50 protein-coding genes (1 of these 50 cut by a window edge) are annotated in these 54,665 nt (G+C 36.4%); 27 read left to right on the top strand and 23 right to left on the bottom strand.

Features of this window, described 5'->3' with window-relative positions:
• Positions 1-627 precede the first annotated feature (627 nt).
• A complete protein-coding gene (locus F5ESL0260_RS09245) occupies positions 628-2,469 on the bottom strand; it encodes an FAD-dependent oxidoreductase (protein WP_122026705.1) in 1,842 nt (613 codons plus the stop codon).
• Between the two features lie 396 nt (positions 2,470-2,865).
• On the opposite strand from F5ESL0260_RS09245, the gene F5ESL0260_RS09240 reads away from it, so the two are divergent.
• The 7 genes from F5ESL0260_RS09240 to spxB all read left to right on the top strand — a co-directional run bounded on the left by F5ESL0260_RS09240 (position 2,866) and on the right by spxB (position 10,239).
• Positions 2,866-3,153: a hypothetical protein gene (locus tag F5ESL0260_RS09240; RefSeq protein WP_122026704.1), complete on the top strand. Its 288-nt coding sequence runs from the start codon at positions 2,866-2,868 to the stop codon at positions 3,151-3,153.
• Positions 3,154-3,321: 168 nt separating this feature from the next.
• Entirely contained in the window at positions 3,322-3,462 is a 141-nt protein-coding gene (rpmH, locus tag F5ESL0260_RS09235) for a 50S ribosomal protein L34 (protein ID WP_003549412.1), read from the top strand.
• A gap of 52 nt (positions 3,463-3,514) precedes the next feature.
• Positions 3,515-3,883, top strand: coding sequence for a ribonuclease P protein component (rnpA, locus tag F5ESL0260_RS09230; protein ID WP_046325754.1), 369 nt, complete (start codon positions 3,515-3,517; stop codon positions 3,881-3,883).
• Position 3,884: 1 nt separating this feature from the next.
• Entirely contained in the window at positions 3,885-4,748 is an 864-nt protein-coding gene (locus tag F5ESL0260_RS09225; RefSeq protein WP_122026703.1) for a membrane protein insertase YidC, read from the top strand.
• A 104-nt stretch (positions 4,749-4,852) separates the two neighbouring features.
• Positions 4,853-6,238 (top strand): tRNA uridine-5-carboxymethylaminomethyl(34) synthesis GTPase MnmE, encoded by a 1,386-nt coding sequence (mnmE, locus tag F5ESL0260_RS09220; RefSeq protein WP_122026702.1) that lies wholly within the window; start codon positions 4,853-4,855, stop codon positions 6,236-6,238.
• A 12-nt stretch (positions 6,239-6,250) separates the two neighbouring features.
• Positions 6,251-8,149 carry a tRNA uridine-5-carboxymethylaminomethyl(34) synthesis enzyme MnmG gene (gene mnmG, locus F5ESL0260_RS09215; protein ID WP_122026701.1) on the top strand — a complete coding sequence of 633 codons (1,899 nt, stop codon included), beginning with the start codon at positions 6,251-6,253 and terminating at the stop codon, positions 8,147-8,149.
• Positions 8,150-8,424: 275 nt separating this feature from the next.
• A complete protein-coding gene (gene spxB / locus F5ESL0260_RS09210; RefSeq protein ID WP_122026700.1) occupies positions 8,425-10,239 on the top strand; it encodes a pyruvate oxidase in 1,815 nt (604 codons plus the stop codon).
• Between the two features lie 46 nt (positions 10,240-10,285).
• Here spxB and F5ESL0260_RS09205 read toward each other — a convergent pair whose 3' ends face one another.
• The gene (locus F5ESL0260_RS09205) at positions 10,286-10,966 is read right to left on the bottom strand and encodes a GntR family transcriptional regulator (protein ID WP_122026699.1); all 681 of its coding nucleotides are present in this window, start codon (positions 10,964-10,966) and stop codon (positions 10,286-10,288) included.
• Between the two features lie 116 nt (positions 10,967-11,082).
• Here F5ESL0260_RS09205 and F5ESL0260_RS09200 point away from each other — a divergent pair, with 116 nt between their 5' ends.
• The 6 genes from F5ESL0260_RS09200 (at position 11,083) to F5ESL0260_RS09175 (ending at position 19,569) form a co-directional block, all read left to right on the top strand.
• Positions 11,083-12,393, top strand: a complete 1,311-nt coding sequence (locus F5ESL0260_RS09200) for a PTS sugar transporter subunit IIC (RefSeq protein ID WP_110446849.1) — start codon at positions 11,083-11,085, stop codon at positions 12,391-12,393.
• A 49-nt stretch (positions 12,394-12,442) separates the two neighbouring features.
• Positions 12,443-13,888 carry a glycoside hydrolase family 1 protein gene (locus F5ESL0260_RS09195; protein ID WP_122026698.1) on the top strand — a complete coding sequence of 482 codons (1,446 nt, stop codon included), beginning with the start codon at positions 12,443-12,445 and terminating at the stop codon, positions 13,886-13,888.
• Positions 13,885-14,952, top strand: coding sequence for a mannonate dehydratase (locus tag F5ESL0260_RS09190; RefSeq protein ID WP_122026697.1), 1,068 nt, complete (start codon positions 13,885-13,887; stop codon positions 14,950-14,952). The genes F5ESL0260_RS09195 and F5ESL0260_RS09190 overlap by 4 nt, the downstream gene beginning before the upstream one ends.
• 3 nt (positions 14,953-14,955) lie before the next feature.
• Entirely contained in the window at positions 14,956-16,410 is a 1,455-nt protein-coding gene (locus F5ESL0260_RS09185; protein WP_122026696.1) for a gluconokinase, read from the top strand.
• 125 nt (positions 16,411-16,535) lie between these two features.
• Complete coding sequence (gene gndA / locus F5ESL0260_RS09180) at positions 16,536-17,921, top strand: NADP-dependent phosphogluconate dehydrogenase (protein ID WP_122026695.1); 1,386 nt, start codon at positions 16,536-16,538, stop codon at positions 17,919-17,921.
• A gap of 91 nt (positions 17,922-18,012) precedes the next feature.
• Entirely contained in the window at positions 18,013-19,569 is a 1,557-nt protein-coding gene (locus F5ESL0260_RS09175; protein ID WP_122026694.1) for a ClC family H(+)/Cl(-) exchange transporter, read from the top strand.
• A 275-nt stretch (positions 19,570-19,844) separates the two neighbouring features.
• On the opposite strand, the gene F5ESL0260_RS09170 is transcribed toward F5ESL0260_RS09175, so the two are convergent.
• The 6 genes from F5ESL0260_RS09170 to F5ESL0260_RS09145 form a co-directional block, all read right to left on the bottom strand.
• A complete protein-coding gene (locus F5ESL0260_RS09170; protein ID WP_122026693.1) occupies positions 19,845-20,537 on the bottom strand; it encodes a GntR family transcriptional regulator in 693 nt (230 codons plus the stop codon).
• A 13-nt stretch (positions 20,538-20,550) separates the two neighbouring features.
• Positions 20,551-21,873: a PTS sugar transporter subunit IIC gene (locus F5ESL0260_RS09165; protein WP_046325745.1), complete on the bottom strand. Its 1,323-nt coding sequence runs from the start codon at positions 21,871-21,873 to the stop codon at positions 20,551-20,553.
• Positions 21,874-22,400: 527 nt separating this feature from the next.
• On the bottom strand, positions 22,401-22,694 hold the full coding sequence (locus F5ESL0260_RS09160) for a hypothetical protein (RefSeq protein ID WP_122026692.1): 294 nt from the start codon (positions 22,692-22,694) through the stop codon (positions 22,401-22,403).
• 147 nt (positions 22,695-22,841) lie between these two features.
• Positions 22,842-24,152 (bottom strand): NCS2 family permease, encoded by a 1,311-nt coding sequence (locus F5ESL0260_RS09155; protein ID WP_046325743.1) that lies wholly within the window; start codon positions 24,150-24,152, stop codon positions 22,842-22,844.
• Between the two features lie 140 nt (positions 24,153-24,292).
• Positions 24,293-25,738: a DASS family sodium-coupled anion symporter gene (locus F5ESL0260_RS09150; RefSeq protein ID WP_122026691.1), complete on the bottom strand. Its 1,446-nt coding sequence runs from the start codon at positions 25,736-25,738 to the stop codon at positions 24,293-24,295.
• A gap of 100 nt (positions 25,739-25,838) precedes the next feature.
• Positions 25,839-27,146, bottom strand: a complete 1,308-nt coding sequence (locus F5ESL0260_RS09145) for an NCS2 family permease (RefSeq protein ID WP_046325741.1) — start codon at positions 27,144-27,146, stop codon at positions 25,839-25,841.
• 225 nt (positions 27,147-27,371) lie between these two features.
• On the opposite strand from F5ESL0260_RS09145, the gene F5ESL0260_RS09140 reads away from it, so the two are divergent.
• A complete protein-coding gene (locus F5ESL0260_RS09140) occupies positions 27,372-28,163 on the top strand; it encodes a Cof-type HAD-IIB family hydrolase (protein ID WP_122026690.1) in 792 nt (263 codons plus the stop codon).
• 6 nt (positions 28,164-28,169) lie between these two features.
• On the opposite strand, the gene F5ESL0260_RS09135 is transcribed toward F5ESL0260_RS09140, so the two are convergent.
• The 5 genes from F5ESL0260_RS09135 to F5ESL0260_RS09115 form a co-directional block, all read right to left on the bottom strand.
• Entirely contained in the window at positions 28,170-29,021 is an 852-nt protein-coding gene (locus F5ESL0260_RS09135; protein WP_122026689.1) for an amino acid ABC transporter substrate-binding protein, read from the bottom strand.
• A complete protein-coding gene (locus F5ESL0260_RS09130) occupies positions 29,022-29,675 on the bottom strand; it encodes an amino acid ABC transporter ATP-binding protein (protein ID WP_122026688.1) in 654 nt (217 codons plus the stop codon).
• Between the two features lie 15 nt (positions 29,676-29,690).
• Positions 29,691-30,332: an amino acid ABC transporter permease gene (locus F5ESL0260_RS09125; protein WP_122026687.1), complete on the bottom strand. Its 642-nt coding sequence runs from the start codon at positions 30,330-30,332 to the stop codon at positions 29,691-29,693.
• Positions 30,333-30,641: 309 nt separating this feature from the next.
• Positions 30,642-31,325, bottom strand: a complete 684-nt coding sequence (locus F5ESL0260_RS09120; protein ID WP_122026686.1) for a deoxynucleoside kinase — start codon at positions 31,323-31,325, stop codon at positions 30,642-30,644.
• Positions 31,326-31,337: 12 nt separating this feature from the next.
• Complete coding sequence (locus F5ESL0260_RS09115; protein WP_045928851.1) at positions 31,338-31,988, bottom strand: deoxynucleoside kinase; 651 nt, start codon at positions 31,986-31,988, stop codon at positions 31,338-31,340.
• A 692-nt stretch (positions 31,989-32,680) separates the two neighbouring features.
• Between F5ESL0260_RS09115 and F5ESL0260_RS09110 the strand changes: the two genes are divergently transcribed.
• The 3 genes from F5ESL0260_RS09110 to F5ESL0260_RS09660 all read left to right on the top strand — a co-directional run bounded on the left by F5ESL0260_RS09110 (position 32,681) and on the right by F5ESL0260_RS09660 (position 35,286).
• On the top strand, positions 32,681-34,312 hold the full coding sequence (locus F5ESL0260_RS09110; protein WP_122026685.1) for an ABC transporter ATP-binding protein: 1,632 nt from the start codon (positions 32,681-32,683) through the stop codon (positions 34,310-34,312).
• A 102-nt stretch (positions 34,313-34,414) separates the two neighbouring features.
• Positions 34,415-34,831 (top strand): hypothetical protein, encoded by a 417-nt coding sequence (locus tag F5ESL0260_RS09105; protein WP_147444120.1) that lies wholly within the window; start codon positions 34,415-34,417, stop codon positions 34,829-34,831.
• Positions 34,832-35,199: 368 nt separating this feature from the next.
• A complete protein-coding gene (locus F5ESL0260_RS09660; protein WP_366125487.1) occupies positions 35,200-35,286 on the top strand; it encodes a putative holin-like toxin in 87 nt (28 codons plus the stop codon).
• Between the two features lie 298 nt (positions 35,287-35,584).
• Here F5ESL0260_RS09660 and F5ESL0260_RS09100 read toward each other — a convergent pair whose 3' ends face one another.
• The 6 genes from F5ESL0260_RS09100 to F5ESL0260_RS09075 form a co-directional block, all read right to left on the bottom strand.
• Positions 35,585-36,115, bottom strand: coding sequence for an Asp23/Gls24 family envelope stress response protein (locus tag F5ESL0260_RS09100; protein WP_370448600.1), 531 nt, complete (start codon positions 36,113-36,115; stop codon positions 35,585-35,587).
• Between the two features lie 14 nt (positions 36,116-36,129).
• Positions 36,130-36,312, bottom strand: coding sequence for a DUF2273 domain-containing protein (locus F5ESL0260_RS09095; RefSeq protein ID WP_034978562.1), 183 nt, complete (start codon positions 36,310-36,312; stop codon positions 36,130-36,132).
• Between the two features lie 11 nt (positions 36,313-36,323).
• Entirely contained in the window at positions 36,324-36,878 is a 555-nt protein-coding gene (gene amaP / locus F5ESL0260_RS09090; RefSeq protein ID WP_147444118.1) for an alkaline shock response membrane anchor protein AmaP, read from the bottom strand.
• A 157-nt stretch (positions 36,879-37,035) separates the two neighbouring features.
• The gene (locus F5ESL0260_RS09085; RefSeq protein ID WP_122026682.1) at positions 37,036-37,761 is read right to left on the bottom strand and encodes a glucosamine-6-phosphate deaminase; all 726 of its coding nucleotides are present in this window, start codon (positions 37,759-37,761) and stop codon (positions 37,036-37,038) included.
• Positions 37,762-37,925: 164 nt separating this feature from the next.
• Entirely contained in the window at positions 37,926-40,271 is a 2,346-nt protein-coding gene (locus F5ESL0260_RS09080; protein WP_122026681.1) for an ABC transporter ATP-binding protein/permease, read from the bottom strand.
• 85 nt (positions 40,272-40,356) lie between these two features.
• Positions 40,357-41,448: a YdcF family protein gene (locus F5ESL0260_RS09075; protein ID WP_370448599.1), complete on the bottom strand. Its 1,092-nt coding sequence runs from the start codon at positions 41,446-41,448 to the stop codon at positions 40,357-40,359.
• A 225-nt stretch (positions 41,449-41,673) separates the two neighbouring features.
• Here F5ESL0260_RS09075 and F5ESL0260_RS09070 point away from each other — a divergent pair, with 225 nt between their 5' ends.
• Positions 41,674-42,351, top strand: a complete 678-nt coding sequence (locus F5ESL0260_RS09070) for a CPBP family intramembrane glutamic endopeptidase (RefSeq protein ID WP_122026679.1) — start codon at positions 41,674-41,676, stop codon at positions 42,349-42,351.
• A 72-nt stretch (positions 42,352-42,423) separates the two neighbouring features.
• Here F5ESL0260_RS09070 and F5ESL0260_RS09065 read toward each other — a convergent pair whose 3' ends face one another.
• From F5ESL0260_RS09065 to cbpB, 3 genes are all read right to left on the bottom strand, one after another.
• Complete coding sequence (locus F5ESL0260_RS09065) at positions 42,424-44,304, bottom strand: heavy metal translocating P-type ATPase (RefSeq protein ID WP_122026678.1); 1,881 nt, start codon at positions 44,302-44,304, stop codon at positions 42,424-42,426.
• 118 nt (positions 44,305-44,422) lie between these two features.
• Positions 44,423-44,995, bottom strand: a complete 573-nt coding sequence (locus F5ESL0260_RS09060; RefSeq protein WP_122026677.1) for a hypothetical protein — start codon at positions 44,993-44,995, stop codon at positions 44,423-44,425.
• A gap of 283 nt (positions 44,996-45,278) precedes the next feature.
• A complete protein-coding gene (gene cbpB / locus F5ESL0260_RS09055; protein ID WP_046325724.1) occupies positions 45,279-45,764 on the bottom strand; it encodes a cyclic-di-AMP-binding protein CbpB in 486 nt (161 codons plus the stop codon).
• A 568-nt stretch (positions 45,765-46,332) separates the two neighbouring features.
• Between cbpB and F5ESL0260_RS09050 the strand changes: the two genes are divergently transcribed.
• The 8 genes from F5ESL0260_RS09050 to F5ESL0260_RS09015 all read left to right on the top strand — a co-directional run bounded on the left by F5ESL0260_RS09050 (position 46,333) and on the right by F5ESL0260_RS09015 (position 53,188).
• Positions 46,333-46,653 (top strand): hypothetical protein, encoded by a 321-nt coding sequence (locus tag F5ESL0260_RS09050; RefSeq protein WP_046325723.1) that lies wholly within the window; start codon positions 46,333-46,335, stop codon positions 46,651-46,653.
• Between the two features lie 122 nt (positions 46,654-46,775).
• Entirely contained in the window at positions 46,776-46,928 is a 153-nt protein-coding gene (locus F5ESL0260_RS09045) for a teichoic acid D-Ala incorporation-associated protein DltX (RefSeq protein ID WP_046325722.1), read from the top strand.
• A 13-nt stretch (positions 46,929-46,941) separates the two neighbouring features.
• The gene (gene dltA, locus F5ESL0260_RS09040) at positions 46,942-48,456 is read left to right on the top strand and encodes a D-alanine--poly(phosphoribitol) ligase subunit DltA (protein WP_122026676.1); all 1,515 of its coding nucleotides are present in this window, start codon (positions 46,942-46,944) and stop codon (positions 48,454-48,456) included.
• Positions 48,456-49,700, top strand: coding sequence for a D-alanyl-lipoteichoic acid biosynthesis protein DltB (gene dltB, locus F5ESL0260_RS09035; RefSeq protein WP_122026675.1), 1,245 nt, complete (start codon positions 48,456-48,458; stop codon positions 49,698-49,700). Before dltA ends, dltB begins: the two co-directional genes overlap by 1 nt.
• A gap of 30 nt (positions 49,701-49,730) precedes the next feature.
• Complete coding sequence (dltC, locus tag F5ESL0260_RS09030) at positions 49,731-49,970, top strand: D-alanine--poly(phosphoribitol) ligase subunit DltC (RefSeq protein ID WP_046325719.1); 240 nt, start codon at positions 49,731-49,733, stop codon at positions 49,968-49,970.
• Complete coding sequence (dltD, locus tag F5ESL0260_RS09025) at positions 49,963-51,270, top strand: D-alanyl-lipoteichoic acid biosynthesis protein DltD (protein ID WP_122026674.1); 1,308 nt, start codon at positions 49,963-49,965, stop codon at positions 51,268-51,270. Before dltC ends, dltD begins: the two co-directional genes overlap by 8 nt.
• Positions 51,270-52,244: a serine hydrolase gene (locus F5ESL0260_RS09020; RefSeq protein ID WP_122026673.1), complete on the top strand. Its 975-nt coding sequence runs from the start codon at positions 51,270-51,272 to the stop codon at positions 52,242-52,244. Before dltD ends, F5ESL0260_RS09020 begins: the two co-directional genes overlap by 1 nt.
• A 236-nt stretch (positions 52,245-52,480) precedes the next feature.
• Positions 52,481-53,188, top strand: a complete 708-nt coding sequence (locus tag F5ESL0260_RS09015) for a DUF975 family protein (protein ID WP_110446821.1) — start codon at positions 52,481-52,483, stop codon at positions 53,186-53,188.
• A 66-nt stretch (positions 53,189-53,254) separates the two neighbouring features.
• Here F5ESL0260_RS09015 and F5ESL0260_RS09010 read toward each other — a convergent pair whose 3' ends face one another.
• Positions 53,255-53,488, bottom strand: coding sequence for a hypothetical protein (locus tag F5ESL0260_RS09010; protein ID WP_046325715.1), 234 nt, complete (start codon positions 53,486-53,488; stop codon positions 53,255-53,257).
• 147 nt (positions 53,489-53,635) lie between these two features.
• On the opposite strand from F5ESL0260_RS09010, the gene F5ESL0260_RS09005 reads away from it, so the two are divergent.
• Positions 53,636-54,665 carry the 5' portion of a PTS sugar transporter subunit IIC gene (locus tag F5ESL0260_RS09005; protein WP_122026723.1) on the top strand. The gene runs 266 nt beyond the window's last position, so the window shows 1,030 of its 1,296 coding nt (coding positions 1-1,030); the start codon lies at positions 53,636-53,638; its stop codon lies beyond the right edge, outside the window.

Below are 54,665 nucleotides of genomic sequence, written 5' to 3'. Positions count from 1 at the left end.
AATATTTCCCTCCGCTTACGTTACGCAAAACTTATTTTACCATCTAATAAAAATGTTTTCCACAGGTGCACAAAAAGAATTCAGAATTAACAAGCTGTGGATAGATTTTAGAAAGAAATTCACTTTAGCTTAAAAGAATTGGGTAATATTTATCTTATTTACATTATAGCTTGTGGAAATCTTTTACTGAAATAGCAGTATATTGCAAGTTATATTAATCATACTATCCACATGTTGTGTATAATTTTATAAACAGGTTGTAGATTGTGGATAAGTGTGTGTAAAATGATGTGAATTTGCACTTGTGTATAATTTTAGGATATTATTTTTAAACAAATATGACGAAATTTAATCTGGAACTAGTAGTAGAAAAATTCACTTTTGTCTTAACATAAAATAAAAAGTAAGCAGCGCTAATGCAAGATCACACTTATTACTTTAAAACTCCGTACTACTGATAATTAATAACTTATAATTATTTGGCTTCAAGCTGGCAAAATTCTTTAAACAAAATTATTACTTTGAAAAAACGACAGAAGCTGTTTTTAACTTGAGCACAGAAAAAGCGCCTTACTAAAATAAAATTTAGTAAGAACGCTTTTCTTGTTTGTCTAAAAAATTATTTTTTTAATATTCTGATGAACCGGTTGTTACATCAGTTTCTGCAGGCGTAACATTAACTTCTTCTACTAAACCGGAGAGGACTCTGCCGACTCTGCGGCCTGAATGCATTCCTTCGGCTAAGGCAGTACCTGATGATGGGTAATAATTTGCATTCCAGCCACCGGAGTTGCAGCCGATAGCATACAAGTGAGCAATTTTTTGGTCATCATGATCAATTACTTCATAATTAGTAGTTACTTTCAAGCCGCCAATTGCTCCAAAATTGCTGTCCTTGTGAGCATAAGCATAGAATGGCGCATGTAATTCTTGCAGGCCTTCTTTACGGCCAAACTCTTTATCTGTACCATTTGCGGCGTTTTCATTCCAGGTCTCTAGTTGCCGCTTTAAGTTTTCAGCTGGTACATTGATTTTAGCAGCTAATTCTGCAATTGAATCTGCTTTAAACATTTGACCGGAATTAATATCTTTCTCCGTGTCTGCAGCAGATTTCCAAGGTGAAAATGGGGCAGAGAAGGTTGATGAGTCGAAAATTTGCCAAGTTGGTTTATCCCAAATTAGTTCTTGTTGGTAAGTGGCACGGGTTAGATAACCGTAAGTAGTATCTTCATTGACGTAACGTTTACCGTTGCCATTTACGTAGAACATTGGCGGTGTCGGCAAATTATCTGCTGCACCTACATTGCTCTTGAAATCAACATCCATAGAGCCGCCTAAGCCTTCAGTTGCAGCGTTAAGTGCTAATCCCATCAAAATACCGTCACCGGTATCGTATTTAGAATTAGTCAAGGCATGATTTTTAATATCACGATATTGTTGCGGCGCAAATTCTTTAGCTAGTTTTTCGTTATAGTCAATACCTGCAGTAGCAAGGACTACACCTTTATTAGCGCGATAATAACTAGTTTTGCCTTTGCAATTAGTTACTACGCCAACAACTGATTTGTCAGTATAGCTAGTGGTTACTAAATTAATTACAGGAGTATCAAAGAAAATCTTTATTCCCAAACGATCAGCTTCTTTTCTGACAGCGTCAATCATTACGCAGCCACTGCCTAAACCGCCACCGTGTTCATAAACGTGAATTCTTTGCGCAAAGTAATCCTTGTTTTCATAAGGAATAACTCTGTGGCCATAAACAGATGTCCATTTTATTCCTAAGCTTGCCAGCCATTCGATGTTATTAGCAGAATCTTCGGCTAATTCTTTTATCATCTGAGGATTTACTCTGCCTTCACCTGCTTGAATTAACTCTTGAGCATGTAGTTCAGGATTGTCATTTTGATAGCTTGTAAATTCTTTTTGATATTTATCGCCAGAACCCTGAATGACACCAGCGGAATAATTACTGGTTCCGCCGACCATACCTGTTTTTTCAAAAATAACTACGCTGTTACCATGCTTTTTTGCTTCAATAGCAGCAGATAATCCAGAGATACCTGAACCAACAACAATCACGTCATAAGTATCGTCAAATTGCACTTGAGATGCGATATACTTGTTATTGTTTACTTTGGCATAAACCGGATAGTTAGGTTTTTTACTTGGTTTTACTTTAGGATTAACGGCATCGTCTGCAGTTAATTTTCCTTGGGCAACTTCTAAGGCCTTGTTTACGCCATTAACAACTGCTGAGGTACTTACTGAAGCGGATGTAACAACATCCACATCAGTATTGCCGGCTTTTTCAATTCTGTTAATCATTGTTGGTATTGCGTAGGAACCAACCGTATATGGCTGAACACCGTCAACTGCAACTTTGATTATTTTACCGTCCTTTAATGTAACATTACTGGTTAATAAGCTGTGAAAGCCTTGAGCAGCACCTTTAAAAACACCACTTACCATAAAAATCTCCTTTATTTATATCAAAATTGTATTAAGCACTACGGAAAGCGCTTGCCTACAAAGATAATTTTATCATCAATAAGTAATAGGATGATTAAAAAAGAGTAAAGAATGTGAAGTACTGTGTAAACCAACTTGTTTAATAGGGTGTCATTGCAGCGGCGTAAAGGCACTCTTAAAAATAAGCTCAGAATCGATACAATAACCTAATACTTATTATTTAAAGTAATTTGTGAAAGTCCATACAAAACCTATAATCAAACTTGATTGTAAAGAAAGCACCATTATAATTGAAGGAGTAAAGGTATGAGTAAGCTTTTTATTTGATACTACTCCAAGTGCTGAATGGCCTGGTTAATAACAAATAAAAATAACTATTTATTGTGAGGTACCAATATGGATTATCAAGATTATGTTGAGTTGGGGCTAAAAGACGACGGCAACTTAAAGGTGATACTAAAAGGCAGTGTTGAAACTAGTACACTTGCAGCAGAGAAGGTGGGCGTTGTTAGTGTAGTCTATATTACGCAGAGTGTTGAACGTGCCAGACAAAAGCTGGAAGAACTGACGGCCAAGCAGGCGGAAGGCGATTATTATATGGTTTATTCTTGCCCGCTTGATACCGATTTGCCAGCACTTGGACATTACCCGTCAATTGAAATTGCTAAGGCTGATTTGTTATAGAAAACTGCAAGAATTTTTTACGGCCAGTTTAAGCCAAGTCACAAATTATTCCTAAATTGGTAATTAATCCTGATGTTTTTTCTCTTTTTACTTGGTTTTTTACTTTAATCATGGTATCCTAGATATTAAATTGTGCAGTCTGCATACAAAAATTGGAGGTGTAGTTTAATGACAACTAAAAGAACTTACCAACCTAAAAAGCGTCACCGTTCAAGAGTTCACGGCTTTATGAAACGGATGAGTACATCAAATGGCCGTAAGGTTTTGGCTAGACGCCGCGCAAAGGGTAGAAAAGTCTTATCTGCTTAAACCACTGAAATCCCAGTGGTTTTTTTAATTTTTAAGAGTGGAATGAAACGTTTTGAGAAAGTCTTATCGTGTTAAAACAGAAAATGATTTTCAGACAGTTTTTAAGTCAGGCAATTCAGTAGCAAATCGTGCTTTTGTGATTTATCAAATGGACAAACCGGAAAACAAGCATTTTCGTGTTGGCATTTCTGTTGGTAAAAAGGTCGGACACACCGCTGTAGTGCGTAATCGCCTCAAACGTTATATTCGCGCTGTTCTTACTGAAAATAAACCTTTAATTAAACCACATATTGATTTTTTAGTCATTGCTAGACCATATGCGCGCGATTTTAAATGGGATGATGTTCATAAGAATCTCTTGCATGCACTCTTTTTAGCCAATATAATTGAAGAGATACCGAATAAAGTTGAGGAAGATTAGAGTGAAAGACATTTTAACTAAAAAGAATGTCAAGCGTCTACTTGTACTGCTGACAGTAGTTGCATTAGCGGTTGTCTTAACAGGATGTGCATCAAACGGCAAGCCAGAACCTGTTTCCCATACAAGCGGCAGCTGGTGGAATCGCTGGGTCATTTATTACATGTCCACGTTTTTGTTGTGGCTGTCTAAGCTGGTAGGCAACAACTACGGTTGGGCAATTATTATCTTTACTATTATAGTACGGCTTATTTTGTATCCGCTTAGTGCTATTCAGATTAAGAGCACTACCAAGATGCAGAAAATTCAGCCGGAAATAGATGCTTTACGTAAAAAGTATCCCGGTAGTGATACAGAATCGCGAACTTTGCTTTCGCAAGAAACAAATAAGCTCTATAAAGAGGCAGGAATTAACCCTTATGCTGGTTGTTTGCCTTTAATTATTCAGTTACCGGTTATGTATGCTTTGTATGGTGCGATTTGGCAAACACCACAACTGCAAACTGGCCACTTTATGTGGATGGATTTAGGTAAGCCGGATCCATACTTTATTATGCCAATTTTGTCTATGGTCTTGACTTTTATATCAACTTATATCAGTCAATTATCTACGCCAAAAGAATCACAAACCTTGTCAACTAAGATTATGACTTATGGTATGGCAATTATGGTTGGTGTAATGGGTATATATTTCCAGTCAGCTATTGTAGTTTACTGGGTAATTTCCAACCTGTTCCAGGTGGTTCAAACTTTCATTCTGCAAAACCCTATTAAATATCGGCGTGAACAGGAAGAAAGAGAGCGCCAAGAGCGCGAACGTAAGCGTCAATTGCGCAAAACTTATAAACGGTTAAAACGCAGAAAATAATATTAATCTAAATTAATGATTTAGATAAAGTAGTCAAAGTGCTTTATCCATCATGATTATTCATGGTGGAATAATGCGCTTTTTTTATTGAAAAGGAGAAAATCATGGCACAAACTTTAACGGAGTTTGATACGATTGCAGCGATTTCAACGCCAATTGGTGAAGGTGGCATTTCTATTGTCCGCATGTCTGGTGAAGAAGCAGTTAAAATTGCCAATCAGGTTTTCAAGGGTGCGAATTTAACTAAAGTGCCGACGCATACTATTCATTATGGACATATAGTTGATCCTGCAAGTGAGCAGGTGATTGACGAAGTTATGGTATCTGTAATGCTGGCTCCTAAGACTTTTACCAGGGAAGATATTGTTGAAATTAATTGTCATGGCGGCATTGTTGTCACCAACCATATTTTGCAATTATTATTAAAAACCGGTGCGCGCATGGCAGATCCCGGTGAATTTACTAAAAGGGCATTTGTTAATGGTCGCATTGACTTGACTCAGGCTGAAAGCGTGATGGATATTGTGCGCGCTAAAACCGATAAGGCCCGGCAAGTGGCAGAAAAGCAGCTGGAAGGCGGTCTGCTTGAGAAAATCAGGGTCATGAGACAGGAAATTTTGGATACGCTAGCCAATGTTGAAGTCAACATTGATTATCCAGAATATGATGCTGATACTGTCACGGCCAAGCAAATGGTGAGTGTTTCTCAGTCTGTTATTGCTAAAATAGATAAATTGCTCAAAACGGCAAGTGAAGGAACGGCGTTACGTAACGGCTTAGCTACTGCGATTATTGGCCAGCCCAATGTCGGGAAATCATCTTTACTTAATTATCTGACTAAAAGTGATACGGCGATCGTGACCGATGTTGCCGGTACAACCCGTGATACTTTGGAAGAATATGTTTCTGTTAAAGGCGTACCTTTAGAATTAATTGACACTGCAGGTATCAGGCACACTGATAATAAGGTGGAAAAAATTGGGGTTGAGCGTTCCAAAAAAGCACTGGCAAAGGCAGATTTAGTTTTGCTCTTGTTTGATGCAAGTAAGGAGTTAACTCCAGAAGACTATGCCTTAATTGATGCTACTAGTGGGAAAAAGCGCATTGTTATTTTAAATAAGACCGACTTGGGCCAAAAAATTTCTGCCGCTGAAATAACAAATTTAACCAAGAGTCCGGTTATTGCCATTTCAATTTTGCAAAAACAAAATCTTGATCAATTAGAAAAAACAATCAAAGAACTGTTTTTCAAGGGGATTGAGAACTCAAATGACCAGGTCATGGTAACTAATCAAAGGCAGGTTGGCTTACTGGAAAAGGCCAAAAAGCAGCTGCAAGACGTTGTTCAGGCATTAAAAGATGAAGTTCCTATAGACATTGCCCAAATTGATTTCAACGGCGCCTGGGACACTCTAGGCCAAATTACGGGTGAAAGCAGTCCTGATGAGTTAGTTAATGAATTGTTTAGTCAATTTTGTTTAGGGAAATAGGTGTGAAAATTAATGATTAAAAGTTATGACTCAAATGATTATGATGTCATTGTTGTTGGTGCTGGTCACGCGGGCAGTGAAGCAGCCCTGGCGAGTGCCAGAATGGGCCAAAAGACGTTACTTTTGACGATTAGCCTTGATATGGTTGCTTTTATGCCCTGCAATCCGTCAGTAGGAGGCCCGGCTAAAGGAACAGTGGTGCGCGAGATTGATGCCTTGGGCGGTCAAATGGGTAAAAATATTGACGCTACCTATATTCAAATGCGGATGCTAAATACAGGTAAAGGGCCAGCTGTACGGGCATTGCGCGCACAAGCCGATAAGTGGCAGTATCACGAACAGATGAAAAAAGTGATTGAGGATACGCCTAATTTGACTTTGAGACAGGCGACAGTTGATGAATTAATTGTTGAAGATGGAGTTTGCAGAGGGCTAATTACCAATACAGGAGCCAGGTACCATGCTAAAAGCGTTGTACTCACAACAGGAACATCAGCTCGCGGGCGTATTTTTATTGGCGAATTGAATTACTCATCCGGTCCCAACAACACTGTACCGGCAATTAAGCTTTCAGAAAATTTGGAAAAACTGGGCTTCAAACTGCGCCGTTTTAAAACGGGCACACCGCCACGCGTTAATAGTAATACCATTGACTATTCTAAAACTGAGGAAGAACCTGGCGATAAAATTCCGCGTCATTTTTCTTATGAAACTAAAGATGAAGATTACCTCAAGAATCAGGTTTCATGCTGGATGACATATACAAATAAGACCACGCATAAAATAATTAACCAAAATCTAAACCGTTCACCTATGTTTTCAGGAGAAATCAAGGGTGTAGGACCGCGCTATTGTCCGTCAATTGAAACTAAAGTAGTTCGTTTTGCGGATAAGCCTCGTCATCAAATTTTCTTGGAGCCGGAGGGTAAAAATACCAAAGAAGTTTATGTTGGCGATTTTTCAACCTCAATGCCTGAAGAAATTCAGTTAAAAATGCTGCACTCGGTAGCTGGACTTGAAAATGCGGAATTGATGCGGCCCGGATATGCTATTGAGTATGATGTGATTGATCCCTGGCAGCTAAAGCATACTTTAGAAACCAAAAATATTAAAAACTTGTTTACTGCGGGGCAGATGAACGGAACTTCCGGCTATGAAGAAGCAGCAGGACAGGGACTGATTGCTGGCATTAATGCAGCTTTGCGGGCTGCTGGTCAGCCGGGATTTACCCTAGGCCGCGATGAAGCCTATATCGGCGTTTTAATTGACGACTTAGTTACTAAAGGAACAGAAGAACCATATCGTTTATTGACCTCACGAGCAGAATACCGTTTGATTTTACGTCATGATAATGCTGATTTACGTTTGACGGATTATGGCTTTAAACTTGGTTTGATTTCTGAAGAACGTTATTCTAAGTTCTTAGCAAAGAAAGAACAAATTGCTCAAGCTGCCCAAGCTGTTAAAAAGATCACGGTTCATCCTACAAAAGAGGTCCAGGAGTATCTTGCAAGTATTGGTGAAGAAAAGTTAAAAGCCGGCGTGAAGGCTGATGTTTTCTTAAGAAGGCCTAAGGTTAAGGTGACTGATATTGAGCGTTTGACAGGGATGCATATTTCAAATGAGCGCTACGTCAGAGAGCAGATTGAAATTAACGTTAAGTATGCCGGTTATATCAAAAAGGAACAGCAACAAATTGATAAACTGCACCGGCAAGAGGCAAAGAAAATTCCTGTGGACATTGATTACAGTGCAATAGATGGCTTAGCAACAGAAGCACGAGAGAAATTTGCCAAAATCAGACCTGAGACAATAGCACAGGCTGAACGTATTTCAGGAGTCAATCCAGCAGATATGGCCATTTTAAGCGTTTACGTGCAAAATGGTCGTTATCAGAAAATTCAACATTAAATTTAGTAAAAATTTAAACTTTATAAAAAATATTTTCTGAGGATTAAATACACCAAAAAATGCACAAATTTGGTCGCTATGATCAGCTAATCACAAATGGAATTATTGCTGTTATCTGAATGTCATTAGTATAGCGCTTAACTTTGTGAAGATAATATTTTTACAAAGCGCTTACATGTTGTGCTAATAACTAATTTTGCTTACTTGAAATTGTGAAATTATATGTTTTAATACAATATGTAAGTAAACATGTATTTAAGGAGATGCACTTTAAAATGGCAAAAATTAATGGCGCAAATGCCATGCTCCAAGTTTTGTTGGACTGGCATATTGATCATATTTATGGTTTTCCGGGTGGCTCATTTGACTCAACAATGAACGCTATCCACGACTTTAAGGGTAAGTTGAAGTATATTGAAGTTCGGCACGAAGAGGCTGGTGCTTTGGCTGCTTCAGCTGAATATAAATTTACTGGCAAGATCGGTGTATGCTTCGGTTCTGCTGGCCCTGGTGCTGTTCACTTGATGAACGGCTTGTACGATGCAAAATACGACAAAGTTCCTATGGTAGCTATTGTAGCTAACGTTCCAACTGGTCGTCAGGATATGGACTTCTTCCAAGCTTTTGACGAGAAGCCTTGGTTTGATCCGGTTGCTGTTTGGAACCACCAAATTAAGCGTGCAGAGCAAATCCCTTCAATGATGGATGAAGCAATTCGTCAAGCTTATGCTAAGAAGGGTCCAGCTGTCTTAATTCTTCCTAAGGATTTTGGCTGGGACAAGATTGATGACAATTACCGTGTAAATTACAATGCAATGCAAGCTGTTCCAAACTATGCAGCTCCTAAGAAAGATGAAGTTGAAGCAGCTGTTAAGCTTCTTGAAGAAGCAAAGAATCCAGTTGTTTACTTTGGTCTAGGTATGAAGGGTCATGGCGATGTCTTAGAAAAATTCGCTGAAAAATTCAAGACCCCATTGATGTCCTCAGTTATGGCTAAGGGAGTTGTTGAAGATAAATGCCCAGCTTATATGGGTTCAATTGGCCGTGTTGCACCTAAGCCAAGTGATGACATCCAAACCCATGCTGATGCAGTTATCTGGGTTGGTAATGACTCACCATTCTCATTATTCTTCTTTGATCCTAAGGCTAAAGTTGTCCAAATTGATGTTGACTCAGAAAAATTAGGCAAGCGTCACGCCGTTGATGTTCCAATTTTGGCTGATGGTGCTAAGACTTTACAAGCTATGATTGACGCAGGTCAAGCTCGTGAAGAATCACCAATTTACAAGGCTGCTATTGCAGACCGTGAAAACTGGGAAGAATGGGAACACAGCTTTGATGATTCAGACGAAATGCCAATTCGCCGTGAACCAATCTTTGACATTATCAATAAATATGCTGATGATGACGCACAATTTGCTATTGATGTTGGTAACATTAACATTGACTTCCAACGTTTAGTAAACTTGCATGATGACCAAACTTGGGCAACTTCAGGCTTGTACGCAACTATGGGCTTTGGTTCACCAGCTGCACTTGCAGCAGCAACTGCTCACCCAGAGCGTGAAGTTTGGAACTTAAGTGGTGACGGTGGCTTTGCCATGATGAACCAAGAGTTGTTGACTCAAGCTCGTTACAATATGCACATTATGAACGTTGTCTTCACTAATGATACTTTAGGTTACATTGAAGCTGAACAAGTTGATGAATCACACCAACCATTATCAGGTGTTATTCTGCCAAACAACGACTGGGCTAAAGTTGCTGAAGGTATGAATGTAAAAGGTGTAACTGTACGTACTAAGAAAGAATTCGAAGACGCAGTTAAAGAATTCAAGGAAATGGATGGACCAATGTTAGTTGACATTAAGTTCACTCATGATATGCCTTACTCAACTGAATTGAATACTCTTGATGACCCAGAATTTGTTAAGAAGTATCAAGCTGAAGGCTTGAAACCATTTAGTTACTTTGCTGACAAGTATGGCTTAGTAGAAGATGCTGCTTCAGGTGCTTCAGAAGCTGAAGAAGAACCTGAGCCAGAGCCAGAACCAGAACCTGACACAACTTCAGGTGCTTCAGCTCACTAATTAAGTGTAAAACCTTAAAAAAGAACGTCCAATAGGGGCGTTCTTTTTATTTGATCAAATTTGTAAAATAATCAGGATAAGCACTAATAAGCTCATTTTCTTCTTTAAACATCATACTAAGATGGTTTTCAATTTCATGAGTACCTAAAGGAATATCTTTATTAATAACTGTATTAAAAATTGATTCATGTTGCTCAATTATAGTAGACCATTGTAGATCCTCAACTGATAAACGTAAATATCTGAATCTTTCTAGTTGAACATTTAGAGTTTGCATCCAATTCCAAATGTCTTCTTTATCAACGGCAGTATAAAAAGATTTATGAAATTCATTATCAAAATGAAAAAAATTTCTTTTGTCTTGCTGATTTTCTTTTACTTTAGCGAAATCCAATATTTTAGCTAGTTTATTTTTAAGATCGTCATCGTCTTTATTAATTGCCATAGCGACTATTTTCTTTTCAATAAGTTTTCTAACAAACATTGCATCTTCAGCTTGTTTCAGATCTATTTTAGAGATATAAGTTCCACTCTGAGGTATAACTTTAACTAAATTTTGATCTTTAAACTTGATAATTGCTTCACGAATGGGAGTCCTACCAATACCTAAAGTATCAATAATCTTATTTAAAGTTATTTTTTCTCCCGGCTTTAATTCCAATGTGACAATCATTTCTTTTAATTTATCATATGCGATTGTTTGCATGTTTCTAATATCTGGCAACATATTTTTCTCCTTAAAGCATATATATTAGTATACAACTTCTGTTGACTTTTACGAAAGCTGCATACTATAATGAAAGCGTAATCAAATATACTAATATATCAGTTGGAGGGAGTAAAATGAAAAAAGGACAAAAATTTGTCTCAGCAATGAATAAATTTGCTGCTGTCATAAATGGCAACAAATATATATCATCCATAAAAGATGCATTCTATTCATTGATTCCGATTATTATTACTGGCGCGTTTGCAACTTTATTTTCCAGTATGGTCTTTGATGATAAACAAGGCTTGGCTCAAATAAATGGACTGCACTGGCTGGTTAATTTGCAACCCATTGCGAATGGTATTAATTATGCCACATTAAGTTTCTTTACCATTTATGCTGTATTCATTATCGGTATTGAAATGGGTAAGAAAAACAATTTAAAGGGCTATTTCCCGGGGATCATTGCTTTAATGAGCTATGTTTCAGTTAATCCTAGTGTTTATAATTTTATTACGGCTAAGAAACAGACGATTCAGGTAACAGATGTTTTTGCAAAACAATATACTGATACAAAGGGATTGTTTTTAGGAATGTTAATTGCAATCCTTTCTGTACAACTTTATGCTTGGTTGAGTAAGCAAAAAGCACTGCAATTGAAAATGCCGGATAGTGTACCATCTAATGTTTCCAGAAGCTTTTCTGCTTTATTCCCAACAATGATTACAGTAGCTATAATTTCTGCTGTTGGAGTAATAATTACCCTAATCACACATATGTCTTTGTTTGATATTATTTACAGTTTGGTACAAAAGCCATTGCAAAATGTAGTTCAGGGACTACCCGGTATCCTATTGCTAATGTTAGTGGCACAATTATTCTGGATAATAGGTATTCACGGTAATCAAATGATTAAACCGATTCGTGAACCGCTATTAATTGCCGCAATTGCAGCTAATACAGAAGCACATGCAGCTGGTAAACCATTGCCTAATATTATTACTATGCCATTTTGGGATATGTACATGAGCATGGGTGGCTCAGGTGTCACAATTGGTTTATTGATAGCCATATTTTTAGTCACAAAGAAAAGGGCTGATATTAAAGCTATTGCGAAATTGTCATTAGCACCTGGTATTTTTAATATTAATGAACCAGTTATCTTTGGCTTGCCGATTGTACTAAATCCTATCCTTGCTATTCCATTTATTGTTACTCCATTAGTAACTGGTACAATTGGCTATTTCGCAACGGCAACGGGCTTTGCTGCTAGAGCATATGTTTATACTCCATGGCCAACACCACCATTAATTAGCGGGTTTTTGGCAACTGGTGGTAATTGGGGCGCAGTGATTACCCAAGCTGTATGTATTGTTGTTGCAGTTTTAATTTACTTACCATTTGTTAAAATTTCTGAAACCCAAAAACCTTCAGTAGAAAATTAATTTGTTGAAAGGTTGAATAATTATTCAGCCTTTTTTGCATTAAAGGAGTATAAAAATGAAAATACCTGAAAATTTTAATTTAGGTGCAGCCTCATCTGCTTGGCAAACAGAAGGATGGAGTGGAAAAAAAGATGGCCAGGACTCATACCTTGATGATTGGTTTAAAAACGAATACTTCGTTTGGTATGATGGCAAAGGACCGGATGTAGCAACTGATTTTATGAATCGTTATCAAGAAGACATAGATTTAATGAAAAAAATCGGCTTAAATTCATACAGAACTTCGGTTAATTGGTCAAGGTTCTTTACAGATTATGACAATCTTACTGTTGATGAAGAATATGCTAAACATATTGACGATGTAATAAATGCTTTGATAAAAGCTAACGTGAGGCCGATGATAGCTATTGAGCACTATGATGTACCCCAATATTTACAGAACAAGTACGGTGGCTGGAATTCACGAAAAGTCGTAGATCTATATGTAAAATATGCCAAAATTTTGTTTGAACGATATGGTGATCGAGTAAAAGACTGGTTTACTTTCAACGAGCCGATAGTACCCCAAACCAGGATTTATTTAGATGCTGTGAGATACCCACATATAGTTGATCCTCAGCAATGGATGCAGTGGAATTATCATAAGGTGCTTGCTACGGCGAAAACAGTAGCAATTTATCATCAAATGAACCAAGGTGGCAAGATCGGTGTTATTCATAATTGGGAATTTGCATACCCAAGATCAAAAACATATGATCCAGATGTTTTAGCAGCACACAGGTTTGATTTGCTTAATAACAGAATTTTTGTAGATCCATTAGTTAAGGGTAGTTATTCTCAAGAATTAATAACACTTTTAAAAGAAAATAATATTATGTTTAGATATCATTCAGAGGATCAGCAACTCATTAAAAATAATACTATTGACTATATTGGTTTAAATCTGTATAAACCAGCCAGGGTCAAGCAGCGCGAATACGAGTGGAATAATAATTCACCATTTAGTATTAAAAAATATTACAGTGATTTCGATCTACCGGGTAGAAAATATAACGCTTCTCGGGGATGGGAAATCTATCCTCCGATGATGTACGATCTTGCAATGGTCATGAAAACTGATTACCACAATTTTCCTTGGTTTATTAGTGAAAATGGAATGGGAATAGAAAATGAGCAAAAATATAAGAACTCTGATGGAATAATTCAAGATGACTATAGAATTAATTACATCCGGGAAAATCTTTATTGGCTAATAAAAGCGGTTAATGATGGCGCAAACTGTCAAGGATATATGTTGTGGGCATTTACAGATAATGTATCTCCTATGAATGCGTTTAAAAACAGGTATGGTTTAGTAGAAATTGACCTAGAAAATAATCTAAAAAGAAGAATGAAAAAGTCGGGATATTGGTATGCAGATCTTATCTCAAAGAGGACGTTACCTGATGATAGCGCATATTCGTATAAATCAACCTTTGAGGAGAATAAACAATGAAATTAAGCTTTAGATGGTTTGGTACAAACGCTGATTCAGTAAGCCTAAAGCAAATACGACAAATTCCAGGAGTTCACCAAGTGGTTGCCACGCTTTATGATATTCCTGTTGGAGAAACTTGGCCTCTATCAAAAATTTTAAATTTAAAAAAAGAAATAACTGCTGCGGGATTAAAAATGGACGTGATCGAGTCAGTTAATGTACATGAAGACATAAAACTGGGATTACCTTCAAGAGCAAAATATATCAAGAATTATCAAGAAACAATTCGTAATCTGGCAAAAGCTGGTGTTAAAGTCATTTGCTACAACTTTATGCCAATATTTGACTGGACAAGGACTTCTTTAAATTATAAACTGCCAGATGGATCGACTGCTTTAGCTTTTCAAAGAGAATTAGTTCAAGAAAATCCACAGGAACTGATTAAAAAAGTGGAGTCCAATAATAACGGCTTTGTGATGCCAGGATGGGAACCAGAAAGGCTGGCAAAAATAAAAGAATTGTTTTCTGCATATGCTGGCAAAACAAGTGCTGACTTGGCAGATAATCTGAAATATTTTTTGCAGCAAATTATTCCAGTGTGTGAAGAAGTAGGAATAAAAATGGCAATTCATCCAGATGATCCAGCCCAGGATATTTTTGGTTTACCTAGAATTTGTAAAAGCGAAAATGATTTGGAACGAATTGTTTCAATGGTCGATAGTCCGGCGAATGCTTTAACTATTTGTTGTGGCAGCTTGGCCTCTAATCCTCAAAATAACGTACCACATATTTTAGAAAAATTTGTTAGAAAAAATAGAGTAGCCTTTGTTCATGCTCGCAATATTAAATTTACTTCTAAGTACGATTTTCATGAAACATCTCATTTATCAGAAGATGGTGACTTAGATATGTATGAGTTGATGAAAATATTAGTTGATAATAATTTTACTGGCTATATCAGGCCGGATCATGGTCGAGCAATCTGGGATGAAAAAGCTATGCCAGGTTACGGCTTATTTGACCGAGCATTAGCTGAAGAATATTTATACGGATTAATAGAAGGGATCAAGAAGAGTAAGTAACAAATGTCCATTGTAATAGGTGTAGATATTGGGACAACAAGTACAAAAACCATTGCTTTTGATGAACTGGGTCATATAATTTATCAAACTAGCTACGATTATCCGTTAATTACTGAAGAAACAGGTCAGGCGGAGGAAAGACCTCAAGATATTTTAAGAGCGGTTAAGCTGGGCTTAACAGAGGTACAAAGTAAAATTGCTATTGTTGAACTTAAAGGGATAGGCTTTTCCTCTGCTATGCATACTTTAATCTTAATTGATAAAAATAATCATCCTCTGACTAATGTTTATACATGGGCAGATAATAGAGCAACGGATACATTTAAAAAAGATATTATCAAAGACGACTTGTTTGATCTGACAAAAAATACCGGTGCACCATTACATCCTATGCTCCCTTTAGGTAAATTGTTATGGCTTAAAGAAAAGAATAAAAAGTTATGGGATAAGACTGCTTTTATTGTTGATATTAAAAGCTATATTTTGTATCAGTTTTCGCAGCACTACTATGTTGACTTTGCAACTGCGAATTCCTCGGGGCTTTTTAATACCTATACTAAAAATTGGGATGATAATATCCTGCAATATTTAAATATAAAAAAGGAACAGCTCCCTCAGTTAGTAGACACAACTTTTCAAGTGCCAAATTTTGAAAGTAGCATTAAAGTACCCCTTATAATTGGCGGCTCTGATGGGACTCTGGCAAATTTAAGCAATCCGCAAATTGATGAACGATTTTATACGGTTAGCTGTGGGACTTCTGCGGCCGTCAGAACAAATATTGACACTTTAAGACTATGTCAAAATCGTAAATTATTTACATATTATCAGTATCAAAATAATTGGGTGGTTGGTGCACCTACTAATAATGCTGGTGATGTGTGGCAGTGGTTAAAAGACAAGATTTTCAATTTAGCTACTTTTGAGGAACTAAATGATTTAGCCAAGAAAAGCCCTGTAGGCGCTAAAGGGCTATTCTTTGTGCCTTATATTTTTGGTGAACGTGCACCAATTTGGAATCCTGATGCTTCTGGTGGCTTTATGGGATTAACTGCAATTCATACAAATAAAGATTTAGCCAGAGCAGTATTGGAAGGGGAGCTTTATAATATAAATTTGATCATAAAGGAACTCAATCAATTTAATGGACAAAGGCCTGAAGCTTTAATATTAGTCGGAGGGATGGCTAAAAACCAATTTTTTGACCAGTTATTGGCAGACATAACGGGATACAAAGTTTATGTGCCTGAATCAGTTGAAGCTTCTGCTTTAGGGGCTGCCATCTTGGCGATGATAAGCTTAAAAATAATTGCTTCACCACTAATGATTCAAAAAGAATTGAAAATAGCAAAAGTTTTCAACGTTAATTCCCCAAACCATGCTATTTATGTGACTATGGAAAAGAAGTGGAACAAAGTAAGGCAATTAATGACAGAAGAATGGCTAGCGGTTGAATAACCATTAATTTACAGTTTTTGGTAAAAGATGATATTAGGTCTGGTAAATGAAGCAAATTGTGCGTAAACACGCTAAAACAGGTATACTAGTAATTAAGAAAAAATTTAAGTGATGGAGGACTATAAATGCAACAGTTCGGTGTTATAGGCTTATCAGTAATGGGTAAGAACCTTGCTTTGAATGTGAGAAATAACGGCTTTTCCGTTTCCGGTTTTTCAATTGATAAGCCGGAAGTAGATGCTTTTGCTAAATATGAAGATGATAAATTAAAGCCAACATACTCTTGGGAAGAATTTGTTGATTCTTTAGAGAAGCCACGAAAGATTTTAATTCAAATTGCAGCTGGTAAACCGGTTGATGAAACTTTACAAAAATTACTGCCACTACTAGATAAAGGCGACATTCTGCTTGATGGTGGTAATTCGAACTTTCATGACACTAATCGGCGCTATCATGAAATGGAACAACACGGTATTCACTTTATTGGTATGGGTGTTTCTGGTGGAGAAGAGGGTGCTTTAAAAGGTCCCGCATTGATGCCAGGCGGTGATGAAGATGCTTATAAAAAGGTTGCACCTATATTAGAAGCAATTGCAGCTAAGAATTCCGCAGGCCATCCATGTGTCAGCTTTATTGGACCTGAAGGCAGTGGTCATTACGTTAAGATGGTCCACAATGGTATCGAATACGGCATTATGCAGGAATTTTCCGAAGTTTACGATATTTTGCGTAAGGTTGCGGGCAAAACAAATGATGAAATGTCAGCCATTTTTGCGCACTGGAATGAAGGATTGGTTCAAGCCTATTTAAGTGAAATTACTGCTGAAGTGCTAAAGCAAAAGGATAATTTAACCCCTGACCATGTAATTGATCATATCTTAAACGTTGCTTCTTATAAAGGTACTGGTAACTGGATGCTGGAAGATGGTGTTCATCTGGGTGCTCCAATCAGCGTTATTGCCGAAGCTGTAATTAGCCGTTTTATGTCTAAAGCTACTACGCGCGAGGGTAAAGAAATAACATGGAATGGTGATGTACCAGCAGATTTAATTGATAATCTTGGTCAGGCTTTGCAATTATGTCAAGCTGTAGCTTATGCTCAAGGTTTCCAACAACTGAAAATGGCCGCTGATGCCTATAACTGGGACTTGCGCTATCCGGCGATTGCTCAATCATGGGAAGCAGGTTGTATTATTCGCTCAGCAATGTTAAAAGACATTGAAAAGGCATTTTCTGAAGGTAAGAAACTTGATAACATGTTCCAAGATCCATATTTCAAGGACTTAATGAATAAGAATATCGCTGCTTTGCGTGTAGTGATTGAACTCGCCACTAGAGCAGGTATTCCTACTCCGACATTGAGCGCATCACTGAATTACTTGGAATCAATTTTTAATCCAAGTTTACCAGCAAACTTAATTCAAGGACAACGTGATTACTTTGGCGCTCATACTTACTTTAGAAATGACCGTAAAGGCGTTTATCACACTGAATGGTATGAGGAAAAATAAGTTGTTACACGTGTAACACTAAAAACCAGTTAAAGTTAAAACTTAACTGGTTTTTTAGTAGTGCTAATTATATTGAAAAAGTAGAGGTATTATGAGGGATAAAAAAGTACAAATAAAGCTGTTGCTGGAAGCAATGCTAGTAGGCCTTGCAAGCGGGATTGTAGTGGGCTTTTTTCGCTTTGGTATTCAAAAAATGACAGAATTATGGCTTAGACTGTTTCACGTGGCACATCAAAATGCATTATGGTTTATCCCAATCATTTTGGGACTCATTTTAGTAGGCTTAATTGCTGGTTATTTTGTTAAGCAATATCCTCATGTTGGCGGCTCTGGTATACCGGAAGTAAAACTACAACTGGAAGGAAATCTAACTCTAAAGTGGTGGCCTACATTATGGCGCAAAGTTATTGGTGGTATTTTAGTTATCAGTACGGGCCTGTTTTTAGGACCTGAGGGGCCTTCTTTGCAGATCGGTTCAACTATCGGTCAAGGTGTTGGCGAGGGCACTAAAGAGTCAAAAACGAATGCTCGGGTACTGTTAGCTACTGGAGCGGCCAGCGGTTTAGCCGCAGCCTTTGGAGCCCCATTAAGTGGTGCATTATTTGTGCTTGAAGAAGTCTTTCATAACTTTTCACCACGGGTGTGGTTAAATGCACTTGCAGGTGCTCTAGTTTCAGATTTTGTAGTTTCAAATATTTTTGGTCAAAAGCCAGCACTATCTCTGGTTTATCGTCACACATTCCCCGTTAGGCTGTATGGCTATCTGCTCATCTTGGGCTTAATTTTGGGTTTACTCGGTCATTTTTATAAAACTGGCTTATTTAAAGTGAAAAAGTTATATGCGAAAATTACTTTTTTACCAAGTTGGTTATACGGACTAATACCTCTCACTTTATTAATACCAATCGCTTATTTTTACCCTTTAATTACTGGCCCGGGTAACCGCTTAATATTAGCGTTACCGCAGATTATTAAACAAAGCAGTTGGAAAATAGTTGGGTTACTCTTATTTTTCTTTGTTGTTAGAATTGTGTTTTCCATTATCTCTTACGATTCTGGACTACCAAGTGGTATTTTCTTACCAATATTAACAATGGGTGCAGTAATTGGTGCCAGCTACGGTCTTATTTTGGTGCAATTACATTTATTGCCGGCAAAATTTGTAATCAATCTGGTTATTTTCGCAATGGCTGGCTATTTCGCCGCCGTAATTAGGGCTCCTTTTACCGCCATCATCCTTATTACGGAAATGGTTGGGTCTTTGCTTCATTTAATGCCGCTAGCCGTGGTAGCTTTTGTTGCACTGCTGGTTGATGAACTGCTCAATGGTGATCCCATTTACGGTACGCTTGCTCGCGCAATGTCTGTAAAAAATAAAAAACATTCAGCTGTAGTTTCCGGTAAAACTGACCAGCTAACTGTGCCAATTTATGAAGACAGCCAGCTTGCAGGAAAAGAAATCATGCAGGTCAAGTGGCCTAAGCATACTTTAGTTAAAGCAATATATCGTGATGGCAAGTATGTAATTCCTAACGGTCAATCGGTAATTAAAGCCGGTGATTCTCTGGTTCTAACTCTTGATGCAGGCCGTCGTGGTCAGGTATTTAGTCAAATCAAGCAAATGCAAAGAGTCCGATATGATGGCTAGTATATTGTTTTAACTGCATTCTATAATATTTATAATTTAAAAAAGCTAATAAATCAGAGCCTATTCTGACCTATTAGCTTTTTATATTATGTTTTTGTTTAACTTGTTTTTTTAAAATTTAGGCGCAATTTCGAATGCCCAAATTAGGTAAATGAAGAAACACTGGTAAAATCATCCCGTTTTTGGGAATGGTATCTAGTAATGAATTAAAATCCTGTATTGTTCCATATTTTGATTGAATTGCCTTGTCATAGCAGTTGTCAACATCTGGAAATTTATAAATAGAATTTTGAATTTTGATAATTGAAAATATTTTGTGAGTAGTCAAATATAGTGCCACTAGTAGAATAAAAGATTTCGTCAACAATTAGGCCAAAACTATTAGCTTCTAGGTCGAGTTCAGAAGCTTCTTGATCTGTTAGTTTGCGAATGTAAAAGTATTTATCAGAAAAACCAACATGAATTTTATATGCTTGAGCTAAGAAGTTAAAAATTGATCCCTCAATAATAGACTGATTCAAAAAAGGTACGAGTTGGGAATTGTAATAAGAAGTTTCAATACACAAGGTTTTTTTGTGTGATATTTTCTTCCTGTGTACCTTATATACTTTAGTATTAATTGTACATTTTAATTTTTGAGCTAAGTCTAAGTTTGGTGTGATTAGCTTTAAAGAAGCGTTAGCATTTTCTACTTGCTCGTTCATGAGCTCATTAGTCCAGCCATGAGTAGTCTTACTGAAATTAATATAATCATCTTTTGGTAGCTTTCTTACATAAATTCCGCTACCTTGAACTTGATAAATTAATCCTTCGCTTTCTAATTCTGACAATGCTTTTAACAGTGTTGTTTTACTTGCTTTAAATTGGGTACCTAACTCGTTTAAACTTGGTAGCTTGTCGCCTTGTTCTAAATTGTTATTTTTTATTATCTCAACAAGACATTTCGCAACTTGTTCATACTTTAGCATAATTTTCCTTGACTTATTTTTCTACTTTCGCTTTTTCTTGGGCAATTAAAATTTTATCATAATTTTTGGCAAACGGATAATATATAAAGAAGCTCATTACTAACATTAAAAGTTGCCATAGTGCAGTTTTCCATCCGCCAACTATTAATCCAGAAAGTACTGCGGGGGTTGTCCAAGGTACATAAACGCCATTAAATGGTGGGATAATGCCTAGAGCAATTGCAGCATAAGTTGCACTGCCTGAAAGAAATGGTGTTAAGACAAAAGGCACTAGCATTAATGGATTTAAGACGATAGGAAGGCCAAAAAGAATTGGTTCGTTAATATTAAAAATTGCAGGTACTATTTCCAACTTACCTAAAATTTTCATTTGAACTGATTTAGCATTTAAGCACATAAACACAACTAATCCAATCGTCATTCCGGCTCCAGTAACGGTTAGACATTGATCCATAAAAGATTGCGTTACAATGTGTGCACCATTAGCTAAAGTAAGCTTTCCTGCCTTATACAATGCTGAATTATCAGCATTATTAGACATTAAAAGTGGAGTCATAATGCCCCCAACAATAGTTGAGCCATGTACACCAAAGAACCATAAGAAAACCGGTAAAATAGAAATAATTAACATTCCGCCAATGCCATCAGTTGCATGTTGTAGTGGAATTTGGATTACTTTATAAATCCACTCTGCCAATGTGGTATGAAAACCAAGACTAAAGATTCCGCAAACAATTGCAGCAATAGTAATAATTGCGGCAGCTGGTACTAAAGCAGTGAAAGAAGCAGCAACATTAGCTGGAACCTGTTCTGGCATTTTAATAACTAACTGATGTTTCATAAACCATGAATAAAGCCATCCAACAAATAAGCCAACTATTAGGGCTATTACCATTCCCTTGCCACCTAACCAATTTTTATCTATTAGGTTAGTGGCTTGCCAAGAAGTTGAGGTCTTACTAGGATTCGCAATATTAGTGACGGTTTTTATTGTATCAGGCTGCAATATAATATCGACAGTAACAGCTAAGAGTCCCGCTGGTGCAGCTTCAAAGCCAGCATCCTTAACCCAGCAGTAAGCAATTCCGAAAACAGCAAAAAGTGCCATAATTCCAAATGAGGCATTACTTGCTTGCATTAAAACAGGACCAATACCAATTTTGTTTAAATAATCTTGAACAGATTGTATAGGGAACTGTCCTAAAATTAAAAAAATAGCACCAACAATTATAAATGGAGTAGGATAGATCATTCCATCTTTAATCGCTTTAATTGGGCGAGTATTAACAAATTTCATTATTGTAGGCAAGACTTTGTCATTCATGAAACTTTTCATTATAATTACACCTTTCTTAAATTATGTAAGCACTTTATGATATTGTGCATGTACAGTTTAACATTTCACCTACAATTTTGAAAGGGCTTTTATAACTAACGGAATAAAAAAGTAATTTTGATAAAGAATAATGTGAGTTTTAGTTTTAGAAAAATCGATAATATTTTATTTTGGTAAATTGTAAAATGAAGTTGAACACTTGCGCTGATTAGAAAATAAAAAAAGTCCATTGGACTTCTCTGATAGAATGTAATTACCCAATCAATTCTAGAAAGAAGTTACCAATGAACTCGCTTAATTCTACTATATCTAGTCACCAAAAGGGCCAACATCTTGCCTTAACTGATCGAGTGACGCTCCAGGTTTTACGCAGCCAAGGTCAGTTCCTTGCGCCAAATCGCTCGTACCCTCAACTGTTTCACCCACAAGCGTGAAATATGAGCTTGAACGCGGCCAGATTTCTTGGTATCACGGCAAAGGTACGCTACGATGCGCAAGCTGCGCAAAGACGCTACCAGATAAGGCGCTTAAACTGCGGCCGTAAGCACGCTGAATAGTACCAAAACCAAGGCTGCTAAAAGCCAGATACCGGAATTTACTGCTGCTTTTGCTATGCCTTTATTTTCGACATTAATATGATTGATCAAATATTCAAAGGCAAAAATTAGGAGACTGAATGTGACTAGCCACAAAATGGCGCAGAGCCTGCCAGTAATGGAATAAGGGAAAAAGCCAGAATTAAAGCTTGTTAGTAAAGCAATAAAAAAGAAAGTAATAGTACCAGTGTAATGATTGATTGATTTTTCTTTAGTATTATGCAAAATAATTCCCTCCCATTAGTGGTAATTTAAAATTTTATTTCTGAATTTTAGTATTAAATAACTAAAAAGTAAAGTGAGATTTATGAATGATTACAAACAAAAAATCACTTCAAACTGAAGTGATCTTTTGTAATTAAACTAATATCTTTACATATTTGTAATCAAGAAAAAGATAACAAATATTACTAATAGGATATACATCATTGGTGAAACTTTTTTAGCTTGCTTAGAAGCAATCATGGTAATCGGGTAGGCTATCATGCCGAGTGCCAAGCCGTCAGAAATGCTGTAAGTCAATGGCATACCAACTACTGTTAAAAATGCTGGGAAAGCAATCTCAAATTTGTCCCAATTGATTTTTTTCAGATTTCCGGCCATGAGTACGCCAACGATAATTAGTGCTGGTGCAGTAACAGTGGTGGGAATAACCGCCAGAAGTGGACTGAAAATCATTGATATTAGGAAGAAAATTCCTACGAAAATTGCCGTTAAACCAGTACGTCCGCCCATGGCAATTCCTGCACTTGATTCTACAGAAGTTCCCAGTGGCGCAGTACCTAAGACGGCCCCCTCGACCATTGCTAAAGAGTCGGAAACGAAAGCTTTTCCAATTCGTGGAATCTTACCATTTTGATCTACCATGCCTGCTTGTTCAGTCATTCCAATCAATGTACCTGCTGTATCAAAGAACGTAACAAGTAGGAACGTTAAAACTACCATGAATAGTTGTGGGGTATTAATATCTTTTAAGTGAAATACAGCTTGACCAAATGTCGGAGCAATACTTGGAGCACTCGCAATAATACCTTTTGGCACAGCAACTTGGCCAATAATAACTCCAAAGACAGCTGTAATAACCATACCAATAAAAATTGATCCGGGTACATTCATTGCCATTAAGATTACGGTGAGGGTCAAGCCAAAAAGAGTAATCCAGACAGCTGGTGAATTAAACTTGCCTAAAGTAACTAAATTGGAATCACTATTGACAATTAACTTACCATTTTGCAGGCCGATAAAGGCGATAAATAAGCCGATACCAGCAGAAATAGCATATTTCAGATCTTGTGGAATAGCATCAACTACTATTTCACGCAGCTTCAAAACTGTTATTAAAATAAATAAAATAGATGCAACTAAAACAGCAGCTAAGGCAGTTTGCCAGTTAATATGCATTCCTCCGCAGACATTGTAAGCGAAAAAGGCTGCGCTACCTAATGTTGGGGCTAGAGCAACGGGGTAATTAGCTACTAGACCCATAATGAAGCAGCCAATTGCAATCGAAATTGCAGTAACTGTAAATGCTGCCCCTTTATCAATACCGGCTGCGTGCAAAATGTTTGGGTTAACAAAAAGGATGTAGGAGAGACTGACAAACGTGGTTAATGCAGCTATTAATTCACGTTTAACAGTGGTATGAGCATCGTTTAAATGAAAGACTTTATCTAGTGTCGTCATTTTTCCTCCTAAAAATATTAAAATTATAAAGAACTAATATATCTAGTATATAACTTATTGGGAGTAAATGGACCATGTAATGCAAAATTATTTCCCAGGAAATAAAAAAGCAAATCTAAAAATAGATTTGCTTTGCATAATTACCACATACCGATTAGTTTCATCCAAACTAATCCGATAATGCCATAAATTAAGATATAAAAAATACCAAATATAAAACTCAATTTCCACCACTCATCTTGTTTTACATAACCAGAAGAAGCTAAAACAGATGCAGCAGGACTGGAATAATGGGTAGTAGAGCCCATGATTGCAGAAAATAGAGCTAAAAATTGTGCTGCCAGTAATTTAGGTGCACCGGCAGAAATTGCTACAGTTAATAATGGCAGATACATTGCTGAATTATGAGCTGTAGCACTGGCAAATAAGTAGTGGGTATAGAACAAGACCAATGCTAGAACTACCAAAACTATTAACCAGTTGAGGCCTTTCATTGCACTAGAAATGCTACTTGATATCCAGCCAATCAAGCCAAACTGAGTAAGCTTTTCAGCCATAAATACTAAAATTGACAGCCAAATCAAAATATTCCAGGCGCCAGTTTCACTCAACAAGTCTTTAGGTGTTAATACACCAGTAAGTAACAAAAGGGAAACAGAAATGAAAGCAATTAGTGTAGCATCAATTCCTAAAGTGCTGGAAAGCATCCAGAGCACTAAGGTGATTGCAAAAATGGCTGCCATTAACTTTTCAGATAAAGTAAGCTTTCCCATTTTTGCTAATTCCCCGTCGGCCCATTCTTTGGCGTTAGGAGTTTCTTTAATTTCCGGTGGATAAAGTTTGTAAACAAAATATGGCACCACAATTAGACAAATTGCTGCAGGTACGATACTAGCTGTCAACCACGGCATCCAGCTAAGAGTTACGCCGGCCTTACCGGCTAGTGCAACGGCGATTAAGTTAGGCGCACATGCGGTCATAAATAATGACGAAGTTATAATATTAACTTGAAATTCCGTAAAAGTTAGGTAAGCTCCCATCTTTTTACGTGAAGGATCATTAGGTTTTGATCCAAAAGTATTGGCTAAAGATTGAATTAATGGATATACCACACCACCTGCTCTTGCACCATTTGAAGGAGTTGCAGGGGATACTATTAAATCGATAGCTCCTATTGCGTAACCTAAACCTAAGGACTTATGACCAAACCACTTAACAAAATACAAAGCAATTCTTTGCCCCAAGCCGGTTTTTACAATACCTCGCGAAATCATAAAAGCCATAACGATAAGCCAGGCAGATGAGTTAGCAAATGCATTAATGGCTCCTTTTTCGATTACTTTTCCGTTAACAATTTTGTCCGCAAGTGGTGCAAGTCCAAGACAAATGGTTAAAGTAAAGCCAATTAAAGTGACGCCACTAATTGCTATTGGCAATGTGATACAGCCAATAATTGTTCCAATAAATATTGCCAGCATATGCCAAGCTTGGACTGATACTCCGGCTGGACGAATTGGCGTCGTCAACCAGAATATAAGGCCAAACAATAGTGGCAGTATAAATTTTTTGTAATCTATTGTTTTCATAAAAACCTCTTTCAAAATAAAAAGCAAATATATGAGTACGATTGACATCAATATATTTGCTTAGTTTATCATATTATATTTTTTTAACAATTAGTAAGTCTTAGAAATTTAGTACCCATAGAAAGACAATAAAGACGAAGAAAAGAATCCACATCATTGGTGTAATTTCTTTAACTCTCTTGGCAGCAACCATGCATATAGGGTAGGTTATTAACCCTAAAGCCAAACCATCGGATATTGAATAGGTTAAAGGCATACCAATTAAAATTAGAAAAGCAGGAACTGCAATTTCCATCTTGTCCCATTGAATATGTGCTGTGTTTTGTGCCATCAGAACACCAACAATAATTAATGCTGGCGCTGTAACATGGGTGGTAAACAAGCCTAGCAGGGGACTGAATATCATTGATATTAAGAAGAAAATAGCCACAAAGACAGCAGTTAAACCAGTCCGGCCGCCAACAGCAATACCGGCACTTGATTCAACAAAAGCACCAACTGGTGAAGTTCCTAAAACGGAGCCAACCATCATAGCAGTTGAATCTGATGCCAGAGCTTTACCTACACGTGGCATTTTGTTGTCTTTCATAAAGCCAGCTTGTTGGGCTAAGCCAATTAAAGTACCGGCAGTGTCAAAGAAAGTTACTAAAAGGAAGGTAAGTACAACTACCCACATTTGCAGAGTATTAATATCTTTAACATGGAAAATCGCTTGGCCGAATGATGGGGCAATACTTGGTGCTACTGAAACTATTTTAGTTGGTAAAGGGATTTGTCCTGTAACTACACCAAAAATAGCTGCCAGGATCATACCAATAAAAATAGCTCCCGGTACATTTAAAATCATTAAAACAACAGTAACAATAAGGCCGAAAATGGTAATCCAGACAGCCGGATCATGAAGTGAACCCAAGCCGACCAGTGTTGATTTGTTTGCTACAATTAAACCACCATCTTGCATTCCCAAAAATGCGATGAACAGGCCGATTCCGGAAGAAATTGCGAATTTTAAGTCAGCAGGGATAGCATTGATAATTTTCTCCCTTAACTTAAACATAGTAATTAAAATGAAGATAATAGAAGCTACAAAGACAGCGGCTAAGGCTGTTTCCCATGAAACATGCATACCTACACAAACGGTATAAGCAAAAAACGCATTAATGCCAAGGGCAGGAGCTTCTCCAATAGGATAGTTAGCAACGATACCCATAATAGCAGTACCTAAAGCACTGGCTAAAGCAGTGGCTGTAAAAACTGCCCCTTTATCCATGCCACTGGCTCCCAAGACACTTGGGTTAACAAATAAAATGTATGACATGCTGATAAAAGTTGTTAACCCAGCAAGAAATTCAATTTTAACATTGGTTTTGTATTTATCGAGTTGAAAATAACTCTTTATAAAATTCATCTAACCTCTCCCAAATATATTGTTCGTGTTTTAAATCAAACTAACGACTATTCTAGTTTACCATTCATTTAAAATAATGCAAACACGAATAATACTAGGAAAAAGTAGGCAAAGTAAGCACAATTTATGAATAGCTAAATTTAAGAACAAATTGACCTGTTAATACTTTAATCGGTAAAATGAAGGTAAATCAGTATTAATTTATGAAACTCGATAGGAGAAAAAATGGGAAATTTAATTTTTTCAGATATAGACGGTACTTTAATTAACTCAAAGCAAGAAGTTACACCTAAAACTAAAATGGCTATTCGGAGACAAATTATTAAGGGTAATGTTTTTGTGCCAGTTTCTGCCCGCATGCCCAAGGCAATTATGTCAGTTGTCGGTGAAATTACTAAAACATGTCCAATGGTTGCATATAATGGTGCTTTGGTTTTGGATGAAATGGGTCACACGCTTGATTCACGTTCCATGCCTTCTGCAAAAGCTGCGGAAATATGCAACTATATTGAATATAAAAATAATGGTGTGGTTTGGAATGTATACAGCGGTAACAACTGGTATTATTTCCCAGGTAATAATGATGAATTAGTTAAGAACGAGGAAAAAATAGTTAAATTCAAGGCACAGCCAAGTTCAATTGCTGAAATCAACCAACTTGAAAATGTTCATAAAATTTTGCTGATGGGCACGCCCGATTTATTAGATGCTACGCAAAAAGACTTACAACAACTTTATCCCGAATTTTACATCGTAAAATCAGCTGCAAATTTATTGGAAGTTGTTGTTAAGGGCGTTTCTAAGGGTCAGGGTGTAAAAGTAATAGCTCAGGCCTTGGGCGCAGACTTAAAAGAATGCTGGGCATTTGGCGACAATTATAATGACGAAAAAATGCTGCAATCAGTAGGTCATCCAGTAGTAATGGGGAATGCACCGGAGAATCTAAAAAGAAAATTTGCAACTACTTTAGACAACAATCATGATGGCATAGCAGCGGTCCTTGACAAAATAAATTAGTGAATTTTATTTTGCTTCAAGCAAGGGAGATCGTGCTTTATTACCAAACCATTTGTGATTAATTCTTGTGAGAGTACCATTTTGTGCTAATTTTTCTAGTGCTTGATTGATTTTGCGCTTCATGGTTACGTCACTTTTTCTCAAACCGACACCAAATTCTTCTTTAGGGAAAGGACTATCTATTTCGGTAAAATTTTCCGGATGCTTTTGCTTGGAAATGTAATAGTCTGCATAAGAACTGTCGATTAATAGTCCTTCAATCCGACCTGCAGTTAAATCTATAAAAGCATTGGTAAAGGAATCATAGAGAATTGGATCATGATTTTTAATATGGTTTTTAAAAACTTTAGGGTATTTCATTACATCGTTATAGCCAGAAGAACCGGTTTGTACTCCTAAAGTTTTATCTTTCATTGCCGCAATAGTATTAATTTTATTCTTTTTGAGACTTACTAGCACTTGTGAAGTATACAGATAAGTTTTACTAAAATTAACTTTGGCCTTACGCTCTGGATTCTTGCTAAAACCATTCCATATCAGATCAATTGTGCCGTTTTTTAATTCAGTAGTATTCATAGACCAGTCAATAGTTTGAAAGCTGACATTGATGCCATATTGCTTAAATACTGCATTAGCGAGATCAACGTCATAACCAATTAGCTGACCATTTTTTTGTCTGAAATCCATAGGCACAAAAGTATCATCTACACCAACTGTAACATACCCACGCTGCTTGATATGGGACCAATTGTCAACTTCGTTAGCTTTTCTATTAATTGACACACCACTGCAGCCAGAAACAAAGAAGATAGAACAGACGAGCGTTATTGCAAGAATTAAGAGGCGCTTAGTTTTCACTTATATTACCTTCTTATCATCTAATGCTTTAACTCTAAATACTTGATCAGCAACTTGACTGGCGAATTCCATGTCATGAGTCACAATAATTTGTGTCATTTTGTTATTATTTTTAAGTTTTAAAATTATTTCTCCGACTTTTGTTCTTAAATCCGGGTCCAAAGCAGATGTAGGCTCATCATAACATAAAATATGAGGCTCCATTGCCAATGCTCGCACAATAGCTACCCTTTGCTGTTGGCCGCCAGAGAGCTGATAGGGATAAAGATCCTCTTTACCAGTTAAATCCAGTTGTTGCAATAACTTTTGTGCGTGAGTTTGCGCCTGCTCTGCAGTTTCTTTTAAAACTAGGGTTGGTGCCAAAGTAATGTTTTCAATTACAGTTAAATTAGGAAAAAGCTCATAGCTTTGAAAAACGACTCCGATAATATGACTTGTGCTATCAGGAGCAGTCGGGTCGAATTTTTGCCCATTCCATAAGAATTCACCTGCATCAATTCTTTCTAAACCACTTAAACAGCGCAATAGAGTGGTTTTTCCCGCTCCCGAAGGTCCTACAATGGCTAAAATCTGTTGGTCAGGAATAGTTAGGTTTAATTTGTTTAAGATAGTGCGTGTGCCAAATTTTTTGGTAATGTTTTTAAGTTCTAGCATATTGTTTCCTTTAATTTACTTCCACTTTGCAAAATTGCGTTCAATTTTTTTCAGCAAAAATGATGCGATACCAGTCATTAGTAAATAGATTATCCCGACTATCATTAAAGGAATCAGTGTTACGTCTCTGGCAGTAGCAACATTGCCGGCACGTAAAAGTTCACCTAGACCGATGACATAAACAAGCGAAGTATCCTTAACCAGGTTAATAACTTCATTTCCGATTGACGGTATAACAATTTTGCTGACTTGCGGAATTATAATATGCGTCAAAGTTTGCCAGTAATTTAGCCTCAAAACCCGAGCACTTTCATATTGTCCTACTGGAATTGACTGAAAGCCTCCACGGAAAATTTCTGCGAAATAGGCTGTGTAGTTTAAGATAAAAGCAAAAAGCGCTGCATCGTAGCGTTGAAAAATTATTCCGACTATGGGTAAGCCATAAAAAATAAAAATTAATTGTAACAAGAGTGGGGTACCCCGCATAATCCAGATATAAAATTTTAGAATTAACCGTAGAGGCTTAAAATGTGATAGTAAGCCTAAACTAACTATGACTCCTAAGGGAATCGAAGCAATTAAAGTCCAAAAGAATAAAATTAATGTCATTTTTGCACCTGCAAAGAGAGAGGGCATAATTGAAAGGATATAATTCATTTTTTCTCCTTTTACTGAATTTAGTTTGATTAGAGAGGCTAATATACAACTCTTTTGATACTAGCTAAATTATATAAATTGATTAAAAAAATATGTGAAAAATATATGATTCAATAATAACATAGTTTTCTGATTTTTTATTTGAGTAAGTAACAAAATATTTAAATTGTCATCCAGCTATCTAATTGCTAGAGCTCACTGTTAAAGCTTTTACTATAAATTAAACAGTACTTTAAAATAGCAATAGGCAACATAAAAAGGCCATTAACATATAGTGCTAATGACCTTTTGATAATAATTTATTTATTGTTAATCTATTTGAATATTTGTGGACTTATTCCATGTTTCGGGTAATTTACCCATTTCTTTTAATTTGGCAACAATTTGATCAAGTACAACTTCTCTAGCCTGCTTATCAGTTATAAAGTCTAGCTTGTCACCATCTATCTCCATTTTAGGTGAGTAGTCATACTTTTCATACCAAGGTTTATAGTAGCGTAAAAGCCGCTTATAATAATCTTCCAGTGTTGCATCATAGCTCAATTGTTCATAAGGTCGACCACGCTTTTGAATTCTTTTAATCATGGTGTCGTATGAAACTTTAATATGAACCAGCAAGTCTGGATTTTTCTTGGGCATATGTTTGAGCTCACTCATCATATTATTAAGCAGTTCGTAATAGGTAGCTACTTCTTCTTTCGTTGCACGACCAATGTCCGCATTCATTTGGAAGAAAAGGGCATCCTCATAGATTGAACGATCAAGAACGTTATTATCATCAGTTAATGCATCCTTGATACTACGAAAACGAGTGTTTAGGAAAAATACCTGAAGTAAAAATGCATACTTTTTAGGATCGGCATAAAAAAGTGGCAAAACAGGATTGTTATCGACACTCTCATAAAATGGTTTGGTTCCTAAATACTTAGCTAAAATACTGGTTAAACTGGATTTACCGGCTCCAATTGGCCCGCTTAAAACAATAACTGTCATCACGTTCCTTCTCTATTCTAAATTGCCTATTGCGTGCAACTTATTATCAATCTGATTTAAAACTTCTTTTTTAGCATCTTCATCGCAGATAAAATCGTATTTATCCCCGTCGATCTTAATCTTAGGCGAGGCATCGTATTTTTCATACCACGGTTCATAATACTTAATTAGCCTAGCGTAATAGTCTTTTAAACTAGGATCGGTACTGATTTGCTCAAATGAACGGCCCCGCTTTTTAATGCGTTTAAGCATTGTATCAAGGGAAACATGAATGTAAATTAGTAAATCTGGCTTTTTGCTGGGATTACCTGGGGTATCTTCCATCATGTTTTCGAGTAAGCTGTCGTATATCTTAAATTCAGTAGGGTCAGCTACTTTACTGTCCGCGTTCATTTTGAAAAAGAGTGCATCTTCATAAATTGAACGGTCAGATACACTATTTTTTTCACGAATTGCTTGGTTGATTTGTGCTAAACGGTGGTTAAGCAGATAGATATTAAGCAAAAAAGTATAGCGTTTCATGTCTTGGTAATATAAAGGAAGAACAGGATTATTATCAACTCCCTCATAAAAGGCTTGTGTACCTAAGTGCTCAGCTAAAATACTAGTTAAACTGGATTTACCGGCTCCAATTGGCCCACTTAAAACAATAACTTGGATCACGTTCTTTCATAAATACAATATATAGATTCTTATTTAGTTTAATACGAGATATAGTGGTATACAAGCAAAAAGTAAATTAAAATTTTAATCAAAAAGTCAAGTCATTTTGTATAATACAGAATAAAAAATTAAGTATTCAAGTAAATAATTTATTACAAAATTAGATGTTACACGTGAAACCAAAAAATCTGACTGATAAATTTTAATTAATTATTTTACTGAGGATTGATGCCGATATCATTCGGTATTAAGCCCTTTATTCTGTGCTTTGATTCTTTCAAATTTGTAGTAAATAAAGTAGTCGATAATTGCTCGTTTTGATTGCATTAAGTATAATAAGTGATTTTGCAATTATAGAACGAATTATTTTTTAAAGGCTCGAAAAAGTTGCAGTTGATATTTATATACTGCTGCTATGGGAAAATTCTAAGAATGAAAATTAAAAAGAAATTGTTTTAATGTTAAAAAAGATATAAGATAGTAAGTAAATTATAAAATTATTAGTAAATGATGGAAGTAAGAGGGCATAACTGATATCTTGAAAAGATTTTTATCCTTAGATAGTACAACTCCTGCTGTAAGTACCAGTTAAGAGTCTTTTGAAGAAGTAATGCAAAAACCATATTATTCTATTAAACCAAAATCATTTTAGTATTAACTCTAAAAATAGGGATTTAGACAGGAAGTAAATCATGGACGATACTATAACAAAATTTTCGCTTTGGACCTACATTAAACGTAATTCAGGCATGTATGTAATTTTAGCCATCCTCTATTTTGGGCGGAATTTAGCACAAACTGCTGCCAGCATTTTTAAAGGTAATGCACTTACTGCTTTGACTCAGCACAGTTTAAAGGGCTTTATTGTTGATACAGGTTTAAACTTGCTTAGCTGGGGCTTTTTTCTGATTTTCTTTTTTTGTAGTTCACGGTATTCCGCTGTAATCATCAAGGCCGTTGATAATTCCATTAGGAACGCATTAGCCCATATAATTGGTCGCCAAGAGTATGAAGATTTCAACAAGCACACGGAAGCTGATTATGTTTCCTGGTTTACTAACGATATAAACCAAATTAATCAAGATGGCTTTTTCAGTTTAGAGCAAACATTTAGCAGCGCACTCCTAGGAATTATTGCCAGTGTCATCCTGTTTTTTTACCATCCACTCTTATTTGTAACCACTTTGGTTTTTGCTGTTATTATGATTTTATTTCCCCGTCTTTTTAAGAAAAAGTTGGAGGAATTATCGCAAAAACAAAGCAAGCAAAATGAGGTATTAACGTCAAAAATAACCGATGTTCTTGAGGGCTTTGTCAACCTGCTCACGCTTGGTCAGCAAAAATTGCTCAATAAAATAGTTCTTGCGGCATCAGATAAGACTGGACAGGCTCGGGTTAATTACATTACGGAAATGTCATTCTCTAATTCATTGATTAATCTGATAAGTATATCTGCTCAAACTATTTTAACTGTTGAATCCGGATATCTGGCCTTTCACAATCAGATTCCAATTGGAGCTATTTTAATTGTTGGTTCAATGTCCGGGAATGTTTTTGGCAGCTTGACAGAAATCAGTATTGATCTAACTTCAATTCGGGCAGTTCAACCTATTTTTGACAAATATAATAAATTAGCTAATACGCAGGAAAAAACAGGGGATAAGAATGTTGCTCCTTTGACTCAGCAAATTGCATTTAGCGACCTTTCGTTCAGCTATCCTAATAATGACAGACCTATTTTAACGAATGTTGCCGGCAGCATTAAGCGAGGCGAACGGGTAGCTATTGTTGGTCCGTCAGGCTGCGGTAAGTCGACCCTGGTAAAATTAATTGGTGGTTTGTTAACCGGCTATCAAGGATCACTTACTTGGGATGACAATGAATACCGTGAGCTTAGTCTGCGGTCACTACATAAACAGATCGCTTATATTGATCAGTCAGCCTATATTTTTGATGGCAGCCTGCGTTATAACATCACTTTAGGCCGAGAGACAACTGAAGAAGAGCTGAAGACTGCGATTAAGCGTGCAGGTTTGGAAAAATTTGTCATTGATAGTGTCAGCGGGCTTGACACTGTTTTAAAACACGCCGGTAACAACATTTCGGGTGGGCAAAAGCAGCGAATTGCACTGGCACGGCAATTGCTGGGTAACCCGCAGGTTATTCTGGCCGATGAAATTACTTCCGCAATTGATGAAAAGGACGGACAAAAAATCGAACAGAGCTTGCTCAATTTGAACGATATCACTCTAGTCTACATTTCCCACCACTTGCGACCTGAAATTAAAAAGCAGTTTGATCAAGTAATTGAATTAGGAAAATAGAATGCTGAGTCTTTTATTGAACAATTAAATAAGCGGCAAAATTGATGGCTTCTTAGGAGATATAATGTTTCCACGCACCGCCTTTTAAATGGAATGATAAAAATGAATGATGAACAATTTTTTAAGTTAAGAAAGATACTAGATCTTTTTAAAAAGCAAGCTCCGACAGCTATTATTGAAGAGAATGTAAATAGCGTTGAAAATTATAGGGCAGAATCTGTTGATGAGTATAATAGAGCAAAAAGATATCTTGGCGAAAATAATAACTCGTTTAAATCCTTTCATGTAAGTGTGGATTCAGCAAAAGATTTCTTGTGTTTATTGAATTTGCTGGGTGCAATACATGCAAATTTTAATATACGTTCAAAGCCTTTTATAATAGAAGGAGAAGAAAATAGTAAGTCGCTAAAAAAAGAGAACGACTATTTTAACAATTGGATGGAGTGTTTTTCAAACTATGAATTTATGATAGTTAATTTCGATGAAACTGCTTTAGACCAGGATCAATATTACGGTTAATTTCATTAATTCATAAAAGGCAGTAGAGTTATGAATGACCCCCAAATTTAGGACAAATTTGGAGGCTATTTTTATGACTAAATTATCTAAACAAGATAAAATTAAAATCAAACTAAAAGGACTAACTCCGATTGAATATCGGCAATTAGTCCTTAGATAACAACTAAAAAAGTGTCCAAATTTTAGGGTTAACATCAAAAGTGGTTCACTCTTTTAAATTAAGTGATTACTGTTATTTAGGAATAAGGCAATCTTTGCTATAATTAAATTTGAATTGATAGCAAATTGTTTTGAGGGCGGTTGGCTGTTTCACTTGAAAGGAGAGTGTGTGCCTATGGCACGAAATCTTTTAGGAAGGTGTTCAGCAAGTGAGCGTATTCCATGCGTTAGAATTAGCGCTGACCTTTGCCTCGTTTATTATTGTCTTGTTGACCTATATCGACAAGCACAGGTAAACAAAAAGACCGTCCCACCAAAAACTTTGACAATTATGGGATTGGTCTTTTTTGATTAATCACTAAATAAGTCAACCGCCTTTAAAGCGGACGCTTGAAATTCAGAGAAGAGGTCTTGCTTTGCAAGGCTTCTTTTTCTCTATAGATATATTTTAGCATGATTAAACTGGTCTTGCACAAGAATTTGATTAAGTTATCTGGGTTATCCCTAATTTTTCTCTATACGGTTTGAATGTTATCCGAAGTTAACAGCTAATAAAGTGTCCAAATTTTAGGGTTAACATCAAAATTATGCTTATTATTTAACTCTAGATTCTTTAGATTCTTTCTTTTTTTCCTCAACTTTATCTTGAGCTTTGTCTTTTTGATCGCTGATTTTATCCTTAGTGTCATTAGCAGCACCGGTGATACGGTCCTGTAAGCTGACAGAATCTTTTTCATGCTGCTCTTTAGTTTTAATATCAACTACAGTAACGTTGACTTCAACTGTATCAAGACCAGTCATTTCTTTGACTTTTTCTTGGATCTTTTCTTTAATTTGATCATATAGCTTGGTAATGTCTACGCCATATTCTGCAACGATCTCAATATCAACGGCTACTTGCTTTTTGCCTACTTCAACATTTACGCCTGAAGTGACATCATCACTATTAACAATTTTATCGGCAATATTTGAGAAAAAGCCGCCGTTAACTGTTAATAAGCCTTTAATGTCAGATAAGGCAATACCCACGATTTTTTGAATTACCTTTGAATCATATTTTAAATCGCCTTTAACTTCAGGCTTTGAACTACTTTGATTTGAACTTGATTGTACCATATTGTATATACTCCTTATATAAATTATTTATTCTGCAACATTTTTTTGAATACCGGCCAGTAATGACCAACTAAAAAGCCGCAGACCAACATTACAATGACGAAAATAGTTTTGAAAAATCCCAGTACCAAAAAGCAAAATGCCAGTAACACACCAATTACGGCACCGCTTATTTCTGGGAGGTATTTTTTATATTCTTCTTTCATTTTGACCTCCTTTATTGAACGCGCCTTTCAGGTTTATCTCCTTTGTGATAATTGATAAACTTGATGTTAATTTTTGGTTTTTGCTCAATTCCTAGCAATTGCTTCAGATTCTTTTTTAATTCTTCAAGATAGTCGTTAAGCAGGGCAGCAATGTTTTCACCAGGGCCCAAGTCACCGCCGATTTTAATTTTAATTCGGCGTTTTGTTAACTTGGAACTAACCTTTGCATTATTTAAATAAGGTAAATCGGCAAGTGAATTCATTACATAGCCATTAATGGCCTTGGAAGTAACCTTAACTTGACCATCACTTTTATGAATTAAATTAAAGTTTCTTTGGACTGGCCAAAATAGGATGACAATTAAACTAACAATTAGTATTATAAAAACAATTATACTAATACCAATTAAATACCAGGCAAATATCGGGTTAAGAGTACCTAAATGAGGTAATTTAATCTTTAAATACTTTTGCCAAAAACTACTGGTTTCCCATATTAAGTAACAAGGCACAGGCAATAGTAATAACATGCCTAATACCAATAGCCACTTTTTACTCCTCTTCAACTTATCACCATCCTCTCAGGGTTCATCTTAATAATAATACTGATTATTTTAACAGACTAATAATATGCACCATATGTATACAATAACAGTTCGTAAAATTGCACACAAAAAGAGCGGTGTGTTAATGCACCGCCCTTTTTAGCTTAATATCAGTTAATTACTTATTGTATGTTGAACTTAATTTACTTGCTGCAGCCTGGTCCACAATAAGAGTGACATTTTGATGTTGTTGCAAAACTGAAGCAGGTACGTCTTCTGTTACTGGACCTTCAACCATCTTTTGTACAGCATCAGCCTTATTATCGCCAAAAGCCATAATCACTATTTCTTTGGCAGACATTATATTTGCAATGCCCATGCAGATTGCTGTCTTTGGCACATCGTCAATGTTGTTGAAGAAGCGAGAATTAGCTTTGATGGTATTCTCAGTTAGTTGCACTTCGTGGGTAATAGAATCAAATGAGGTTCCAGGCTCATTAAAGGCAATGTGACCGTTTTGTCCTAATCCTAATAATTGCAGATCAATTGGATTTTCTGCAATTATTCTGTTGTAGTCAGCTGAAGCACCTTCGGGATCCTTAATGGCTTTGATTCCATCAGGAACATAAGAGTGTTTAAAAGGCTTTTTATCAAACAAGTTTTTTTGCATAAAATAATGATAACTTTGGTCATTATCGGGAGTTAAGCCAACATATTCATCAAGGTTAATACTAATTAAATTACTGTTATCCAAATCACTTTCGGCCCATTGGTGGTATAAAGTAACGGGAGTTGAGCCGGTTGCCAAACCAATTACTTTAGTGCCATTAGCAATACTATCTTTAAATAAGTCAAAAGCCTTCCTACTGCCACTGGCTTTATCTTCTGTGATAATAATTTTCATTTTTATTTACGCCTCCATATTAGTTATATTAATTATAAATTGGTATATTCCAATTTGTCAACAGGATGCGACAATAGATATTACTTTAAAATTACGCAAAAAAAGAGCTTACCTATATTTGTTTCACATGTAACAAATATTAGGCAAACTCTAAAATACTGTTTCTATTCACTTCTTAGTGCAATTGCTGCATCTTTCTTAGCTGCCATCCGCGCTGGCAAGTGGCCGCCAATCATAGTTAAAATGGTTGAAATAATGATTAATATCAGGGCATGCGTAGGGTTAAGCTGTGCCACATTGCTTAAGTCAGTAATTGAGTAAAGAAGACTATTAATAGGGAAGACCAGCAACCAAGCAATGAATACACCTAAAACCCCGGAAAAAACACCCAAAATAAATGTTTCGGCATCGAATACCCTGGTGATATCTTTTTTACGGGCACCCAGTGCCTTTAAGATTCCTATTTCTTTAGTTCTTTCTAAAACAGAAGTATAAGTTAAAATACCAATCATAATCATTGATGTGACTAAAGAGATTGCGGCAAAGGCAACTAAGACCGTAGTAATACCATTAAGCAAGCCGCCAGTCATCGAAGTAACAGCGCTTGACATATCAGTATAGATAATCTTATCTTTTTTCTTTTTGCCACGATTCCATTTATCTAAGTAATCAAGCACTTTATCTTTGGCATCAAAGTCATTGGGATAAATCATCATACTAGTCGGTATGGTGGAACCACCAATTGACTGTATCATTTGTTTCTTTTCCTGAGAATTCATACTTTGACCAGTCATGACATTTTGAGTGGTCTTTTTCTGGGCTTTTACTATCTCTGAAGCTTTATTTTTATTGATAATATTTTGTGTTAACTGGTCACTGTAGGCAATTCCTGCTGACAAAAGTGCCATAGAATTTTGATCTTTTGGCCTGATGACGCCTACAATCCGCAGTTTGGTTTTGCTATTATCGTACATAGAATTACTGATTTTTTGCGGAATAAACATACCTGTCGGTAATTTCTGATAATAGTCGTTGTTGGCGACAATTTTGAAGGTTTTACCAACAAATTTGGGATACTTTATTTTTTGACCAGCTTTAACTTTGAAACCCAAGTTTTTAATAATATTAATATTTAACTTGTTTTCATTATCTGTTACTAAGACCAAATCGGTAGCTTTATGTGGCCACGCTCCAGACAAAAGTTGATAATTTTCTTTCAGAAAATTACTTTTACCAGAATTAAGTGTAGTAGGAAATACTGATGAGCCTAACCCAGTAGCACTAATTGCTTGCATCCGCATCTGGGTAGCTGCTTGAGAACTGTCTGAACTAGCAGAAATGGGGGAGAATTGGACTCGCTTAATTTTATTATCGTTACGTGTTAGTAAATTTAAGTTGATTCCACGCTGATAGGAAATATTGTTAGCATAATCAGGATTTATTTTTTTAATGTAATTAACATACTTTTGACTAATTTTATTTTGATGAGTCGATTCTTGCAGTCTATCTTTTTCAACAGTTAAATAGCCCCGATTTTTGACATTCTTATCAGATTCGTTACGGTCTTCGATACTTGAAGCATCGGTGGCGGTTTGATTGATGGTAACGGGATATTTGGCTAGTGCCTTACTCATCGTTGTATCAATCTGCTTTTGAAAGCCGTTGGATAAGGCTAAAACAACTGCGATAGATATAATTCCGATACTTGACGCAAAGGCTGTTAAAGTTGTTCTGCCTTTTTTAGTCATAATATTGGTAAAACTTAACTTGATGGCGTTCCAATAGGACATTTTTGTCCGTTTCAGCTTAAAAGTATCTTTTTCTTTTTCCGGATTAAAGGGATTGGAATCATTTAAAATTTTACCATCCTGAAAGTTGACAATTCTGGTCGCATATTCCTGAGCAAGATTAGGATTATGTGTAACCATAACTACTAAGCGGTCTTTTGACAGTTTTTTAATCAGCTTCATAATTTGCTCAGATGTTCCAGTGTCAAGAGCACCAGTCGGTTCGTCGCACAGTAAGATATCAGGATCATTAGCCAAAGCCCGCGCAATTGCGACACGCTGCATTTGACCACCAGATAATTGATTGGGATTTTTAGAAATATGGTCCTTTAAGCCAACTTGGGTTAAAGCATCTACTGCTCGCTTATGACGCTCAGAAGCGGAAACTCCGGATAAATTCATGCCCAATTCGACGTTAGCAATAATTGATAAATGCGAAATTAAGTTATAATTTTGGAAAACAAAGCCGACAGAATTATTTCTGTAGGCGTCCCAGTCTGTTTCCTTAAAATTTTTAGTGGATTTACCGTTAATAATTAAGTCTCCACTATTATAGCGATCAAGTCCACCAATGACATTTAATAACGTGGTTTTACCAGACCCACTAGGTCCCAAAATTGCGACAAATTCTTGGTTACGAAATGATATGGAAACATCATCAAGTGCATGTGTAACTGTATCACCGACATGATATGACTTATGTAAATCTTTTAATTGTAACATGCCTTTTTCTCTTTCTTTTAATAATTAATTAATAACAGATAGTTTAACATTTATGAAAGAGCAAAGCCAAAGGAAGATAACTATTTTAATGAATAAGTCCAGTTAAATCAAATAAAGCATAAATAATGAAGAATAATACAATTAATAAAATGGCAATAATATGCCGTTTCTTGTTTAAAAGTAAAACTGCAGCAAATTCACGCACGATTGCATTGGGCAGAAAGTAAAAACGGGTATAGCAGCCTACGCCGTTGGCATTCAGCCCAGCAGCTTTAGCATAAAGGGAAGCCCTAAAAATGTGATAATTATTACTGAAAAATTTTGCTCTGTAATTTTTACTGCCAAAATCTTTTGCGGCAACCTCAGCCGAAAATTTCATGTTTTGGTAGGTATTCTTGGAGTTATCTTCTAGTAATATATCACTAGGCTCAATTCCACGAGCGATTGCATATTCGGTCATTGCCTGTGCTTCAGCAACTTTTTCGTCTCCACCTTTACCACCGGACATGATAAACTTAGGCTTTTTTCTTCCTTTAGTAACCTGTTTTTGAGCATACTCAATTGCACGGTTGATACGACTAGCTAAAAGTGGTGTAACTGTTTCACCTTGCGACAGGCCGGCGCCCAAAACAATTAAATAGTCTTGGTTATACTGTCTGGGGACAATTTGATAGAAAGTCAAATTTACTAAAAAGTTATAAGCAACAAAAAGCAGATAATCGAAAACAGCTGTTGGTGCATATAAGAGAATTCTGACCCAAGACGGCATGTTTTTAAACGGACCAATTAGTGCAATTAACCACACGACAATTATCCCGATACCAATAAAAAGTGTTAATAAGTTTGACAGCGTGTGACTTTCGCGTTTCCAGACAATATATGCATTCCACAAGAAAAACAGCCAGGAAAAGGCAGCCATCAGAGTAATTGCGGCTACAAATAAAACTACTAGAATTTCATAAGTTAAAATGAGCGGCCTTAAGCTCGTAGATAGAATCATTACTGTGAGCCAAACACCGAAGGTTAACAAAAAAACTGTGAAAAGAATACCATTAAGTAATCTCCGAGGTTCTTTTAACCAGGAAACCAAAAAAACAGTGAATGTTGCCAACATAATAAGTGAAAGAATTATAAAAGATCGGTTCTGGTTTAGAATCTCAAAAAATCTAATCATAATAACCTGCCTTTGCTCTAGAGATAAGTCTATTATAATAAATATGTTTAAAAAGTCCTAGTAAATTAAAGTATGCTAGAATAAGAAAGTTATTTCCTGGGAAATAACTTTCTTATTATGATATCTGAGCCATAACATCAAATAAAGGCTGGTTATATTGTTACTGAGATACTGTGTAAAATTAGTTAAGGATTTACTTTTATTTTTGGTCTGAAAGGAGCTAAGTGAATGAAAAAGTTTTTCTATTTTCTAGGAAATATAATTACAATAATACTTGCTTTCGTGCTTTATACGATTGTACAACAGTTTTATTTCTATCCTTTTAGGTTAAGAAAATCATTGGGCTTAGGAAATATTCCTTTTGTGGTGTTAACTGCTATAATTACAATTATTGCTTTGCTATTAGCATTTTACTTTTACTGCCTGCAATTAAGGCACAGTAATGAGCGAAATTTTAATAGTAAACCACACTGGCAGATTAGAAAAGTATTACTCTCTTTTTTAGGGGCAATAATGCTCATTTTTGTCAGTGCAACTATTCAATTGGCTTTAGGCTTTAATACACAGCAAACTTCTACTAATCAGAAACTTCTTGATCAGATTTCTTATCAGGCAGGTTACTTTTTTCCTGTAATGGTTATAATTGTGGGACCTATATTTGAGGAAATTATTTTTCGCGGACTATTTTTTAATGCTTTTTTCAATAAAAACACAAGTAGTAACAAATGGTTAGGCATACTTTTAAGTGGACTTATTTTTGGTTATGCTCATGATCCCGGATTAACCAAATATCTGCTCGTTTATTGGGCCTTAGGTTGTGTATTAGCATGGGTCTACACTACCAGCAAGGATTTACGCTATTCAATTTTATCCCATATGATTTTTAATTCCTTAGGATTCTTATAAATAAAGCCTGATAAATTGCGCCTCGTCTAAAACGCTGATTTATCAGGCTTTTTTAAATAGAAAAATTTTTCATTAATTCGTAGTTTTACTGATTCCGGTTTGTTCTGGGTTTGTGGGCGTAGTTTTAGCTAAAAGCGCCAAGCTAATTGAAATCATATCTACTACTTCCTGTAAAATGGCACCCCAAAAAGCGGGAATAGCACCGGTAAAGGCAATTAATTCAATTATAATTACTATTGTGATAGCTGTTAATACATCAATATTAGCGACTTTCATCGTATGCTTAGAAATAGCTACGGCATCGTTAATTTTAGATAAATCATTTACCATAATAATAGCATCTGCACTTTCACTGGCTGCAGAAGCTCCTTTGGCTCCCATCGCAATACCAACATCAGCAGCAGATAGACTAGGTGCGTCATTAATTCCGTCACCAGTCATTACAACTGGTCGATTTTCTTTCTTTACATTTTTAATCGCAGCTATTTTTTCTGCTGGTAATAATTCATAACGAATATCTTTTACATTAAGCGCCTTGCCAATTTTAGTTGCAACATCTTTATGATCTCCTGTCAACATCATAATGTGGGCATTGCTTTGGCGTCTTAAACGCTTAATTGTCTGTGCACTTTCTGGTCTAACTTGATCTTTAAATGTAATATAGCCAGCGTATTTATCATCGATTGAGATGTAAATAGCTGTAGCATTGGTTTCCTGCACTTTTTGAAAATTATCTGCTGGTTTAATGTAGCTCAGTTTGCCCACCTTGACTAAATGGTTTTCAACGATCCCACTAACTCCTTGACCGGTTGACTCTTTAATTTGTGTAGCCGGTTTTAAGAGCTTTTTATCTGCTACCTTAACTAGTGAATTGGCAATAATATGGCTTGATTGTTGTTCAACACTGGTAGCGTAGCTTTGCAGAGTTTCAGCACTATAACTGCTATTATTAGCGGGAATGATTTCGTCAATTACCAGTTGGTTTTCCGTTAAAGTACCAGTCTTATCAAAAGCAAAAGTTTTAGCTGAGGCTAATTTCTCTAAGGTAGGACCAGATTTGACAATAATATGATGCTTAGACATGGAACTCATGCCGGATACTAGTGCCACAGGAGCGGCTATTAGTAATGGGCAGGGCGAAGCAACAACCATAACTTCTGCGAAATTGATTGGATTACCGGAATGAATCCAAGCGGCGAGTCCTATTACCAAGGAAATGATAGTAAAAGGAACAGCATAGCGATCAGCCATTTTGACAAATTTAGCCGGCTGCGCTTGCGAAGATTTAACTAATGAAACGATAGTTTGATATTCTGAATCACTGGCTTTTTTAGTAACAGCCATTTCAACTGCAACACTGCCGTTAATTGAACCGGACATTAATTGGTCCCCCGGGTTTTTAGCAACTGGCACCGATTCACCGGTTAAAGAAGATTGATCAAAACTGGATTCACCTTTAATAACTTTTCCATCTACAGGTACCTGTTCACCAGGTTTAATTAAGATGTGATCGCCAATTGCTAATTGTTCTACATTTACCGAAATAATTTTTTGATTGCTGATTTTGTTAGCAATAGTAGGAGAATTGTTTAAAAGGGAACGAAGTTCTTTATCTGCTTGACCAGTGGCGTAATCTTCTAAAGCCTGCCCGCCTGTCATCATCACTAGAATCATCCATTCAGCCCAAATGTCGCCAATTAGAATAGTAGAAACGACTGCTATTACAGCTAGAATATCAACACCGTAACGTCCCGATTTAAAGTCGCCAACTATTTCAGTGATCAGGGAATATGCCATTATAATACCAACTAAATCCATTAAAATAGTTTGGATGGGAAACTGCAGACTTCCCAGCTGAAAAAGACTTTTTGTTTTTAAGCCAAACTGGCAAATAAGAGCTACTATTCCGATAGCTAAAACACAAAAAAACTTCCATTGACGTTTAAAACTCATGCATTATGCCTCCTGCAAAAAGAAATATAACTATATTTTAGCACTAATTTAGACTTATTCTAAATTAGTGCTAAATTTTAGGTAAAAAAAAGACCAGTCATCTGACTGCTCCTTCTAATTAGTGATTTTTTAACTTAATGATTTTATTTGCTTGATTCTCCGCTTTAATTGACTTTGGTGTGTCTTTTGTTGGGTGCTTTTTAACTTTAAAAGTTTGGTATTCATCTTTAGCTGGATGAATGTGAAAAATTTTAGTCCGTCCTAATGAGTCAATCAAATCAGAGGAAGACATTGTAATAAAGTCATCATTGTCACCATAATCATCAGTTTCTGCAAAATACTGGTTAATTTTCGCAATTCCCTTTTCTGAAAAGTGTTCTTCTTTGGCTAAGTCAAGGAGAAGAGCGTGTAAGCGCGAAGCGGACACCAATTCATGCTGCAAAATTATAAAGATCCACGAAAAATTGGAATCTATTGATTTAAGCCGCTTATTTATTTTATCTTTGTAAAAAGCATCAGCGATTTTAGCGGCCTCGTCCATACTATCTGGGCTCTCTGTCAAATTTTTTAGTTGAGAAACCAACTCAGCTCTGTCTTTTAGTGATAGCTCTTGATCATTTGGGTAAGTCCAATTTTTTATAATTGCGCTTATCAAAAATGTCAATTGCGCAGAAATTGTTTTACTTGCCATATTAGTGCTCTTCTTTTCTAATTATTCAAGAAATATCTATTAATTTTTATTAACTAATTTAGCAAAGCGTTATTTAATTTGTTTAAGATTAAAGATGTTAGTATTGTGATTGCGTATAAGTTTAAAAAATAATATAAATTTAAAATCAATTTTTCACATTGTACTAACTAAATAGCTGGATTACCAAATAAAACCTAGATTTCCCTAGCTAATTATATTATAGCTTAATTTGAAATAAAGTACACTAAAAATGTAATAAATAATTATAAATTTACAGTATATCTCATAATTGCTTATTTTTAGTAATTGGAGTAACTTTATATTCCTTTTCAAAGTTGTGCGCTATGTAATTAAATGCTTTAATCCATTCGCGTCTTGTCAATAATCCTTGAAAAACGCCATAGTCATCAACGACGGGTAAAAAGGCGTTATTAACTAGCAAATGGAGCTGCGTTTCCAAGGTAGTTTGCACAAAGTTGATTTTGTCAAACTTGGTTTGCATGACATCACGCACTTTTAATTGATTTAATGGTTCAAGAGAAATGTCGTCTGTTTCCATCATTTTATCTGTAATCATTGCTAAACTTAGTAGGCCAACAACGCGACTTTGGCGGTCAAGGACTGGAATTTTTGAGTATTTTACGCGAGTCAAGATCATAAAGGCGTGGTACAAGGGATTGTCGTCTTCGACAAATGCAATACGGGAAGCAGGGATAATGAATGAACCTGATTTTTCTTCCAGTAAGTGTTTTATTGTGGGTGAGAACATTAAATATAAACCTCTCATATTAATAAGTAATAAATAACTAAATTAATCCTATAACAAAGAAAAAAGGCTCGCAAGGTGTGCGAGCCTGTTAGTTTTCATCTACTTTGAAGGAGTAAGAATGAATGAAATAAAAAAGTGGGAGTATGTAGTAAGCATTGCTACTGCTTACTACATTTAAAATGATATCTCTAAATTATGAAGTTAAGGTAGAAAATCTCTTATAAAAGAGTAAAGAATTTCTTTAGAACTGTTTAAGAGTATAGAAAAACTCACGTAACGCACGTGAGTCGAAAGGGATAGATATGAAAATGACCTGTAAAGTCATTTCGGTTTTTTCATTATTATACTTGGAGGAGTATGAATGAAAAACAAAAAGTTGAGTATGATATAAAAAAGATCTATATCTTTCCTATATCACAATTATAGTATAACTATAAAATGTGAAAAAAGTATGACGAAAATGGCAAAATACAAATTTTGGTTGCTACAAAATTGTTTGTTACAAAACTCATTGTTATAATTAGGTTTACTTTATTTGAAAGGGATAATTGAGATTTTAAGGAGAAAAATGGGTAGACAAGATTATCGTAAAAAAATCACTTTCTGGTTACGCTTTTCTGGGTGGCTTTGTTTACTTCCGGCAAGCGTCTGGCTGCGACTATACCAATTAATTGGTCAAGGCGCATTGGCATACACGATTTTAGGGGAACTAATTTTTACAGTTTTATTTGCTGCTTATATTTTAACTACAGCAGAGAGTGAGCGCTGGTTAAAGCCAACTAATCTTTTTATCTTATTAGTAATTACTATACTATTTGGTTCATTCATAATTTTAATTCCGCTTTGTTTTGCTTATAATGATTGTCGCAAGCTAAACGACGAACGATAAACGGTTGAAATGGGAAAATATTTAAATTTGGTAAAAATTTGAGGTGGATTTTTGGGTGACAAAACTTTAGTAGTACTATATTCGATAGTACATTTTATTAATATTGAGAAAGATATGAAATTATGGCTAAAAAAGAGAAAAATGATTCACGTGGAAAACGTATTGGGAAGTTCATTTTAACGACAGTTATCTATTGTGTCATTTTAATGGTGTTGATTTATTTATATCAATATAGTGGGCTGACTTCTGTTCACTTTATTTATAACGAATTTTAAGCTGGTACAAATCATGATTGAAAATGTAATTAAAAAAATTGATGAAGTTGCCAAAAAAGAACCTGAACGCATTGCCTATGACTATTTAGGTCAAACTAATACCTACGGTGATCTCAAAAAACGCTCAGATGAATGGGCTCATAAAATTACTGGTTTAGGACTTTCAGCGCAAAGTCCCGTTATGGTCTGGGGCGGTCAGGACTTTGAAATGGTTGCCAGCTTCTTGGGTTGTGTCAAGTCGGGTCATGCTTATATCCCCATTGCCAGTTACTCTAATGCAGAACGGATAGTTATGATTCAAGAAGTTTCTCAGTCTGAAGCAATTTTAGCAATTGACGATCTGCCTGAAATTGACTTACCACCTATTAAGGTTGTACATCCTCAAGATGTAGAAAAGGGAAATTATGAACCCGATCCTGCCAACTTTGTCCAAGGTGATGCTAACTTTTACATTATTTTTACTTCAGGCACCAGTGGGAAACCTAAAGGCGTGCAGATTAGTCATAATAACCTGCTTAGCTTTATCAATTGGGAAATGACGGACTTTGATCTGCCCGAGCATCCCGCATTTTTGTCACAAGCACCGTATTCATTTGATCTTTCAGTGATGAGTCTTTATCCAGCTTTAGTTGGAGCAGGAAAGTTAGTGGCTTTGCCGCATGAAGTAACACAAAATTTTGCTCAATTATTTCAGACTCTGCCTCAATTACAATTTAACGTTTGGGTTTCAACCCCGTCATTTGCGCAAATGTGTTTTTTGGATAAAACTTTTACTGCTGCTTATCACCCAAGCTTGTCGCACTTTTTGTTCTGTGGTGAAGAATTGCCCCACAATGAAGTAGTAATGCTAAAAAAGAAATTTCCTCAGGCACGCATTTTTAACACCTATGGACCTACCGAAACAACAGTTGCAGTCACTCAAGTAGAAATTACAGATGCAGTTTTAAAGAAATATGACCGCTTGCCAATTGGCAAGGTTAAAGCCGACACCAAAATAACTATTGACAAAACTAAGGGTGATCAGCCTGATGAAGGCGAGATTATTATTACTGGCCCAAGTACATCTAAGGGTTATATGAATAATCCGGAGAAGACTGCTAAGGCTTTCTTTAAAAACCCAGCTGACCAATATCTGAGTCACCGTTCAGGTGATGAGGGCTTCTTTGACCACGACATGCTCTTTTATCGAGGCAGGATTGACTTCCAGATCAAATTTAACGGCTACCGCATTGAACTGGAAGAAATCAACCATTATATCGGTATGAATAAACTGGTTGATCACGGCGTAGCCGCACCTAAATATAATCAGGATCATACGGTTAAGCAAATTGTTGCCGAAATTAAGCTGAAAGATGGCGTTAAAGAACAATATTCCGAAGCAGAAATTACCAAGATGATTCGGAATGATTTAGCTAAAGATCTGATGCCATATATGATTCCGCAACGTTATGTTTACCGTGAAACATTACCAGTCTCCCAAAATGGCAAAGTTGATATTAAGGCCGTCATTAAGGAGGTCAACGAGTAGTGAACTTTAACTTCATTAACTTACAGCCATACTCTAATCCGCATTACTTTGTGTATTTGATGATTGGTTTAATTCCCATTATTATCGGGCTGTATTGGGGTCACCGCTTCAAAATCTATGAAGTTGTGTTCTCGTTAGTTTTTTTATTTCTCATTTTTGATGGTGAAAAATGGCAACAGGGCGTTAGCCTGATCATCTATATTCTGTTTCAGCTCCTGGTTTCCTATGGCTATCTCTATTATCGCAGGCGTAAAAATAGTCAGAATAAAACCTGGGTCTTTTACCTAGCGGTGATTTTAGCAATTGTGCCTCTGATTTTAGTGAAAGTGCAGACTGCTTTTCCGCAAGCTAAAATTCCGGGGGTCTTGGCCTTTCTGGGTATTTCCTACCTTACGTTCAAGACCGTTCAGGTTGTGATGGAAGTGCGCGATGGCGCTATTAAAGAACTTAATCTGGGAACGTATTTGCGCTTTCTCTTGTTCTTTCCCACCATTTCTTCCGGACCAATTGATCGCTACCGCAGATTTGCCAAAGAATGTGACACGGTGCCAAAGCGTGAGCAATATCTAAACGATTTAGAGCTGGCAACCCGCTATTTATTTCAAGGATTCTTATATAAATTTGTTCTGGGCTGGTTCTTTGGTACCTACTGGCTGCCGCGAATTACCCGAGCAGCAATGATAACAGGTACGGCTAATGGCGGTTTAAAACTTTCCTGGTGGTTAGTGGCTTATATGTACTGCTACAGCATGTATTTGTTCTTTGACTTTGCCGGCTATTCTTTATTTGCCGTGTCAATTTCCTACTTTATGGGTATTCACACCCCAATGAACTTTAATAAGCCGTTTATTTCACAAAATATTAAAGAATTCTGGAACCGCTGGCACATGACTTTGTCCTTTTGGTTTCGCGACTACATCTATATGCGGTTTACCTTCTTTGCTATGAAGAAAAAGCTGTTCAAGAATCCGGTCAGACTATCTCAAGCAGCTTATCTGTTATTATTCTTAGTGATGGGCTTCTGGCATGGACTAACCTGGTATTATATTGTTTATGGGTTGTTTCATGCTGTGGCCATCATCATCAATGATTGCTGGCTGCGGTTTAAGAAGAAGCACAAAGACAAATTGCCATCTAATAAATACACAAAATGGCTGGCAATTTTTGTAACTTTTAATGTAGTGTGTTTTAGTTTCCTGATATTCTCAGGTTTTCTCAGTCAATTATGGTTTGGCTGGAAGTAAGCAAGAATTTTATCTAAGGAGTTTTTTACAATGGATACCAAAAAAGAAGTTTTAGCAATTTTACAAGATTTAACTGGTGAAGATTTAGCAGACAGAATGGATGAAAATATTTTTGCCAACGGTTTAATGGATTCAATGGCTAGTGTCCAAATGTTGTTAAATTTACAGGAAAAATTTCAAATTGATGTACCAGTTTCTGAATTTGATAGAAACGAATGGGATACGCCTAATAAAATTGTGGCAAAGGTGGAAAATTTAGAAAATGAGTAACAAACGCCGGCTGTGGCAGATTTTTGGCCCAGTACTCTGCGCCGCCATCTTGTTACTGGTTATCTTTTTAATGCCGTGGGAGCGGACTTTTTCGCCAGGTGCTATTTATCAAGCTGCTAATTCCCAGACTACGACCATTTTTAAAGGCTCTTTAATGAAACAGGATGCCTTTAAAGATGACTATGTGCCTTTTTATGGCTCAAGTGAACTGTCACGGCTTGACCCACTGCACCCGAGTGTAATTGCGCAAAAATATCACCGCGATTACCGGCCGTTTTTATTAGGTGGGCCAGGTAGCCAATCTTTGGCACACTTCTTAGAGATGCAGGGCACATCAAAACAGCTTAAGGGCAAAAAAGCCGTGGTGATTGTTTCTCCGCAGTGGTTTACCAAGAAAGGGCAAAATCCAGATGCTTTTGCCTTGTATTATTCACCGCTGCAGGCCTGCAATTTTCTGTTAGGGATTAAAAAAGATACACCGACAAACCGCTATGCGGCTAAACGCTTCTTGCAGATGCCGGAAGTGAAAGGCGTTATTAAGCTGGGAATGAAAAGAGTTGCCCGCGGGGAAAAGCTGACCGGTTTTCAGCGTTTCTACTTGGAGAACCAGCGGCGCATACTTAACAATGAAGACAAGTTCTTTAGTACCTTTCAATTACGTGACCGGATCAAAAGGATCAATAAGCAGGCTAAACTTTTGCCGGCTACTTATTCAGTCAAGGCCTTAGACCAAGTGGCAAGTGAGCAGGCAGAACTTAACACTAATTCGAATAGCTTTGGTATTAATAACCGCTTTTTTAAGCGGCGCTTGAATAAACGTTTATTGGTTAAATTGAAGGGCAGTCAGCGCCACTTTAACTACACTAAATCAGTAGAATACAGTGATTTTGAACTGATGCTGCACCAGTTTGCCAAGCAACATACCAATGTGTTGTTCATTATCCCGCCGATTAATGAAAAGTGGTCTAATTATACGGGCTTGTCACAAACGATGTATCAAAAGGCCGTTTCCAAGATTAAGTACCAGCTGGCCAGCCAAGGCTTTGATAACGTCACCGATTTGTCTAAGCGCGGCGGTGAACAGTATTTTATGGAAGATACGATTCACCTGGGCTGGCGCGGCTGGGTAGCAGTCGACCGGGCAGTAAAACCGTTTATGGCGCAAGCAAATGTGCCGCATAACTATAATATTCATAACTATTTTTATAGTAAAAAGTGGCAAAAAAAGCCGTACCAGATTAGTTTAACAGATGAAAATCCGGTAAATGGCACTGCAAAAGAATCTTTAAAAGGAAAATAGTGCGCCAGCAAATTGATGCTCTCAGAATAAAGGGCTCAATTCTAGTCATTAAAAATGACAAAATAATGCTTAACTATGCTTTAGGCAATAACACTGACACTAGTTATCTAATTAATTCAGTACAAAAATCAATGACTGCCGCAATTATCATGCACCTGGTGCAGGAGGGCAAGTTAAGTCTGCAGGATAAATTAAGTAAATTTTATCCGCAAGTTGCTGGGGCAAAGAAGGTTAGGCTGAAGAACCTGCTGGCAATGACCGCTGGTCTTGATCTTAAATCAGGGGCAAGACTGGGACAAAAGCATTTTGTTTCGGATCAAGATAATATCCGACATGATGCTGCTAACACTGTTTTTGAGCCCGCCTTGTTAAATAAGTGGCATTATAGCTCGTTAAATTATGTTTACTTGTGCGGCATTATGAGTAAAATAACGGGTCAAAGCTATGAGCAGTTATTCCGCGACACCTATGTCAGACCATTAAAGTTGCAACAAACAGAATTTTTGTGGTCAAAGCCAGGCAAAATTATTGCCAGTCATTTAGTACCAGGCATGATTTATCGCAAAGGCCGCTATGATGTAGTTAAGCATAAAGCAGCCCTCAGGGATGCTCATAGTGAGTTAGGCGCAGGGTCAGTAGTAATGTCAAATCATGATTTGGCTAAAGTAATACGGTATCTGCTGACTGGTAGTTTACTAACCCGCAGGAGTCGCAAATTGCTTTACCAAGCGGCTCCTCCGGCCTATTATAATGGTGGCTTTTATAACAATATTAAGCTGAAAACCAAAACGGCTAATGGAGCCGGACAAGGTTATTATACTTTCATGCGTAGCACTGATAATGCCAAAACCATTCTGATTATTCAGTCTAATAAAACGCGTGAAGGTCGATTTGGCCAACTAAAAGGGCAAATAAATCAAATTATGTTGGAACTGCTTGGCCGTAAGGCTTACAGTGCAAATATAATTGGCTAAAACTTGTTTTTTGGTTAATTGCATGCTAAAATTCTGTTGTGTCGCCATAGGGAAGTAATCATTTTCTCCGGTAGCGAAAATGTAAATTTCTATATGTGGTCAGTAGTGGTGACACAAACACTGTGTGAGCTTAGTTCCGATGTTGGTGGAACTAGGCTTTTTTTGTCTTTTCTTTGCGATGTACCATTATATGAGAGTAAAATGTAATTAGTATATACTAGATAAGGAGATAAGTTATGAACAGAGCAGAACTGAAACTAGAAGCTAGAAATCAGCTTCGTCATAACTGGGGCTGGGCAGTTAGTATTGGTATCGTAATGACGCTATTTGTCGGCTTCTTTTTTGCTAGACCAGCAGTAAGTGGTTCACTTAAGACTGCGAATAATGTAAATGATGTTATGGGAACCGGCTCAATTGATTCACTGTTTAAGCCAGCGTTTTGGGCAGGACAAATAGGACCTGATACAGGTTTAACTTTTATTGGCAGCTTTTTCATGTTGAGTATGGTGATAACATTTTTACATTTTGCTCGCGGAGAAAGGTTAAGCTTTTTTAAGGGAATTTTTTCTGTTTTTACTGATGGTCGCTTTATTCCGGAATTTTTGAACTTTCTTTTTAGCTATATTTTTCAATTTTTATGGACTTTATTATTATTCATTCCTGGGATAATCAAATCCTATTCTTATGCTATGACACCATATATTGTTAATGATTTAGTGGAAAGTGGACAAGAGGTGCATGCCACAACAGCAATTACTGCAAGTCGCCAGTTAATGGCTGGTCATAAGTGGGAATTGTTCGTGCTTGATTTAAGCTTTATTGGCTGGTACCTATTGTGTATTATTACTTTAGGTATTGGGTTTATTTGGCTGATTCCTTATGAACGCACAACCAAAGCTAATTTTTATCGGCAATTGGCCGGAGAGCGGTATTTAAAAAAGTAAATTGGTAACAAACAAAAAGAGCAGGACAATAACTGTCTTGCTCTTTTTGTTTTGCTTTAAGAAAGTTTAGTATTTATTTAAATCCTCAATACTTTCCTGAAACCATTTTCCCGCATATTCAGAAGTAAAATCATCTGTTTTTTTAAGCGCATCTTTGATTTGGCTGGAACTTAAATGATCTAATAGGTACAGTTTTAATGCCTTATTAATTAGGGCATTAAAATCTGTATCATTGGTTTCTAAGTATTTATCAGTCAGTTTTGCCACTTTGTCAGTTAATTCGATTTTCTTTCTGCTCATGTTCTCGCCTCTTAAAATACAAGTTCATTATACCATTTTATTCACAACTAATAATAAAAAAGATAATGGGTAACAAAAATGGCTTGCATTAAAAAAATAGAGTATTATTTTATTTTAAATATAATAATTAAAATAAAGGTTGAAATAATGACAGAATGTACAATCAATTTTATAGCTCGCCTGCAGGAATTTTCTTTTTTTCGAGCCACAAGACGGACAATGGCGATGCTAATGCCAATTGCTGTAGTTGGCTCCTATTTTAAACTTTTAGGTGATTTGATCTTTACACCTAACGGGTTAATCTATAATATTTTCAATTTGGATAAAGTTTTATCAGATCACATTTGGTATGGCGGTTCTTTTGTCTGCCGGGGAATGGTAGAAATTACTTTTGGGGTTTTTGGCGTTTATGCCAGTTATTTTATGGCTCGTTACACCGCACGCCTTTACCATAAAGATTCAACTATGGCAGGTCTAACAGCAGTTTTGATAATGCTTTTCTGCTCATATGCTTCCAGTAGTGGACGCAATGCTCGTATGCCTTTTACCGCCAGTTTATTACAAATTAATGCTGTTTTTATTGCCTTAATTGTAGGATACTGTGTGGGCCAAATATTTCATTTATTAGGAAAGGACTTTTCTTACGTTGAATATGAGGGCACAAAAGTAATTCAAAAAAGAGCAGGGGATGCCGTTTTACCAAGCGCTGTTTCATTATTATTGGGTGTTTTTTTAGGTATTTTAATTTATGAACTACAGCTTAAATTACTTAATTCCGCCAGTTTTACTGAAATTGTTAGCAGGGTTCAGACTACTAATAATTTTGGCGAAGTGCTGTTATTGACAGCCGTAATTACTTTTTTTGATTGGCTTGGAATTGGTTATCCGTTGCGCTCCTTAGCGGGAATAGTAAATAACGCCTTTACTGCAGAGAATTTAACATATACATTAAAACACGGTAATTCTTGGAATGTGCCATATAAATATCTGGGCAGCTCACTTATTAACAGTTACGGCATAATGGGCGGTGCCAGTGTTGTTTTGGCTGTTATTGTGTTACTGCTTAGCAGAAGAGATAACAGGGAAAACGAAATAAATGCTAAAATTAACTTGTTGCCTGCTGCTTTTGGTTCAAGACTAGGATTTACAGTTGGCTTACCTTTAATGTTAAATCCTG

Source organism: Lactobacillus sp. ESL0260 (assembly GCF_003692935.1).
Taxonomy (GTDB): domain Bacteria; phylum Bacillota; class Bacilli; order Lactobacillales; family Lactobacillaceae; genus Lactobacillus; species Lactobacillus melliventris.
The sequence above is the reverse complement of the archived record's forward strand: the minus strand, read 5'-3'. Positions and strand labels throughout refer to the sequence as shown.

Excerpts from the sequence above, each read along its gene's own strand:
- F5ESL0260_RS09245 (WP_122026705.1), bottom strand. The coding sequence starts at position 2,469 with ATGGTAAGTGGTGTTTTTAAAGGTGCTGCTCAAGGCTTTCACAGCTTA.
- F5ESL0260_RS09240 (WP_122026704.1), top strand. The coding sequence starts at position 2,866 with ATGGATTATCAAGATTATGTTGAGTTGGGGCTAAAAGACGACGGCAAC.
- rpmH (WP_003549412.1), top strand. The coding sequence starts at position 3,322 with ATGACAACTAAAAGAACTTACCAACCTAAAAAGCGTCACCGTTCAAGA.
- mnmE (WP_122026702.1), top strand. The coding sequence starts at position 4,853 with ATGGCACAAACTTTAACGGAGTTTGATACGATTGCAGCGATTTCAACG.
- mnmG (WP_122026701.1), top strand. The coding sequence starts at position 6,251 with ATGATTAAAAGTTATGACTCAAATGATTATGATGTCATTGTTGTTGGT.
- spxB (WP_122026700.1), top strand. The coding sequence starts at position 8,425 with ATGGCAAAAATTAATGGCGCAAATGCCATGCTCCAAGTTTTGTTGGAC.
- F5ESL0260_RS09205 (WP_122026699.1), bottom strand. The coding sequence starts at position 10,966 with ATGTTGCCAGATATTAGAAACATGCAAACAATCGCATATGATAAATTA.
- F5ESL0260_RS09200 (WP_110446849.1), top strand. The coding sequence starts at position 11,083 with ATGAAAAAAGGACAAAAATTTGTCTCAGCAATGAATAAATTTGCTGCT.
- F5ESL0260_RS09190 (WP_122026697.1), top strand. The coding sequence starts at position 13,885 with ATGAAATTAAGCTTTAGATGGTTTGGTACAAACGCTGATTCAGTAAGC.
- F5ESL0260_RS09185 (WP_122026696.1), top strand. The coding sequence starts at position 14,956 with ATGTCCATTGTAATAGGTGTAGATATTGGGACAACAAGTACAAAAACC.
- gndA (WP_122026695.1), top strand. The coding sequence starts at position 16,536 with ATGCAACAGTTCGGTGTTATAGGCTTATCAGTAATGGGTAAGAACCTT.
- F5ESL0260_RS09175 (WP_122026694.1), top strand. The coding sequence starts at position 18,013 with ATGAGGGATAAAAAAGTACAAATAAAGCTGTTGCTGGAAGCAATGCTA.
- F5ESL0260_RS09170 (WP_122026693.1), bottom strand. The coding sequence starts at position 20,537 with ATGCTAAAGTATGAACAAGTTGCGAAATGTCTTGTTGAGATAATAAAA.
- F5ESL0260_RS09165 (WP_046325745.1), bottom strand. The coding sequence starts at position 21,873 with ATGAAAAGTTTCATGAATGACAAAGTCTTGCCTACAATAATGAAATTT.
- F5ESL0260_RS09155 (WP_046325743.1), bottom strand. The coding sequence starts at position 24,152 with ATGACGACACTAGATAAAGTCTTTCATTTAAACGATGCTCATACCACT.
- F5ESL0260_RS09150 (WP_122026691.1), bottom strand. The coding sequence starts at position 25,738 with ATGAAAACAATAGATTACAAAAAATTTATACTGCCACTATTGTTTGGC.
- F5ESL0260_RS09145 (WP_046325741.1), bottom strand. The coding sequence starts at position 27,146 with ATGAATTTTATAAAGAGTTATTTTCAACTCGATAAATACAAAACCAAT.
- F5ESL0260_RS09140 (WP_122026690.1), top strand. The coding sequence starts at position 27,372 with ATGGGAAATTTAATTTTTTCAGATATAGACGGTACTTTAATTAACTCA.
- F5ESL0260_RS09130 (WP_122026688.1), bottom strand. The coding sequence starts at position 29,675 with ATGCTAGAACTTAAAAACATTACCAAAAAATTTGGCACACGCACTATC.
- F5ESL0260_RS09125 (WP_122026687.1), bottom strand. The coding sequence starts at position 30,332 with ATGAATTATATCCTTTCAATTATGCCCTCTCTCTTTGCAGGTGCAAAA.
- F5ESL0260_RS09120 (WP_122026686.1), bottom strand. The coding sequence starts at position 31,325 with ATGACAGTTATTGTTTTAAGCGGGCCAATTGGAGCCGGTAAATCCAGT.
- F5ESL0260_RS09110 (WP_122026685.1), top strand. The coding sequence starts at position 32,681 with ATGGACGATACTATAACAAAATTTTCGCTTTGGACCTACATTAAACGT.
- F5ESL0260_RS09105 (WP_147444120.1), top strand. The coding sequence starts at position 34,415 with ATGAATGATGAACAATTTTTTAAGTTAAGAAAGATACTAGATCTTTTT.
- F5ESL0260_RS09095 (WP_034978562.1), bottom strand. The coding sequence starts at position 36,312 with ATGAAAGAAGAATATAAAAAATACCTCCCAGAAATAAGCGGTGCCGTA.
- F5ESL0260_RS09085 (WP_122026682.1), bottom strand. The coding sequence starts at position 37,761 with ATGAAAATTATTATCACAGAAGATAAAGCCAGTGGCAGTAGGAAGGCT.
- F5ESL0260_RS09080 (WP_122026681.1), bottom strand. The coding sequence starts at position 40,271 with ATGTTACAATTAAAAGATTTACATAAGTCATATCATGTCGGTGATACA.
- F5ESL0260_RS09070 (WP_122026679.1), top strand. The coding sequence starts at position 41,674 with ATGAAAAAGTTTTTCTATTTTCTAGGAAATATAATTACAATAATACTT.
- F5ESL0260_RS09065 (WP_122026678.1), bottom strand. The coding sequence starts at position 44,304 with ATGAGTTTTAAACGTCAATGGAAGTTTTTTTGTGTTTTAGCTATCGGA.
- F5ESL0260_RS09060 (WP_122026677.1), bottom strand. The coding sequence starts at position 44,995 with ATGGCAAGTAAAACAATTTCTGCGCAATTGACATTTTTGATAAGCGCA.
- cbpB (WP_046325724.1), bottom strand. The coding sequence starts at position 45,764 with ATGTTCTCACCCACAATAAAACACTTACTGGAAGAAAAATCAGGTTCA.
- F5ESL0260_RS09050 (WP_046325723.1), top strand. The coding sequence starts at position 46,333 with ATGGGTAGACAAGATTATCGTAAAAAAATCACTTTCTGGTTACGCTTT.
- F5ESL0260_RS09045 (WP_046325722.1), top strand. The coding sequence starts at position 46,776 with ATGGCTAAAAAAGAGAAAAATGATTCACGTGGAAAACGTATTGGGAAG.
- dltA (WP_122026676.1), top strand. The coding sequence starts at position 46,942 with ATGATTGAAAATGTAATTAAAAAAATTGATGAAGTTGCCAAAAAAGAA.
- dltC (WP_046325719.1), top strand. The coding sequence starts at position 49,731 with ATGGATACCAAAAAAGAAGTTTTAGCAATTTTACAAGATTTAACTGGT.
- dltD (WP_122026674.1), top strand. The coding sequence starts at position 49,963 with ATGAGTAACAAACGCCGGCTGTGGCAGATTTTTGGCCCAGTACTCTGC.
- F5ESL0260_RS09015 (WP_110446821.1), top strand. The coding sequence starts at position 52,481 with ATGAACAGAGCAGAACTGAAACTAGAAGCTAGAAATCAGCTTCGTCAT.
- F5ESL0260_RS09010 (WP_046325715.1), bottom strand. The coding sequence starts at position 53,488 with ATGAGCAGAAAGAAAATCGAATTAACTGACAAAGTGGCAAAACTGACT.